72 protein-coding genes and 3 pseudogenes (1 of these 75 cut by a window edge) are annotated in these 54,672 nt (G+C 35.9%); 55 read left to right on the forward strand and 20 right to left on the reverse strand.

Features of this window, described 5'->3' with window-relative positions; all coding sequences use genetic code 11:
- The 6 genes from EUC40_RS05790 to EUC40_RS05815 form a co-directional block, all read left to right on the forward strand.
- Positions 1–1,532 carry the 3' portion of a bifunctional homocysteine S-methyltransferase/methylenetetrahydrofolate reductase gene (locus EUC40_RS05790; RefSeq protein WP_156574043.1) on the forward strand. 301 nt of this gene lie to the left of the window's left edge, so only the last 1,532 of its 1,833 coding nucleotides appear in the window; the start codon falls outside the window, past its left edge; its stop codon occupies positions 1,530–1,532.
- Positions 1,532–4,930 carry a methionine synthase gene (metH, locus tag EUC40_RS05795; RefSeq protein ID WP_156574046.1) on the forward strand — a complete coding sequence of 1,133 codons (3,399 nt, stop codon included), beginning with the start codon at positions 1,532–1,534 and terminating at the stop codon, positions 4,928–4,930. The genes EUC40_RS05790 and metH overlap by 1 nt, the downstream gene beginning before the upstream one ends.
- Positions 4,931–4,948: 18 nt before the next feature.
- Positions 4,949–6,007, forward strand: coding sequence for an undecaprenyldiphospho-muramoylpentapeptide beta-N-acetylglucosaminyltransferase (gene murG, locus EUC40_RS05800; RefSeq protein WP_156574048.1), 1,059 nt, complete (start codon positions 4,949–4,951; stop codon positions 6,005–6,007).
- A 242-nt stretch (positions 6,008–6,249) separates the two neighbouring features.
- Positions 6,250–6,504, forward strand: coding sequence for a DUF3966 domain-containing protein (locus tag EUC40_RS05805; protein WP_071713006.1), 255 nt, complete (start codon positions 6,250–6,252; stop codon positions 6,502–6,504).
- 100 nt (positions 6,505–6,604) lie between these two features.
- Positions 6,605–6,979, forward strand: coding sequence for a nucleoside 2-deoxyribosyltransferase (locus EUC40_RS05810; RefSeq protein WP_156574050.1), 375 nt, complete (start codon positions 6,605–6,607; stop codon positions 6,977–6,979).
- An 81-nt stretch (positions 6,980–7,060) separates the two neighbouring features.
- Positions 7,061–7,549 (forward strand): hypothetical protein, encoded by a 489-nt coding sequence (locus tag EUC40_RS05815; RefSeq protein ID WP_156574052.1) that lies wholly within the window; start codon positions 7,061–7,063, stop codon positions 7,547–7,549.
- Between the two features lie 35 nt (positions 7,550–7,584).
- Here EUC40_RS05815 and EUC40_RS05820 read toward each other — a convergent pair whose 3' ends face one another.
- A complete protein-coding gene (locus EUC40_RS05820; protein ID WP_063222956.1) occupies positions 7,585–7,896 on the reverse strand; it encodes a hypothetical protein in 312 nt (103 codons plus the stop codon).
- Between the two features lie 203 nt (positions 7,897–8,099).
- Between EUC40_RS05820 and EUC40_RS05825 the strand changes: the two genes are divergently transcribed.
- Positions 8,100–8,315: a DUF3912 family protein gene (locus tag EUC40_RS05825; RefSeq protein WP_001008335.1), complete on the forward strand. Its 216-nt coding sequence runs from the start codon at positions 8,100–8,102 to the stop codon at positions 8,313–8,315.
- Positions 8,316–8,402: 87 nt separating this feature from the next.
- On the forward strand, positions 8,403–8,795 hold the full coding sequence (locus EUC40_RS05830) for a hypothetical protein (protein ID WP_156574054.1): 393 nt from the start codon (positions 8,403–8,405) through the stop codon (positions 8,793–8,795).
- Between the two features lie 77 nt (positions 8,796–8,872).
- Here EUC40_RS05830 and EUC40_RS05835 read toward each other — a convergent pair whose 3' ends face one another.
- The 3 genes from EUC40_RS05835 to EUC40_RS05845 form a co-directional block, all read right to left on the reverse strand.
- A complete protein-coding gene (locus tag EUC40_RS05835) occupies positions 8,873–10,267 on the reverse strand; it encodes an L-cystine transporter (protein WP_156574056.1) in 1,395 nt (464 codons plus the stop codon).
- Between the two features lie 107 nt (positions 10,268–10,374).
- Entirely contained in the window at positions 10,375–10,617 is a 243-nt protein-coding gene (locus EUC40_RS05840) for a DUF2626 domain-containing protein (protein ID WP_000440709.1), read from the reverse strand.
- Positions 10,618–10,743: 126 nt separating this feature from the next.
- On the reverse strand, positions 10,744–11,439 hold the full coding sequence (locus EUC40_RS05845; RefSeq protein ID WP_071713010.1) for a helix-turn-helix transcriptional regulator: 696 nt from the start codon (positions 11,437–11,439) through the stop codon (positions 10,744–10,746).
- Between the two features lie 205 nt (positions 11,440–11,644).
- Here EUC40_RS05845 and comGA point away from each other — a divergent pair, with 205 nt between their 5' ends.
- The 10 genes from comGA to EUC40_RS05895 all read left to right on the forward strand — a co-directional run bounded on the left by comGA (position 11,645) and on the right by EUC40_RS05895 (position 17,259).
- The gene (gene comGA, locus EUC40_RS05850; protein ID WP_071713011.1) at positions 11,645–12,688 is read left to right on the forward strand and encodes a competence protein ComGA; all 1,044 of its coding nucleotides are present in this window, start codon (positions 11,645–11,647) and stop codon (positions 12,686–12,688) included.
- Entirely contained in the window at positions 12,681–13,712 is a 1,032-nt protein-coding gene (gene comGB / locus EUC40_RS05855) for a competence type IV pilus assembly protein ComGB (protein ID WP_156574058.1), read from the forward strand. Before comGA ends, comGB begins: the two co-directional genes overlap by 8 nt.
- Before the next feature lie 11 nt (positions 13,713–13,723).
- The gene (comGC, locus tag EUC40_RS05860; RefSeq protein ID WP_001178698.1) at positions 13,724–14,023 is read left to right on the forward strand and encodes a competence type IV pilus major pilin ComGC; all 300 of its coding nucleotides are present in this window, start codon (positions 13,724–13,726) and stop codon (positions 14,021–14,023) included.
- Positions 14,020–14,475: a competence type IV pilus minor pilin ComGD gene (gene comGD / locus EUC40_RS05865; protein WP_071713013.1), complete on the forward strand. Its 456-nt coding sequence runs from the start codon at positions 14,020–14,022 to the stop codon at positions 14,473–14,475. Before comGC ends, comGD begins: the two co-directional genes overlap by 4 nt.
- Positions 14,468–14,770, forward strand: a complete 303-nt coding sequence (locus EUC40_RS05870) for a hypothetical protein (RefSeq protein ID WP_000829520.1) — start codon at positions 14,468–14,470, stop codon at positions 14,768–14,770. Before comGD ends, EUC40_RS05870 begins: the two co-directional genes overlap by 8 nt.
- A complete protein-coding gene (gene comGF, locus EUC40_RS05875; RefSeq protein ID WP_071713071.1) occupies positions 14,740–15,207 on the forward strand; it encodes a competence type IV pilus minor pilin ComGF in 468 nt (155 codons plus the stop codon). Before EUC40_RS05870 ends, comGF begins: the two co-directional genes overlap by 31 nt.
- Positions 15,204–15,575 carry a competence type IV pilus minor pilin ComGG gene (comGG, locus tag EUC40_RS05880; RefSeq protein WP_156574060.1) on the forward strand — a complete coding sequence of 124 codons (372 nt, stop codon included), beginning with the start codon at positions 15,204–15,206 and terminating at the stop codon, positions 15,573–15,575. Before comGF ends, comGG begins: the two co-directional genes overlap by 4 nt.
- 176 nt (positions 15,576–15,751) lie before the next feature.
- Positions 15,752–16,402, forward strand: coding sequence for a 2OG-Fe(II) oxygenase (locus tag EUC40_RS05885; protein WP_156574062.1), 651 nt, complete (start codon positions 15,752–15,754; stop codon positions 16,400–16,402).
- Positions 16,403–16,522: 120 nt separating this feature from the next.
- Positions 16,523–17,020, forward strand: coding sequence for a shikimate kinase (locus EUC40_RS05890; RefSeq protein WP_156574065.1), 498 nt, complete (start codon positions 16,523–16,525; stop codon positions 17,018–17,020).
- A 38-nt stretch (positions 17,021–17,058) separates the two neighbouring features.
- On the forward strand, positions 17,059–17,259 hold the full coding sequence (locus EUC40_RS05895; RefSeq protein ID WP_000106081.1) for a YqzE family protein: 201 nt from the start codon (positions 17,059–17,061) through the stop codon (positions 17,257–17,259).
- A gap of 67 nt (positions 17,260–17,326) precedes the next feature.
- On the opposite strand, the gene EUC40_RS05900 is transcribed toward EUC40_RS05895, so the two are convergent.
- Positions 17,327–17,959, reverse strand: a complete 633-nt coding sequence (locus EUC40_RS05900) for a VC0807 family protein (protein ID WP_001073111.1) — start codon at positions 17,957–17,959, stop codon at positions 17,327–17,329.
- Positions 17,960–18,099: 140 nt separating this feature from the next.
- A pseudogene (locus EUC40_RS05905) lies at positions 18,100–18,217 on the reverse strand (GTP pyrophosphokinase).
- A gap of 73 nt (positions 18,218–18,290) precedes the next feature.
- Here EUC40_RS05905 and EUC40_RS05910 point away from each other — a divergent pair.
- Entirely contained in the window at positions 18,291–18,518 is a 228-nt protein-coding gene (locus tag EUC40_RS05910; protein ID WP_000032701.1) for a hypothetical protein, read from the forward strand.
- Between the two features lie 97 nt (positions 18,519–18,615).
- Positions 18,616–18,747 (forward strand): hypothetical protein, encoded by a 132-nt coding sequence (locus EUC40_RS27405; RefSeq protein ID WP_000064669.1) that lies wholly within the window; start codon positions 18,616–18,618, stop codon positions 18,745–18,747.
- Positions 18,748–18,785: 38 nt separating this feature from the next.
- Here EUC40_RS27405 and EUC40_RS05915 read toward each other — a convergent pair whose 3' ends face one another.
- On the reverse strand, positions 18,786–19,580 hold the full coding sequence (locus EUC40_RS05915; RefSeq protein ID WP_098915423.1) for a YqhG family protein: 795 nt from the start codon (positions 19,578–19,580) through the stop codon (positions 18,786–18,788).
- Entirely contained in the window at positions 19,567–21,249 is a 1,683-nt protein-coding gene (locus EUC40_RS05920) for a DEAD/DEAH box helicase (protein WP_156574068.1), read from the reverse strand. Before EUC40_RS05920 ends, EUC40_RS05915 begins: the two co-directional genes overlap by 14 nt.
- Before the next feature lie 390 nt (positions 21,250–21,639).
- On the opposite strand from EUC40_RS05920, the gene gcvT reads away from it, so the two are divergent.
- The 12 genes from gcvT to EUC40_RS05980 all read left to right on the forward strand — a co-directional run bounded on the left by gcvT (position 21,640) and on the right by EUC40_RS05980 (position 30,691).
- Positions 21,640–22,740, forward strand: a complete 1,101-nt coding sequence (gene gcvT / locus EUC40_RS05925; RefSeq protein ID WP_000631767.1) for a glycine cleavage system aminomethyltransferase GcvT — start codon at positions 21,640–21,642, stop codon at positions 22,738–22,740.
- A 20-nt stretch (positions 22,741–22,760) separates the two neighbouring features.
- Positions 22,761–24,104, forward strand: coding sequence for an aminomethyl-transferring glycine dehydrogenase subunit 1 (gene gcvPA, locus EUC40_RS05930; RefSeq protein ID WP_156574070.1), 1,344 nt, complete (start codon positions 22,761–22,763; stop codon positions 24,102–24,104).
- Positions 24,101–25,576, forward strand: a complete 1,476-nt coding sequence (gcvPB, locus tag EUC40_RS05935) for an aminomethyl-transferring glycine dehydrogenase subunit 2 (protein WP_156574072.1) — start codon at positions 24,101–24,103, stop codon at positions 25,574–25,576. Before gcvPA ends, gcvPB begins: the two co-directional genes overlap by 4 nt.
- A gap of 289 nt (positions 25,577–25,865) precedes the next feature.
- On the forward strand, positions 25,866–26,069 hold the full coding sequence (locus EUC40_RS05940; RefSeq protein WP_000639159.1) for a DUF3929 family protein: 204 nt from the start codon (positions 25,866–25,868) through the stop codon (positions 26,067–26,069).
- A gap of 70 nt (positions 26,070–26,139) precedes the next feature.
- On the forward strand, positions 26,140–26,331 hold the full coding sequence (locus EUC40_RS05945; RefSeq protein WP_000535933.1) for a hypothetical protein: 192 nt from the start codon (positions 26,140–26,142) through the stop codon (positions 26,329–26,331).
- Between the two features lie 116 nt (positions 26,332–26,447).
- A complete protein-coding gene (locus tag EUC40_RS05950) occupies positions 26,448–26,822 on the forward strand; it encodes a GntR family transcriptional regulator (protein WP_071713018.1) in 375 nt (124 codons plus the stop codon).
- 3 nt (positions 26,823–26,825) lie between these two features.
- The gene (locus EUC40_RS05955) at positions 26,826–27,698 is read left to right on the forward strand and encodes an ABC transporter ATP-binding protein (protein WP_156574074.1); all 873 of its coding nucleotides are present in this window, start codon (positions 26,826–26,828) and stop codon (positions 27,696–27,698) included.
- Entirely contained in the window at positions 27,679–28,347 is a 669-nt protein-coding gene (locus EUC40_RS05960) for an ABC-2 transporter permease (protein WP_156574076.1), read from the forward strand. The genes EUC40_RS05955 and EUC40_RS05960 overlap by 20 nt, the downstream gene beginning before the upstream one ends.
- A gap of 14 nt (positions 28,348–28,361) precedes the next feature.
- The gene (locus EUC40_RS05965; protein ID WP_156574078.1) at positions 28,362–28,994 is read left to right on the forward strand and encodes an ABC-2 transporter permease; all 633 of its coding nucleotides are present in this window, start codon (positions 28,362–28,364) and stop codon (positions 28,992–28,994) included.
- A gap of 32 nt (positions 28,995–29,026) precedes the next feature.
- Entirely contained in the window at positions 29,027–29,650 is a 624-nt protein-coding gene (locus EUC40_RS05970) for an ABC-2 transporter permease (RefSeq protein WP_156574080.1), read from the forward strand.
- A gap of 14 nt (positions 29,651–29,664) precedes the next feature.
- The gene (locus tag EUC40_RS05975; protein ID WP_156574082.1) at positions 29,665–30,258 is read left to right on the forward strand and encodes an ABC-2 transporter permease; all 594 of its coding nucleotides are present in this window, start codon (positions 29,665–29,667) and stop codon (positions 30,256–30,258) included.
- 244 nt (positions 30,259–30,502) lie between these two features.
- Positions 30,503–30,691, forward strand: a complete 189-nt coding sequence (locus EUC40_RS05980; RefSeq protein WP_187130302.1) for a hypothetical protein — start codon at positions 30,503–30,505, stop codon at positions 30,689–30,691.
- A gap of 16 nt (positions 30,692–30,707) precedes the next feature.
- Here the strand turns inward: EUC40_RS05980 and EUC40_RS05985 are convergent, their stop codons facing one another.
- The 5 genes from EUC40_RS05985 to EUC40_RS06005 form a co-directional block, all read right to left on the reverse strand.
- Positions 30,708–30,965 (reverse strand): DUF3975 family protein, encoded by a 258-nt coding sequence (locus EUC40_RS05985; RefSeq protein WP_156574086.1) that lies wholly within the window; start codon positions 30,963–30,965, stop codon positions 30,708–30,710.
- 15 nt (positions 30,966–30,980) lie between these two features.
- Positions 30,981–31,295, reverse strand: a complete 315-nt coding sequence (locus EUC40_RS05990) for a DMT family transporter (protein ID WP_016080306.1) — start codon at positions 31,293–31,295, stop codon at positions 30,981–30,983.
- Position 31,296: 1 nt separating this feature from the next.
- The gene (locus EUC40_RS05995; protein WP_000312344.1) at positions 31,297–31,629 is read right to left on the reverse strand and encodes a DMT family transporter; all 333 of its coding nucleotides are present in this window, start codon (positions 31,627–31,629) and stop codon (positions 31,297–31,299) included.
- 71 nt (positions 31,630–31,700) lie between these two features.
- A complete protein-coding gene (locus tag EUC40_RS06000; protein ID WP_156574088.1) occupies positions 31,701–32,282 on the reverse strand; it encodes a TetR/AcrR family transcriptional regulator in 582 nt (193 codons plus the stop codon).
- A 97-nt stretch (positions 32,283–32,379) separates the two neighbouring features.
- Positions 32,380–33,357, reverse strand: coding sequence for a LacI family DNA-binding transcriptional regulator (locus EUC40_RS06005; RefSeq protein ID WP_156574090.1), 978 nt, complete (start codon positions 33,355–33,357; stop codon positions 32,380–32,382).
- Positions 33,358–33,673: 316 nt separating this feature from the next.
- Here EUC40_RS06005 and EUC40_RS06010 point away from each other — a divergent pair, with 316 nt between their 5' ends.
- The gene (locus EUC40_RS06010; protein WP_156576916.1) at positions 33,674–34,210 is read left to right on the forward strand and encodes a DNA polymerase III subunit delta; all 537 of its coding nucleotides are present in this window, start codon (positions 33,674–33,676) and stop codon (positions 34,208–34,210) included.
- 39 nt (positions 34,211–34,249) lie between these two features.
- Here EUC40_RS06010 and EUC40_RS06015 read toward each other — a convergent pair whose 3' ends face one another.
- Complete coding sequence (locus EUC40_RS06015) at positions 34,250–34,633, reverse strand: rhodanese-like domain-containing protein (protein ID WP_000108655.1); 384 nt, start codon at positions 34,631–34,633, stop codon at positions 34,250–34,252.
- Positions 34,634–34,803: 170 nt separating this feature from the next.
- On the opposite strand from EUC40_RS06015, the gene EUC40_RS06020 reads away from it, so the two are divergent.
- The gene (locus tag EUC40_RS06020; RefSeq protein ID WP_156574092.1) at positions 34,804–35,640 is read left to right on the forward strand and encodes a lipoate--protein ligase family protein; all 837 of its coding nucleotides are present in this window, start codon (positions 34,804–34,806) and stop codon (positions 35,638–35,640) included.
- A 181-nt stretch (positions 35,641–35,821) separates the two neighbouring features.
- Here EUC40_RS06020 and EUC40_RS06025 read toward each other — a convergent pair whose 3' ends face one another.
- On the reverse strand, positions 35,822–36,664 hold the full coding sequence (locus EUC40_RS06025; RefSeq protein ID WP_156574094.1) for a hypothetical protein: 843 nt from the start codon (positions 36,662–36,664) through the stop codon (positions 35,822–35,824).
- Between the two features lie 271 nt (positions 36,665–36,935).
- Here EUC40_RS06025 and splB point away from each other — a divergent pair, with 271 nt between their 5' ends.
- From splB to EUC40_RS06040, 3 genes are all read left to right on the forward strand, one after another.
- Positions 36,936–37,961 carry a spore photoproduct lyase gene (gene splB / locus EUC40_RS06030; RefSeq protein WP_071713026.1) on the forward strand — a complete coding sequence of 342 codons (1,026 nt, stop codon included), beginning with the start codon at positions 36,936–36,938 and terminating at the stop codon, positions 37,959–37,961.
- A 144-nt stretch (positions 37,962–38,105) separates the two neighbouring features.
- Positions 38,106–38,534, forward strand: a complete 429-nt coding sequence (gene mntR, locus EUC40_RS06035; protein WP_001143071.1) for a transcriptional regulator MntR — start codon at positions 38,106–38,108, stop codon at positions 38,532–38,534.
- A gap of 53 nt (positions 38,535–38,587) precedes the next feature.
- On the forward strand, positions 38,588–39,250 hold the full coding sequence (locus EUC40_RS06040; protein ID WP_071713027.1) for an HAD family hydrolase: 663 nt from the start codon (positions 38,588–38,590) through the stop codon (positions 39,248–39,250).
- On the opposite strand, the gene EUC40_RS06045 is transcribed toward EUC40_RS06040, so the two are convergent.
- Complete coding sequence (locus tag EUC40_RS06045; protein WP_001014469.1) at positions 39,247–39,648, reverse strand: SA1362 family protein; 402 nt, start codon at positions 39,646–39,648, stop codon at positions 39,247–39,249. The two genes, EUC40_RS06040 and EUC40_RS06045, sit on opposite strands and share 4 nt — an antisense overlap.
- A gap of 79 nt (positions 39,649–39,727) precedes the next feature.
- Positions 39,728–40,648, reverse strand: coding sequence for a DUF1385 domain-containing protein (locus tag EUC40_RS06050; protein ID WP_000807114.1), 921 nt, complete (start codon positions 40,646–40,648; stop codon positions 39,728–39,730).
- Positions 40,649–40,892: 244 nt separating this feature from the next.
- Here EUC40_RS06050 and EUC40_RS06055 point away from each other — a divergent pair, with 244 nt between their 5' ends.
- Genes EUC40_RS06055 through efp form a run of 4 tightly spaced genes read left to right on the forward strand, consistent with a single transcriptional unit; the run spans position 40,893 to position 43,519 of the window.
- On the forward strand, positions 40,893–41,381 hold the full coding sequence (locus tag EUC40_RS06055; RefSeq protein ID WP_071713028.1) for a YqhR family membrane protein: 489 nt from the start codon (positions 40,893–40,895) through the stop codon (positions 41,379–41,381).
- Positions 41,382–41,433: 52 nt separating this feature from the next.
- Positions 41,434–41,874, forward strand: coding sequence for a type II 3-dehydroquinate dehydratase (aroQ, locus tag EUC40_RS06060; RefSeq protein ID WP_000757087.1), 441 nt, complete (start codon positions 41,434–41,436; stop codon positions 41,872–41,874).
- Positions 41,875–41,878: 4 nt separating this feature from the next.
- On the forward strand, positions 41,879–42,940 hold the full coding sequence (pepQ, locus tag EUC40_RS06065) for a Xaa-Pro dipeptidase (RefSeq protein WP_000411051.1): 1,062 nt from the start codon (positions 41,879–41,881) through the stop codon (positions 42,938–42,940).
- Positions 42,941–42,961: 21 nt separating this feature from the next.
- The gene (efp, locus tag EUC40_RS06070; RefSeq protein WP_000626515.1) at positions 42,962–43,519 is read left to right on the forward strand and encodes an elongation factor P; all 558 of its coding nucleotides are present in this window, start codon (positions 42,962–42,964) and stop codon (positions 43,517–43,519) included.
- Positions 43,520–43,554: 35 nt separating this feature from the next.
- Here efp and EUC40_RS06075 read toward each other — a convergent pair whose 3' ends face one another.
- Both EUC40_RS06075 and EUC40_RS06080 read right to left on the reverse strand, forming a co-directional pair.
- A complete protein-coding gene (locus EUC40_RS06075) occupies positions 43,555–43,875 on the reverse strand; it encodes a hypothetical protein (protein WP_156574096.1) in 321 nt (106 codons plus the stop codon).
- Positions 43,856–44,210 (reverse strand): annotated as a pseudogene (locus EUC40_RS06080) (GNAT family N-acetyltransferase); the annotation flags it as partial. The pseudogene EUC40_RS06080 and the gene EUC40_RS06075, both read right to left, overlap by 20 nt.
- A gap of 222 nt (positions 44,211–44,432) precedes the next feature.
- Here EUC40_RS06080 and EUC40_RS06085 point away from each other — a divergent pair.
- From EUC40_RS06085 to EUC40_RS06125, 9 genes and pseudogenes are all read left to right on the forward strand, one after another.
- A complete protein-coding gene (locus tag EUC40_RS06085) occupies positions 44,433–44,714 on the forward strand; it encodes a YqhV family protein (RefSeq protein ID WP_000816054.1) in 282 nt (93 codons plus the stop codon).
- A 28-nt stretch (positions 44,715–44,742) separates the two neighbouring features.
- Positions 44,743–45,669 carry a stage III sporulation protein AA gene (spoIIIAA, locus tag EUC40_RS06090; protein WP_071713030.1) on the forward strand — a complete coding sequence of 309 codons (927 nt, stop codon included), beginning with the start codon at positions 44,743–44,745 and terminating at the stop codon, positions 45,667–45,669.
- Positions 45,663–46,178 (forward strand): stage III sporulation protein SpoIIIAB, encoded by a 516-nt coding sequence (gene spoIIIAB, locus EUC40_RS06095; protein ID WP_071713031.1) that lies wholly within the window; start codon positions 45,663–45,665, stop codon positions 46,176–46,178. The genes spoIIIAA and spoIIIAB overlap by 7 nt, the downstream gene beginning before the upstream one ends.
- 14 nt (positions 46,179–46,192) lie before the next feature.
- On the forward strand, positions 46,193–46,396 hold the full coding sequence (gene spoIIIAC / locus EUC40_RS06100) for a stage III sporulation protein AC (protein WP_000020914.1): 204 nt from the start codon (positions 46,193–46,195) through the stop codon (positions 46,394–46,396).
- 23 nt (positions 46,397–46,419) lie between these two features.
- The gene (gene spoIIIAD, locus EUC40_RS06105) at positions 46,420–46,803 is read left to right on the forward strand and encodes a stage III sporulation protein AD (RefSeq protein ID WP_077317075.1); all 384 of its coding nucleotides are present in this window, start codon (positions 46,420–46,422) and stop codon (positions 46,801–46,803) included.
- Positions 46,804–46,813: 10 nt separating this feature from the next.
- Complete coding sequence (spoIIIAE, locus tag EUC40_RS06110; RefSeq protein ID WP_000946108.1) at positions 46,814–47,986, forward strand: stage III sporulation protein AE; 1,173 nt, start codon at positions 46,814–46,816, stop codon at positions 47,984–47,986.
- 12 nt (positions 47,987–47,998) lie between these two features.
- Positions 47,999–48,631: a stage III sporulation protein AF gene (gene spoIIIAF, locus EUC40_RS06115; RefSeq protein WP_156574098.1), complete on the forward strand. Its 633-nt coding sequence runs from the start codon at positions 47,999–48,001 to the stop codon at positions 48,629–48,631.
- Positions 48,621–49,283, forward strand: a complete 663-nt coding sequence (gene spoIIIAG, locus EUC40_RS06120) for a stage III sporulation protein AG (RefSeq protein ID WP_071713033.1) — start codon at positions 48,621–48,623, stop codon at positions 49,281–49,283. The genes spoIIIAF and spoIIIAG overlap by 11 nt, the downstream gene beginning before the upstream one ends.
- A 15-nt stretch (positions 49,284–49,298) precedes the next feature.
- Positions 49,299–49,969, forward strand: a pseudogene (locus tag EUC40_RS06125) (SpoIIIAH-like family protein).
- A gap of 123 nt (positions 49,970–50,092) precedes the next feature.
- Here the strand turns inward: EUC40_RS06125 and EUC40_RS06130 are convergent.
- A complete protein-coding gene (locus EUC40_RS06130) occupies positions 50,093–50,287 on the reverse strand; it encodes a DNA recombination protein RecO (protein ID WP_071713035.1) in 195 nt (64 codons plus the stop codon).
- 462 nt (positions 50,288–50,749) lie between these two features.
- Between EUC40_RS06130 and accB the strand changes: the two genes are divergently transcribed.
- The 5 genes from accB to folD all read left to right on the forward strand — a co-directional run bounded on the left by accB (position 50,750) and on the right by folD (position 54,646).
- Positions 50,750–51,238: an acetyl-CoA carboxylase biotin carboxyl carrier protein gene (gene accB, locus EUC40_RS06135; RefSeq protein ID WP_071713036.1), complete on the forward strand. Its 489-nt coding sequence runs from the start codon at positions 50,750–50,752 to the stop codon at positions 51,236–51,238.
- Positions 51,239–51,254: 16 nt separating this feature from the next.
- Positions 51,255–52,607, forward strand: coding sequence for an acetyl-CoA carboxylase biotin carboxylase subunit (accC, locus tag EUC40_RS06140; RefSeq protein ID WP_071713037.1), 1,353 nt, complete (start codon positions 51,255–51,257; stop codon positions 52,605–52,607).
- A 22-nt stretch (positions 52,608–52,629) separates the two neighbouring features.
- On the forward strand, positions 52,630–53,022 hold the full coding sequence (locus EUC40_RS06145) for an Asp23/Gls24 family envelope stress response protein (protein WP_000807630.1): 393 nt from the start codon (positions 52,630–52,632) through the stop codon (positions 53,020–53,022).
- Between the two features lie 347 nt (positions 53,023–53,369).
- Entirely contained in the window at positions 53,370–53,762 is a 393-nt protein-coding gene (gene nusB, locus EUC40_RS06150; protein ID WP_000830247.1) for a N utilization substance protein NusB, read from the forward strand.
- A gap of 23 nt (positions 53,763–53,785) precedes the next feature.
- Positions 53,786–54,646 carry a bifunctional methylenetetrahydrofolate dehydrogenase/methenyltetrahydrofolate cyclohydrolase FolD gene (gene folD / locus EUC40_RS06155; protein WP_000226742.1) on the forward strand — a complete coding sequence of 287 codons (861 nt, stop codon included), beginning with the start codon at positions 53,786–53,788 and terminating at the stop codon, positions 54,644–54,646.
- Positions 54,647–54,672: the final 26 nt, after the last annotated feature.

Consider the following 54,672-nt stretch of genomic DNA (forward strand, 5'->3'; position numbering starts at 1 on the left):
GAACAATTGGTGGTATGAAACATATCGGAGCTGTTACAACGACCGATATGGAAAGGGAGTTTATGCTACTTGAGCAGGCAGGTGCTTTACTAGAGGAACAGGTTGATGGACTGCTATTAGAGACTTTCTATGATGAGTTTGAATTACTTCATGCTGTTAAGGTGTTACGAAAACAAACGAATATTCCCATTGTAGCTCAATTAGCGTTACATGAGGCAGGTACGACTCAAAATGGAAATGATGTAAATGAAATATTAAAACAGATTTTAGATTATGGTGCAAATGTTGTTGGATTGAATTGCCAACTAGGACCACTTCATATGACAGAAGCCTTGAAAATGATATCGATCCCTCAAAATGGTTACTTGTCAGCATATCCGAATGCAGGTCTTCCAAATTATGTGGAGGGGCGTTACGTATATGAGGGAAGTCCAGCTTATTTTGAAGCAATGGCACCGAAATTTATTGAGCAAGGTGTTCGGTTATTGGGTGGTTGTTGTGGTACGACTCCAGAACATATTGAAAGTATGAAGCGTGCTACTCTAAATGTTACACCTGTAATAGAAAAGGACACGATTCAAAGACCGAAAGTAGTTCATACACACGAGAAACGTTCGAAAGCCCACGTTACTCTAGCAGAGAAGGCAAAGAAACAAACGACAGTTGTAGTGGAATTAGATCCACCGAAAACGCTAGACACACAGCGGTTTTTTGAAGGGGCAAGAGCGCTGAAAAGAGCTGGAGCGGACGCTATTACTCTAGCAGATAATTCGTTAGCGTCGCCTCGCGTTTCGAATATGGCGATGGGTGCATTATTAACGAAGCATGATATTCCAGTATTGACGCATTTAACGTGTAGAGACCACAACGTCATTGGACTACAATCTCACTTACTAGGTTTATCGGCGTTAGGTATGGAAGAAGTGCTAGCTTTAACTGGTGATCCAGCACGTGTTGGTGATTTTCCAGGTGCCACTTCTGTATATGATTTGTCCTCTATTGAGCTCATTAAAATGATTAAAGAAATGAACGATGGACGTTCTATTTTAGGGAAATCAATTGGTCCAGCGACAAGGTTCTCGGTCGGAGGTGCGTTTAATCCGCATGTAAGGCATTTAAAAGCGGCAGTAAAACGAATGGAACGAAAAATAGATGCTGGAGCAGAATACTTTTTAACGCAGCCGATTTATGATGTTGCTTTAATTAAAGAAGTATATGAAGCGACAAAGCATTTGGAACAGCCTATTTTTATTGGAATTATGCCGTTAGTAAGTAAGCGGAATGCAGATTTTCTGCATTTTGAAGTGCCTGGTATTACTCTCCCAGAAGAGATAAGACAAAGAATGGATGGACATGAAACGAAAGAGGAAGCAATTGAGGAAGGAATCCGTATTTCACAAGAACTAATCGATGCGGCGATGAAATATTTTAACGGCATCTATCTTATTACACCATTTCTAAAATATGAAATTACAGAACATCTTGTTAAATATGTGAGAGAAAAGCAAGAAGTGAAAGAAGGTATTAATTGATGAAATGTATAGAAGAAAAATTACAAAATAACATCTTAATATTAGATGGTGCAATGGGGACAATGATCCAACAAGAGGACTTAACTGCGGAAGATTTCGGGGGAGAAGAGTACGAAGGTTGTAATGAATATTTAGTAGAAACAAGACCAGATGTTATTTTAAAGATTCATAAAGCCTATATTGAAGCTGGAGCTGACATCATTGAAACAAATACATTTGGTGCGACGAACATTGTATTAAGTGATTATGAGTTATCTCATTTAGATGAAGAGTTAAATGAAAAAGCAGCAATCTTGGCGAAGCAAGTTGTTATAGAAAGCGGGAAGGAAGTATATGTTGCAGGTGCGATGGGACCGACAACGAAAGCGATTAGTGTTACTGGTGGTGTAACGTTTGAAGAATTAATTGAAGCCTATACGCGGCAGGCAAGAGGATTGTTGAAGGGAGAAGTTGATGTATTACTCGTTGAGACGAGTCAAGATATGCGTAACGTGAAGGCGGCTTATATTGGAATTCAAGCAGCTTTTGACGAACTAAATAAAATTGTACCTATCATGATTTCGGGAACGATTGAACCGATGGGAACGACTCTGGCGGGGCAAACAATAGAGGCTTTTTACTTATCGATAGAACATATGAAGCCATTATCTGTTGGATTAAACTGTGCGACTGGTCCGGAGTTTATGAGAGACCATATTCGTTCACTATCTGATTTATCGGAGTGTTACATTTCTTGTTATCCAAATGCAGGTCTTCCTGATGAAGATGGACATTATCATGAATCTCCATCTTCTCTCGCTGAAAAAGTGAAGCGATTTGCTGAAGAAGGATGGATTAATATTATCGGTGGTTGTTGTGGGACAACACCAGAACATATAAGAGCGATGAAATCCGCATTAGCGTCTCTTAAGCCTCGTGAACATCATGAACGAGAAGGGCATGGGGTTAGTGGATTAGAGGCATTGCAATATGATGATTCTATGAGACCGCTATTTGTTGGTGAAAGAACGAACGTTATTGGATCACGTAAATTTAAACGATTAGTAGCAGAAGGGAAATTTGAAGAGGCCGCTGAAGTCGCAAGAGCGCAAGTGAAGAAGAATGCTCATATTATTGATATTTGTATGGCAGACCCGGACCGCGATGAAATAGAAGATATGGAAAACTTCTTGGCAGAAGTTACGAAAGTGTTAAAAGTACCGATTATGATTGATTCAACAGATGAAAATGTGATGGAGCGAGCTCTTACTTATATTCAAGGGAAAGCTGTTATTAATTCAATTAATTTAGAAGATGGAGAAGAACGATTTAAAAAAGTGACGCCGCTTCTTCAGAAATATGGCGCTGCTATTGTTGTAGGAACAATTGATGAAGATGGTATGGCGGTTAGTGCAGAACGAAAACTCGAAATTGCGAAAAGAAGCTATGATTTATTGACGACGAAATATGGTATACGTCCGTCTGATATTATTTTTGATGCGCTCGTATTTCCTGTAGGTACAGGTGATGAAGAATATATTGGCTCGGCGGCCGCGACGATAGAAGGAATTCGCCTTATTAAAGAAGCATTACCAGAGTGTTTGACGATTTTAGGTGTAAGTAACATATCATTTGGTTTACCACCGGCGGGACGTGAAGTGCTAAATTCGGTATTTTTATATCATGCAACGAAAGCAGGATTAGATTACGCAATTGTTAATACGGAAAAATTAGAACGCTATGCGTCGATTCCAGAGGAAGAAAAACACCTTGCAGATGCATTATTATTTGAAACGACGAAAGAGACGTTAGAAGAATTTACAAACTTTTACCGAGTCGCTAAAAAGAAAGATGTCGTTGTGCAAGAAACGTTAACTCTTGATGAACGACTAGCAAATTATATTGTGGAAGGTACGAAACAAGGGTTACACGAGGATTTAAGTCTTGCACTTGAAGAAGGTAGGAAACCTCTTGATATTATTAATGGTCCACTTATGACAGGAATGGATGAGGTGGGACGATTATTTAATAATAATGAATTGATTGTTGCTGAAGTACTGCAAAGTGCTGAAAGTATGAAAGCAGCTGTAAGTTATTTAGAGCCTCATATGGAATCTAGTGACAGTGCGAAAAAAGGGAAAGTATTATTAGCGACTGTTAAAGGGGACGTACATGATATTGGGAAAAATCTTGTTGAAATTATTTTATCGAATAATGGATATGAGATTATTAATTTAGGAATCAATGTTCGCTCAGATCGAATTGTTCAAGAAGTACAAGAGAAGAAGCCTGATATTATAGGGCTTTCTGGTTTGCTAGTAAAATCAGCTCAACAAATGGTAACGACTGCAGAGGATTTACAAGCGGCGGATATTGACATTCCAATTGTTGTAGGCGGAGCAGCGTTAACGAGAAAGTTTACAGATAATCGAATTTCGCCCTCCTATAAAGGGCTCGTATGTTATGCGAGCGATGCGATGACAGGTCTTGATATTATTAATAAGCTTCAAAAAGAAGAAGAGCGTGAGAAGATGAAGCAGGATAAAAAGGAACGTCATCTTCATATCGTAACAAAAGAAGAGAAGAAAGTAGAAATTCCAGTAGTAATTGAGCCATTACCAAAATCAGAGGTTATCGTGCCTGATTCAACAAAACGAATTGTATTACGGGATATTCCTGCCCTCCATCTTGCTCCATTTTTAAATAGACAAATGCTACTTGGACATCACCTTGGATTAAAAGGAAATGTGAAGAAGCTGTTGAAAGAAGGGGATAAAAGAGCGCACGAATTAAATGATTTAATAGACGAGTTATTAGTGGAAGGACAATCTTGGTTAAAACCGAAAGCAGTGTATCAATTCTTCCCAGCGCAAAGCGACGGACAAAATATTGTAATATATGATCCAGAAGATCATACGCGTGTTATAGAGCGTTTCACATTCCCAAGGCAAGGAAAAGCACCGCATCGTACTTTAGGTGACTATTTAAGACCAATTGGAGATGAAATGGACTATGTTGCTTTCCTATCAGTTACTGTTGGGGAAGGCGTTCGGGACATTGCTGAAGAGTGGAAGGCGAAAGGTGATTATTTACGCAGTCATGCCATTCAATCGTTAGCGCTTGAATTAGCAGAAGGACTTGCTGAAAAAACACATATGCTCATACGCGATCGCTGGGGTATTCCAGATTCACCAGAACTGACGATGGAAGAACGCTTCCGTACAAAATATAGAGGGATACGCGTGTCATTCGGTTATCCAGCATGTCCAGAACTCGCAGATCAAGAAAAGCTATTTCGCTTAATTCATCCAGAAGAAATAGGGATTTCATTAACGGAAGGATTTATGATGGAGCCAGAAGCATCTGTAACGGCTATGGTATTTTCTCACCCCGAGGCAAGATATTTTAGTGTATTATAGTCTAGAAGGGGGAGACGTATGAAAAAAATAGTCTTTACAGGTGGCGGTTCGGCAGGGCATGTAACACCTAATTTAGCCATTATCCCGCATTTACAAGAACAGAATTGGGATATTTCTTATATTGGTTCTCATCAAGGAATTGAGAAAACGATTATAGAAAAGGAAGGTATTCCGTACTATAGTATTGCGAGCGGGAAGCTACGCCGTTATTTTGATTTGAAAAATATAAAAGATCCTTTTCTTGTAATGAAGGGTGTTATGGATGCGTATGTAAGGATTCGAAAACTAAAACCGGATGTGATTTTTTCAAAAGGTGGTTTCGTATCTGTACCAGTCGTAATAGGTGGATGGTTAAACAGGGTACCAGTTTTATTACATGAATCTGATATGACGCCAGGACTAGCAAACAAAATTGCGCTCCGTTTTGCTTCGAAAATATTTGTTACATTTGAAGAAGCTGCGAAACATTTACCGAAAGAAAAAGTAATATATACAGGATCTCCTGTGCGTGAAGAAGTGCTAAGGGGAAATCGTGAAAAAGGTTTAGCATTTTTAGGTTTTTCGCGTAAAAAACCAGTTATTACAATCATGGGAGGAAGTTTGGGCGCGAAGAAAATTAATGAAACAGTTCGAGCCGCGTTACCAGAACTTCTAAAAAAATATCAAATTGTTCATCTTTGCGGAAAAGGTAATCTTGATGAAAATTTACAAAATAAAGAAGGATATAGACAATTTGAATATGTACATGGAGAGCTGCCAGACATATTAGCGATAACAGATTTTGTTATTTCACGTGCGGGCTCTAATGCCATTTTTGAGTTTTTAACATTGCAAAAGCCGATGATTTTAATTCCATTATCGAAATTTGCGAGCCGTGGAGATCAAATACTAAATGCAGAGTCTTTTGAAAGACAAGGATATGCTTCCGTATTATATGAAGAAGATGTGACTGTGAACTCTCTTATAAAGCATGTCGAAGAGTTGAATCTGAATAGTGAGACGTATAAAACAGCACTAAAAAAATATAATGGAAAAGAAGCAATTAAAACAATCATTCAACATATTTCAGAGGCATGATGAAACAATCATGTCTCTTTTAGTAGGATGAAAGATTCCAAGAAATGATATTTTTATGTTACAATAAAGTGAAACTTTAATCAGTGGGAGGTTCACCCCCACTGATTATTAGTTGAACCAATCGGGCTTTTACGGGCAGTTAATCCCCCACCTAACTTCTTTGTTTTCGCTGAATTTTGAGGTGGGGGTCTTACTGCCCGTTAATGCGGGGTAACAAATGGTTAATAGGGAAATTCCAATTAATGAAGCGTGAAAATACGAATGGATTAGGAGTGACTGTGTTGGAGCTAAGTCTCTATGAAAATACTGCACTTATTATATGCTTTGTGTTGTACGTTGGTAGTGTTATTGTTTATATCTCAAGGAAATTTTCGCAAGAAAGAGAGCTTGAAAAATCAGAAATAACAGCTGAACTAGAAATGTTAGCTGATGAAAGTTATAAAAAACAAAAAATAAAAGAAGATCATGAAGCATCCCATCATTTAAACGCAAAATAAGTTTTAAAGATGGGGATTTTTTTTGAAGTCGTTTTTTATTATGTTTATAGCAAGTAACGCTAAAAGGAGTTTCCCGTACATAATGAAGGAGTGTATATAAATGAATTTTTATATCGCCTCAGGATTCCAAAATAAACATCTTGTCCGTTCGATAGCAAATGAACTAAAAAGTGAAGGATGGTCCCATACATATGATTGGACAAGAAACGAAAGAGCAGTCAATCAAGAGCAGTTAAGAGAAATTGGTCAGTCAGAAAAGAATGCTATTAAAGAAGCCGATGTCTTTTTACTTATATTAGATGGCGGAAATGGAAGTCATACAGAGTTTGGAATGGCGATTGCGCTAGAGAAACAGATATATGTATATCATGAAGGCAACCCGCTGCAAACAACGTTCTATCATTTGCCAGAAGTAAATATTTTTGAAGGAGATGCAGTTGCATTTGCATCTCATGTTATGAATCATGTGAAATAATAGTAACTGCCTAAAAGGTTATAAAAGTGATCTTTTGGGTACAGTGATGATAAGAAACGTATATAAAGGAGTTTACATAATATGAAATTAGAAAATGGATGGGAAACGAGCTTTTTAGAAGTCGTACAAAAGAGTGAATTTAAGAAAGATGCGCTTCTTAGTCAATTGCTTTTTGCAGATAACGAAGAAGTAGAAGAACTTGTTGATGATTACGGATACGAAGAGATTATTGAACGCGAACATGACGATGAATTAGCAGAAGTGTTAGGGGAAGAACTGTTCAGTGAGATGGAGAGGTACGTATTTTTATCTTCACAACAAGAAGAGAAACTCATTTCATTCGTAAATGGATTAGGTTTTCATGTACTAGATTGGATCGTGCTTCTTGAAACAGAATTTGGTATTGATAGTGCAAACTTTACGTCGGACGCCGTGAAAAAGTTAGAAAAGCGCTTTAGACAATTTCCACATATAGAGGATAAGACAATTTTTGATATGACATTTGGAGAAGCAATGGATGTATTAGAGTCCATTACAGGATTACAACTGAAAGAAAAGATGAACGCATAATGTAAAAAAGAACGTGAGGCTATCACGTTCTTTTTTTACATTATAATAATTTTGTCATCTAGTTTTGTTTGTCCGCTAAGAAGTGCGTTTAAATATTCCACTTTTCTTATACAGGCTTGTATATGTCTTTCAACCTCTTGTAACTCTCCTTGGTGATGCGTTTCAATTGGATGAATTTGCACGTTGAATTTTTCAAATTGACTACTATATGTTATTTCTGCATAGCCGCTCATAATATCGGTTTCGTTATGAAATAAAAATTGCTTCGTTTTGTCACAGAATGATACATCTTGAAATCCATATACTTTTAATGCTTCAATTACTTTTTTAATCATTTTTGTATTCATTTTTTAACCCTCTTTACGAAGTTCTACTTATGTATTATAACATAAAAAATTACATAGAAAGCGCTTCCAAGTGTATTTTATTATAAACTTTACGTTTCAATCATAAAAATGAAACAAAGAAAAAATAATTGTAATGAAGAGAGGATTCTTTTATTGTTCCGTCATATATATAGAGAAATAGTGCAATAAAAGAGGTGAGGATCTTGAACTTTGATATTGTAGGACAAAAAGCATATATAAAAGATGGGCCGCATCGGAACCGAATTGGAATTGTAAGAAAAAACGAAGAGCAATTAAAATCACACTTTGTTATTGTAATTGGAGAACAAAGTATTGATGTGGAGCTAAAGGATATCGTGCTAGTTGGAGTGGACGTAGGACAATTTCATACATGGTGTGAGCAAAATGGTTATTTGTAAAAGGGACGGGCTGTGAGATAATGAAATCTATTTGAGAAAAGAGAATATGTTATTGTATTCTCTTTTTCTATGTGTAAGGAGACAAAAATGAAGTATAAAGAACGAGATTTGACATCGGAGCTAAAAGAGAAAATTCAGTGTATGGAGAAGGAAGTAGAGCGAATATCACTTAAACTTTCTAAAGAGTATTCGCATTTATACATAGAAAAAAACATGGAATTAGAAATGGGATTTGCAAGAGAAAAAGAGAATCCCTTTGAGGTGGATTATTATTCATCAGTTGCTATAGCTATATTAGATGAAGAAAAAGAGATGATTGGATTTCACAACATTCCAATTTGGAAATGCGAAAGAATCTTTTTAGGAATGTCAATTCAATCAAGCATTTTGGGGAGTAAGAAAGTAGGGGAACTTGTTGATGAATCTTGTTATGAGATTGAGGAAGAGTTAAAAGGGCGACTAAAAGAATACTTGGAATGATAATTCTCAAGATACGATGTATAAAGGGAGAACGGAATAAAAAGACGCTAACAATTGTATGTTAGCGTCTTTTTTTATTATGAAGCAATTTCACCAGTTTTTGTATCATCTTGATTGTACGTATCTTGATCTAATTCACCAAGCCATTTACTAGAAATAAGACCTGCTGTCATAGAACCGCTTACGTTAAGAGCTGTACGACCCATATCGATTAATGGCTCAACTGAGATAACAAGAGCGACAATACCGATTGGTAAGTTCATTGTAGATAGTACGATTAATGCTGCGAATGTTGCACCGCCACCAACACCGGCAACACCGAATGAGCTAATTGCAACGACAGCGATTAAAGTTAAAATAAATTGTGGTTGTAATGGATCGATTCCTACAGTTGGAGCGACCATCATTGCAAGCATTGCTGGGTAAATACCTGCGCAACCATTTTGACCGATAGATACTCCGAATGAAGCTGCGAAGTTAGCGATTCCTTCAGAAATACCAAGTTTTTCTTTTTGAGCTTCAATATTTAATGGCATTGTACCAGCGCTAGAGCGTGATGTGAATGCAAATGTTAATACAGGGAATACCTTTTTCAAATATTGAATTGGATTTAAGCCAGATAGAGTGATTAATAATAAGTGAATAACGAACATTACGATAAGTGCTACATAAGACGCTAATACGAAGTTACCAAGTTTTAAAATAGCATTTATATCACTACCGGCAACTGTTTTTGCCATAAGAGCTAATACGCCGTATGGAGTAAGGCGTAAAATTAATGTTACCATGCGCATTACGATTGCATATACAGCATCAAGCATCTTCTTAAATAGCTCTGCTTGTTCTGGGTATTTCCGTTTTACACCGATAAAGGCGATACCGATAAAGGCTGCAAATATTACAACCGAAATTGTTGATGTAGGACGAGCGCCTGTTAAATCAAGAAATGGATTTGTAGGTAACAGTTCTAATAATTTATCTGGAATTGTTGTCTTTTCAATTGAAGTAAATCTTTCTTCAACTAATTTCAGACGAGCAGATTCTGCATCACCTTGTTGTAGGCCTGTTGCTGATACATCAAATCCTGCACTTGCAGCGATACCGACAGCTGCAGCAATTCCAGTAGTAAGAATTAAAATTCCGATAATAAGACCACTAATTTTACCAAGATTTTTCGTTAATTGTAATTTTGTAAATGCTGAAATAATAGATACTAAAATAAGTGGCATAACGATCATTTGAAGTAATTTCACATAACCGCTACCGATTAAGCTAAACCAAGTATTTGATTCAATAATTACTTTAGAAGTTGGCTCATAAATAAATTGTAATATAAGACCGAAGATAATTCCGACTCCTAAAGCAGTAAATACGCGTTTATTAAAAGATACATGCTTACGTTGCATATAGTATAATACGCCAACTAAGATGAGCATGACTGCAACGTTAATTCCAACAAGCAGTGTATTCATGTTGATTCCCCCTAATTCCAATCTGTTATATAGAATATAAGGCAATAAAACCTATAAGTCAACTAGGGAATTGCGGAATTAAAAAAAAGATGGCAAAGTGCCATCTTTTAATGTCCAGCTCCAGGGACGAGTAAAAACGTCGTGTAGTATGTAAATCCAATGAAGAAAACGGTTAAATATGCCCCGAATACGTATATATACATACGCTCTGTTAATTTTAAATAACTTAAAAGTACGAAGAAACCTGTTTGTCCTAAAAATAGTAGTGCGGTCGGGTGCATATCCCCTACGTAAAACATAACCGAGAAAATTCCAGTCCAAAAGCCGAGAACGCGAAACATGCGCTCCATGCAATCTCCCTCCTTTTCTAGAAAAAGTAAAACCTCTCTTCATTATAGTTTATTTTTCTTACTATTGTAAATATTCGTTCATATAAAAAAGAAGCCAATTTCACTGGCTTCTTTTTTATATGAGATTTAAATAGACATTTTATAATTACAAGATTTACATCCATCTAGTAAACTATCGTGCCGAGTTAATTCCATGTTAGGGAATAGGATTTCAAAAATCCCCTTCATCATATCTCCATGCATATTACAAATTTCAGTCGGGTGATGAACGGCAACTTCTTTAAATGGACAATTGTGTACATCATAGAAAATTGTTGTTCCATCTGGACTTAATTCAAATGCAGGGGATAAGCCAGCTGTTGAGAATGCTTCTTTTGCGATTTGAACTTTGTGTTCTACAGTTAAAGCATCTTCACTCACATTTAAACGCTGCATATGTTGTTGCATTAATTCCATTCCGAATTGTTTTCCTGTTTCGTATAGCGCTTTTTCACCAGCAGCTCCAAGGCTAAGTAGCGAATTGAAAGCTATTTTTGCTAATAATTGATAATCACGGAATGGAAATTGTAATTGGATAACATCTTCAGACAATACATATAGTCTGCTTGGTCTTCCGCCTTTGCCGGTTTTTTTTGTTTCTGATTTTAGCATATGAACATCTTCTAATTTAGATAAATGTAAACGTGCTACGTTCGGATGAATCTCAAATTCATCTGCAATTTCTTGTACTGTTACGTAACTATGTTTTTGAGAAATATATTTATAAATGTAATAACGAGTTGGGTCAGATAATACGCCTGTAATTTTTAAAGCTTGTTCCATGAGGATCTCCACCTTTATCACTTTATCCAAGATAATAACATTATAATACAGATAAACATGCGTATAGGTAATTTCAGACAATAATTCAGAAATTGTTCATAATTTCACAAACATATTTTTCCTTTTTAATCTAATGAAAATGCAAAAGTTCTAATTTTTCTTGTGTGATTTTTCATGCTATATACATAGTGAGGAGGGAAAAATGATGAATGGAATTGAAAGTTTTGCGAATACGATTTTGAAAGAAGCATGTAGGGTACAAGCATCGGATTTACATATTGTACCCCGGCAGAAGGATGTAGTGGTTCAACTGCGTATAGGGAAAGATTTAATGACGAAACAATGCATTGAAAAGGAATTTGGAGAAAAACTTGTTTCACACTTTAAATTTTTAGCATCTATGGATATAGGGGAGAGGCGGAAGCCACAAAATGGTTCATTGTATCTACAAATTGATGGGCAAGAAGCATATTTACGCCTTTCAACACTCCCAACAGTATATCAAGAAAGTCTCGTTATTCGTCTTCATTTACAAGCATCTGTTCAGCCATTATCTCATCTTTCGTTATTTCCAAGTACAGTTAAAAAACTGCTCTCTTTCTTACATTATTCTCATGGATTACTCGTATTTACTGGGCCGACTGGTTCTGGGAAAACAACAACAATGTATGCATTATTAGAGGTAATTAGAAAAAAGAAAACACGCCGTATCGTTACACTGGAGGATCCAGTTGAAAAGAGAAATGATGATTTATTACAAATTCAAATTAATGAAAAAGCAGGGATCACATATGAAGCTGGTTTAAAGGCAATTTTACGTCATGATCCAGATGTTATCTTAGTGGGAGAAATCCGTGATGAAGAAACAGCGAAAATAGCTATAAGGGCAAGTCTCACGGGGCATTTAGTAATGACGACATTGCATACCAATGATACGAAAGGAGCGATACTGAGGTTTATGGATTATGGCATTACGAGGCAAGAGATTGAACAATCTTTATTGGCTATAGCTGCACAGCGACTTGTTGAATTGAAATGTCCATTTTGCAAAGGGAAGTGCTCAACTGTATGTAAATCAATGAGGCAAGTAAGACAAGCGAGCATTTATGAGTTGTTATATGGACATGAGTTAAAACAAGCGATTAAAGGAGCGAACGGAGAATATGTTACGTATAAGCATGAAACAATAGAATCTTCAATACGAAAAGGATACGCTTTAGGGTTTTTAGAAGAAGATGTTTATGTTTAAGAAAACATGGCGTTTAAGTGATCAAGTAGTATTGTTGAAAAGGTTAGGCGAATTATTAGAAAAAGGATATTCTCTTTTACAGGCATTAGAATTTTTGCGATTTCAATTCCCTTTAGAAAAGAAAGAGCAATTGCAGCGCATGATTGAGGGATTAAAAGGTGGAAAAAGTCTGCATGATTCTTTTCATCAATTAATGTTTCATCAGGAGATGTTAAGCTATTTATTTTATGCCGAGCAACATGGTGATATTTCTTTTGCATTGCAACAAGGGAGTGCACTTCTTTATAAGAAGGATAAGTATAGGAAAGATATGATGAAAATAATGCAGTATCCAATGTTTTTAGCATTTTTTTTAATGATCATGATTATTGTGTTTAATCGCATCTTATTACCACAAGTTGAAATGGTTTATAGTGCGTTTAGTTCTACAGTTCCACTATTTACAGAACAAATTCTAAGTGCAATTAAACTACTACCTTACATGATTGTTAGCATCATTTTTATTGTTATTATCGGATGTAGTTCATATATGTTGTATTTTCGAAAACTACCACATATGAAGCAGGTAAAAATTATGCTTCGTATTCCCCTCATAAAAACATTTCTTATTTTAAAGCATTCGCATTATTTCTCCACCCAATTGAGCGGATTATTGCATGGTGGACTATCCGTACTAGAAGCTTTAACGATAATGATGGAACAAAAATATAATCCGTTCTTTCAGTATGAAGCGGGCCGAATTGAAAGGCAATTAATTGCAGGAGAACCGTTACAATCTATTATTGCTAAAAGTGGGCATTATGAGAAAGAACTTTCGTATATTATTACGCATGGACAAGCAAACGGCAATTTAGCAATTGAATTAGGTGACTATAGCGACCTTATTATAGAAAAAATCGAACAAAAAATTAAACGTATATTAGTTATCATTCAACCGATTTTGTTTACATGTATTGGTGGAATAGTCGTTCTTATGTATTTAGCAATGATGATGCCGATGTTTCAAATGATGAGTTCTATTTAGGAGGCATTTATATGCAGAATGAAGAAGGATTTACTCTTTTAGAAATGCTATTAGTTATGGTTGTTATCACTGTATTATTACTATTAATTATTCCGAATGTAGTTACACAGCGCTCATCCGTCCAAGGAAAAGGGTGTGCGGCCTACGTGAAATCGATAGAAGCACAAATACAAGTATACCAATTACAACATAATAAAATTCCGTCATTAACAGAACTAACAAATGAAAAATATATTACAGATGATAAGTGTCCGAATGGTGAATCCATTCATATTTCAAAGGATGGCGCAGTATCAACAGGGAAATCGTGAAACAAAAAGGATTTACTCTCTTAGAAATGCTGCTCGTACTATTTTCAATATCTGTACTAAGTATGATTACGTATTTAAATGTTCATTCATTATATGAAAGACAAAAAATTGAACAATTTTTGAAACAGTTTTCGAATGACATATTATACATGCAGCAATTAGCGATAAACCGTCAAAAACACTATACATTACGATGGCATAAAGAGAGAAATATGTATTATATAGGAGAGTCAGGCTCGACTCAATTTATTATCAAGAGAGAATATGACAATGATATACAAATTAATTTGCATACGTTTCCAAATCCAATGACATATAATCCGAGCGGGAATATCAATAGAGGTGGTACGATTTTGCTTTCGTATCGAAATTATAAATATGAAATTGTATTTCAACTTGGAAGAGGGAGATTTACGTATCGTGAAATGCCAAAAAGGGTCGGTAATGGCTGAGATGCTCGTGGCGTTAAGCTTATTAATGATGGCGGTATCGTTACTCCTACCGCAAACAGTATTAGTTATGCAAGAAAGAAAAAATATACAAATTCATTATAAGGCGTTTGTATTATTAAAAAATGAATCAGCTTTATACATGTATGAGAACGAAGAAAAGCGAATGAAAGAAAAGGTCATAAACGGAATTGTATATTACACATATTGGGGAGGAAAGGAAGTTTGTGCTATGTGGAAAGATATGAAAAAAAGAACGATGGAACAATGCTTTTATGTAGGCGAAAAAACAAATTAGAGGCGGGCTTTACATTATTAGAAATGATCGTATGTTTATTCCTTGTATCGATGTTCTTTTTACTCTTGCCACGCCTTCATTTTATAGGGCTGGAACATTCACAAAAAGGGTTAAGTGATTGGGAGTGGGATGTATTTATAGGTCAAGTGCAATTGGAGTTTCGTGGAGTATTGTTTGGAGAGCATATAGTTTTTGATAATAGAGATAGTATTTTACGCTTTCGACTGCGTGATGGGGAGGAAGTGACGTATGAAAAAATAAATAATCAACTTATAAGGAAAATAAATATGCGTGGAAGGGAAGTTGTGTTGCAAAAGGTTGGAATGATTTCGTACAAGTTAACCCCTCATTTATTATTCATATATGTGGAAGATGTTAGCGGAAAAATACATGAAGGTGTGGCTGTAAGATATAGTGTAATGAGAATGGGGACATGAGGAACCAAGATGGATTTACAATGCCTGGAACAATCATTTTTCTTCTTTTTTTAACTTCTTTTTTTGTGTACGAAACGAATATGTTGCTTACAGATAAAAATTTTCATATGGAAATAGAGCAAAAATTTTTGGTGGAGGAACTAATTAATCGAGCTATTGCCGATATAAAAGTAGAATTACAGAAAACAGAACGAGATGGTACATTTTTCTTTCAATATGAAAAGGGAGAAGCGAGTGGGAAGTACCGCTTTGAAAGTGATACGGTTTTCATTTCCTTGCAGTGCGAAACAAAACAAAAAAATTTCTATACGGTAAGATTTCGGTATAGAAAAAAAGATGAGAAGATATTTGATTGGATAGATGGATGATAGGTAAAATATGTTAATCGAAAACGATACTTCCTATTGTGAAAGGTGTCATTTTATTTGTATAAATGGATGAATATAACGATTGAAAGTTTAAATTTTCTCAAAAAAGAGAAAGGTAGAAAGAATATGATATATTCATGCTATCCAATCATTATTTATTTAGGGAGAATCGGGAAATGACAAACAATAATCAACTAGGTGGAAATAAGGAACAAACTATTTTTGATCATACAGGAAATGCAATTATGACAGAAGATAGGGAAATACACATTATTTCAAGATTCGAAGAACCTCTTATTGTCGTGTTAGGAAATGTATTAAGTGATGAAGAGTGTGATGAATTAATCGAATTGTCTAAAAGTAAGTTGGCGCGTTCTAAAGTTGGTTCATCACGTGATGTAAATGATATTCGAACGAGTAAAGGTGCATTTTTGGATGATAATGAACTTACTGCGAAGATTGAAAAACGAATTTCATCTATCATGAATGTTCCTGCGTCGCATGGAGAAGGATTGCACATTTTAAATTATGAAGTGGATCAACAATATAAAGCGCACTATGATTATTTTGCGGAACATAGTAGATCAGCTGCTAATAATCGTATTAGTACGCTTGTAATGTACTTAAATGATGTAGAAGAAGGCGGAGAAACGTTCTTCCCGAAATTAAATCTTTCTGTGAACCCTAGAAAGGGAATGGCAGTATACTTTGAGTATTTTTATCAAGACCAATCACTAAATGAGCTTACGTTACATGGAGGAGCTCCTGTAACGAAAGGCGAGAAATGGATTGCAACGCAGTGGGTGAGAAGAGGTACTTATAAGTAAAAGTGTGTATGTGACGTTTTGTTCTTCATTGTATAAGGAGAACAAAACGTTTTTTTGTTAAATAAAATAACATCTTTCGTTATAATAACAAATAACAAAGGATGATTGAGAGGAACGAAAATGAAATCTATATACATAACCGGTTATATGGGAGCTGGGAAAACAACAATTGGAAAAGCGTTAAGTAAAGAACTTCATATCGATGTTGTAGATACAGATCAAAAAATCGAAGAGAAGCAAGAGAAGGCAATTCGTAATATTTTTGCCGAAGAAGGTGAAATGGCTTTTCGGGAATATGAAAGTGAAATGCTACGTTCACTACCGGTTCATAATGTAATTATTACAACTGGTGGAGGAATTATTGAACGGGCGGAAAATCGAAAGTGGATGAAGGAAAATGGAATAGTTGTGTATTTATATTGTGATCCACATGTAATTGCAGAGAGGCTTCGTGAAGATACGACGCGTCCACTATTTCAAAAGAAAGACATAGATGCATTTGTAGCTAAATTTGAATCGCGCCGAGCTTATTATGAGGAGGCAGAGATTTATATTGATACGACAAATAAGTCGATAGAACAAATTATGAATGAATTAAAGGCGAAGATTAATGTATAAAAAAGTGGACATACTAATCAAGTAGAGGTGATGATAATATGTCTACTAATGATTATGTTCGCTTTGTGACACAGCAGTTTGTGTCGTATATGGATGCTCCAAAAGAAGATCGTAAACAAAAGAAAGAACAACGCCGTGCTGAAAAAGAGCCATTTATGAATAAGTGGTTTGGTGTTATGCCGCTTAGTGCTGCTTTGTTTTATCGCAACGTAAAAAATAAAAGAAAAAAATCAAGTTAACGAGTTCATAATATGTGTAGCAATATGAAAATCCCCTAGTAGCATCATACTACTAGGGGATTTTTATTTACTGCACAGATTCTTGTTCTTCAGTAACTGCATGTATTTTATTGTTCACCCATACGAACCCTATTCCGATACAAATGGAAATGCCCCAGCCGACAGCAGTCATAATCGCTCTCATTTCACCGTAGCCATCTACACCGAAAACAGAGATGAAATAGATTTTTAAAAAGCTTTTTAATATAAATTGCAGGCCGAAAAATAGCGTTAAATATTGCAATGCTGGATATATACGACTATCACGATACAGCTCACGGCTTTTATCACGGTCATGCCCTTGCAATGCGGCAATATCTGCAGCGAAATATAACATAAGTGGTTTTTTTATAAATATTGTACATATGACGATAATACCGAGTACGATGTGATAGTACGCATCGTTCCACAACATTCGTTCAGCTGATCCAGATAATAAATCTACCGTTGTATTAGAAATGAGTGTAATTAAAATAAAGAACCCTGTCACGTTAAACTGTTTTTCTTTTTTAAAGGTATACAGTGTATAAATAATCCCCGGAACAGAGGAAAGTAACATCGCGTAATAAGGATCGATATAAGGTTTTGCAAATTTCCAAATGAGGAATGGGATTACGAGATAAAAGACAAGATCTAATATAGCTTTTTTATTTTGATTCATACAAATCCTCCTTAAGTCATACATATATTTTATAATATAATTTCTGAAAATTGTATAAGGTTTAATGGGAAAAGAAAAAATATATCACTTTTTGAGGGATTAGTAGATTGAAAAAATTGCCCCTAGCGTAGTAAGTTTTTTTAGTATATAATAAAGGAAACGCTTTCATTTTTTGGTTTGTTCACAAAATGGACGGAAAATCACATATTTACTATCGATATGTTGCTTTATAATGAAACTAATTAAATATACATGCATACAATATTGTGAAATAAATAACATAAATAATCTATATAAATGTAAACGTTATCAAAAGAGAGAGGTGGAGACAATGAGTAAGTTTTTCTTCAATCATAATCCAGCAACAGTAGAGGATGGAAGGCTTGTTAAGTATGCTGAAATTATTTATGGAGAAGGTGGCCGTTCTGTACTAGAAAATTTAATGGTGAAGGCATCTATCAGATTACGTGATCGTTATCCGAATAAATCTGACGAGCAGATCTCGAACCTCGTAAATAAAGGCATCCATGATATGTTTCAAAAATACGTAAATGAGTAAGAGCGGCTAACGGCTGCTCTTATTTTTTTGTATAAGGATTGTATCTCTAGCTGAAAATAAACATGTATTTTGAAAGACATAAAAAGGAGTGAAACAGATGAGCAATGGAATTGGTCGTTCAAAAGAAAATCTTCCAACTGATGCAAATCATGTGAGTGCAAAGGATCGTGCGTATCAAAAACGTATGGCAAAGCAAAAACAGCAAGAGCGTAATGGCGATAGAGGATAATTCAAAAATAAAGCTCCTTCTAAAACAGAAGGGGCTTTTTAATTTAGAAAATGATTCGCGGTAATATAAAAAAGACCACCGTTAATAATTTGCACTGTAATGCGTGGTTCATATTGTTCTTGCAAGGCTTGTTTTTCAATTTCATAGCTTTCGGGAAGTTCATCACTTTCTTCATAAAACCGATTTAAAAGATCTAAATCGTGATTCCAGCGCACTCTTGCTTCTTTTGCCCACGTATGGTCATCTTCTGCAATAATATTTTTTAAAGCGTCCTCTATACGTTGTAACCCGCTTTGCGGTTTAATGATAGGCGAGAGTGTAAAACAAAAGTCAGGTATTTTTGGTGTGAGTTTAATATTAGTTAATGTGTCATGAAAGTTTGCCATCATTGTGCCGGAAATGAGATGAATGCCAATGGAGTGAAGGATGTCTTTTTTTCGATCACATTGGTAGGAAACTTTTATATTTATACCGAGCCACGGATGGAGTGGGGTATGCGTTGCACCGTTATGCCTTACCTCTTCGTATAAGCGTATGTAAGATCCGAGTTCTTTTGTCGTCTGGAAAATTTGATGTAGACGTGGTGAACCGTAGTGAATAAGTTCGCCATCGTTTTCTTCATTTTCTGGATTGGTAATAAGAGTAAGGCGCATCGGATTCGGTACGCCTCCTGTTTTCTCAAGATAGTGCCAATAAAAAGGGCGGTTCATCAATAATTTATCCATCTCAATCGTTAATTGCACGTCTAGTAGATGAGGGGAACGCTCTAAAATTTCACAGTTATTCGCCTCAAAGAAATTGTATAAGTAATTATGGATTTCATGTTGCTGCATAGCCTTGCACCTCAGCTTCATTTCGTTTCGCAAAGTCGATAATAGATGTTAAGTTTTCCATCTTAATTCGAATTTCTCCTTCGCTTTTTGATTGAGCAAAAATTTCTTGAATATGTGCATCGATGTTTTTCATATTAATTCTCGTTAAAATTTCATCGAGTTCACCGATAACACGCTCAAATAAATTGATTTTTTCATATAACAGTTTCAAAATATGTTCTTCAACAGTATGCTTTGTAGCTAAGTTATAAATATGAACATCATTTTTTTGACCAAGGCGGTGAATACGTCCAATTCTTTGTTCAAGGCGCATTGGGTTCCATGGTAAGTCGTAATTAATCATATGGCTACAAAACTGTAAGTTAATACCTTCTCCGCCAGCTTCCGTTGCAATTAACACTTGAGCACGGTTTTGGAAAAGTTCCTTCATCCAATCTTTCTTCCCGCGTTTAAATCCGCCTCGGAATGGTACAGAAGAAATGCCGTGTTGTTGTAAAAACCATTGTAAATACATTTGTGATGCTCGGTATTCCGTGAATATGACGACCTTATCATTGATTTCTTGTATAAGCTCTAGAGCTTTAGTTGCCTTTGAGTTAAAAGGAATATGATTAATTTTATCCATTAGGACATCAATATGCGGGTCCTTTATGTAATGCTCATTTTCCTTCTGTCGTTTTTCTACATGTTTTTTTAATGAATAGTAAACAGCCTCACGACTACTGCACGCTTCCCTTTTTAAAGTTAATGATGAGAAAGCAGATGAGAAAGCATCTTGTCCTCGCCAATTTTCAATATCGTTATACAAAGCTTGTTCTTCTTCGTTAAACTCAACAAAAATTGTACGTACATGCCTCTTTGGCCAATCAATTCCAGTATTATGGCGTCTATTTCGGACCATTACTTTGTTAATGAGAGCTTTTAAGTCCTCATCTGATTCGGCTGAACGATTTTTTGAAGCGTAATATTCTTCGAAGTTTGATTGATTTCCTAAATGTCCTGGCTTTAATAAAGAAACAAGGTTGAAAATTTCATCAATCTTATTTTGAACAGGAGTTGCGGTTAGTAATAAACAAAACTTCTTTTTTAATCTTTGTGCAAATTCATAGTTTTTTGTTTTATTATTTTTCAGTTTATGTGCTTCATCGATAATGATAAGGTCATATTCTAAGTTTAAAACGATATCGCGATGTGGTGAACGCTTTGCAGTATCAATGGATGAGACAATCACATCAGCTTGCTCCCATGAATAGCTTTTCTTTTGCGCTACTGCTGGAATGAAAAATTTTGTGTTCAGTTCGTATGCCCATTGTGACACGAGAGAAGCTGGTACAAGTATGAGTACTTTTTTTACAAGCCCACGCACCATATATTCTTTTAAAATAAGTCCAGCTTCAATCGTTTTTCCAAGTCCTACTTCGTCTGCTAGTATCGCTTTACCGTTCATTTGTTCAATCACATTTTGAGCAACTTCTAATTGATGAGGAAGCGGTGTGAAATGGGATAAATGTTTCGGTGCTTGTAGTCCATCGAAAGTAGGAACAAGTAATGATTTTTCTGTTTCATAAGCTAAATGGTATAAATCCCAGTTTGTCCAAGGACCATCTTCATCAATTCTATTTAAAAAATTGTTTTGCCACGTCCGATCTACGGAAATATCAACATTCATTACAACTCTCCCACCTTTTATAAACTAAAGAAATTATTTTTAAGTGTATGATGATTCGCCTTGAAAGAAGGCATTATTATCGTTATTAAAGGCGATATGACAGACAATAATAACGTATGAAATCTCAAAAGCTGTATTTAATAAGATTAAGTGTAAAAAATTCTAAATTATTTTTTATGCTAGAATATTGATGAAATATAGCGAATGATGTTAGGATAATGGTGTGAAATGTGTGGAATCTTTCGTATTTTATCCAAGAAAGTGATTTTTTATTTACGCTTTCATAAAAAAATGTAATGAGATTCCGTATATCTTATCTTTTCAGAATGAAAATGTTTAGATAAGGGAAACAACTTTTATTGATTTGTCAGAGCATAAGGGGGAGAGAGCATGATTACATTACAACGTACACCGTTATTTGATGTATACGCTAAGTATGGTGGGAAAACAATCGACTTCGGTGGTTGGGAATTACCAGTTCAATTTTCAAGCATTAAAGAAGAGCATGAAGCTGTACGTACAGCGGCAGGTTTGTTCGATGTATCTCATATGGGAGAAGTTGAAGTAAAGGGTGTAGATAGTTTAGCATTTTTACAACGTGTTGTTACAAATGACGTATCTACCTTAAAGGTAGGGGGCGCACAATATACAGCTATGTGCTACGAAAATGGTGGTACAGTAGATGATTTATTAATCTACAAACGTGGTGAAGAAGACTATTTATTAGTAATCAATGCATCAAATATCGAGAAAGATTACGAATGGTTAGCAAGTCATGTAATTGGCGATGCGACAGTAGTCAATGTTTCTAGTGAAGTTGCACAGCTTGCAATTCAAGGACCAAAAGCAGAAGGCATTTTACAAAAAGTTGTGTCAGAAGATTTGAAAGAAATTAAGTTCTTTAAATTTAAAAACGATATTCTTGTAGATGGAATTCCTGCACTTGTATCTCGTACGGGTTACACAGGTGAAGATGGATTTGAAATTTACTGTAAGAGTGAAGATGCTGCAAAACTTTGGGAGAAACTTCTTGAAGTGGGAGCAGAAGAAGGCTTAAAAGCATGTGGTTTAGGTGCTCGTGATACACTTCGCTTCGAAGCAACATTACCACTTTATGGTCAAGAATTATCGAAAGATATTACACCGATTGAAGCTGGAATTGGCTTTGCGGTAAAACCAAATAAAGAAGCAGACTTCTTTGGAAAAGAAACGTTAAAAGAGCAAAAAGAAAACGGTGCATCTCGTAAATTAGTCGGCATCGAAGTAATCGAACGCGGTATTCCTCGTACGCATTACCCTGTATTTATAGGCGAAGAAAAAATCGGGGAAGTAACGAGTGGTACACAATCTCCAACGTTAAAGAAAAGCATTGGTTTAGCACTAATTGATGTAAAATACGCAGCAGTTGATACAGAAGTAGAAATTGAAATTCGTAATAAACGCGTCAAAGCAGTAGTTGTTCCAACACCATTTTATAAACGTTCAAAGTAACGGGGAGAGGGGTAGATTTCATGTTGCATCGTTATCTTCCAATGACAGAAGAAGACAAAAAAGAAATGTTACAAACGATCGGCGTTCAAACGATCGATGAGTTATTCTCTGATATTCCAGAGAGTGTTCGTTTTAAAGGGGACTTAAAAATTAAAGAAGCAAAATCAGAGCCAGAGCTTTTAAAAGAGTTATCTCAAATGGCTGGCAAAAATGCGAACTTAAAAGAATACGCTTCTTTCTTAGGAGCAGGTGTATACGATCATTACGCTCCAGTAATTGTTGATCATGTGATTTCTCGTTCAGAATTTTATACAGCTTACACGCCATACCAACCAGAAATTTCACAAGGGGAATTACAAGCGATTTTTGAATTCCAAACGATGATTTGTGAATTAACAGGAATGGACGTAGCGAACTCTTCTATGTATGACGGAGGTACAGCTTTAGCTGAAGCAGCAATGCTGGCAGCTGGCCATACTCGTAAAAAGAAAATTCTTGTATCTAGTGCAGTTCATCCGGAATCAAGAGCAGTACTTGAAACATACGCAAAAGGTCAACATTTAGAAGTTGTTGAAATTAATCATAAAGATGGTGTAACAGATTTAGACGTATTACAAAGTGAAGTAGACGATACAGTTGCTTGTGTAATTGTTCAATATCCAAACTTCTTCGGACAAGTTGAAAAGTTAGCGGATATTGAAAAAATCGTTCACCAACAAAAATCATTATTTATCGTTTCTTCAAATCCATTATCATTAGGCGCATTAACACCACCAGGAAAATTTGGTGCTGATATTGTAATCGGTGATGCACAACCATTTGGTATTCCAACGCAGTTTGGTGGACCGCACTGTGGTTACTTTGCAACAACGAAAGCATTCATGCGTAAAATTCCAGGACGTCTTGTTGGACAAACTGTAGATTCAGATGGTAAACGTGGATTTGTATTAACGTTACAAGCGCGTGAACAGCATATTCGCCGTGATAAAGCGACGTCTAACATTTGTTCAAACCAAGCGTTAAATGCATTAGCAGCATCAGTTGCAATGACTGCACTTGGAAAACAAGGTGTGAAAGAAATGGCACGTCAAAACATTTCTAAAGCACAATACGCAAAACGTCAATTCGAAGCGAAAGGCTTCACTGTAACATTTGCTGGCCCGTTCTTCAATGAGTTCGTTGTAGATTGCAAACGTCCAGTAAAAGAAGTAAACGATGCATTAATCCAAAAGAATATTATCGGTGGTTACGACCTAGGCCGTGATTATAAAGAGCATGCAAACCATATGCTTGTAGCAGTAACAGAGCTTCGTACAAAAGAGGAAATTGACACACTTGTAAACGAAATGGGGGCTATCCAATGAAGAACCAAGACCAAGCACTTATCTTTGAAGTGAGTAAAGAAGGACGCGTAGGATATAGCTTACCCAAATTAGATGTAGAAGAAGTGAAACTAGAAGATGTGTTCGAGAGCGATTATATTCGAGTAGAAGATGCTGAGCTACCAGAAGTATCTGAACTTGACATTATGCGCCACTATACAGCACTTTCAAACCGTAACCACGGTGTTGATTCTGGCTTCTATCCACTTGGATCTTGTACGATGAAATATAATCCGAAAATTAACGAAAACGTAGCTCGTTTTGCAGGATTTGCAAATATTCATCCTCTTCAAGATGAAAAAACAGTACAAGGTGCAATGGAATTAATGTACGACTTGCAAGAGCATTTAATTGAAATTACAGGTATGGATACTGTTACTTTACAACCAGCAGCTGGTGCACACGGAGAATGGACAGGTCTAATGTTAATTCGTGCATACCATGAAGCAAATGGTGACTTTAACCGTACGAAAGTAATTGTTCCTGACTCTGCTCACGGAACGAATCCAGCATCTGCAACTGTAGCTGGTTTTGAAACAATTACAGTGAAATCAAATGAACATGGTCTTGTTGACTTAGAAGATTTAAAACGTGTTGTAAACGAAGAAACAGCGGCACTTATGTTAACAAATCCTAATACATTAGGTCTATTTGAAGAAAATATTTTAGAAATGGCAGAAATCGTCCATAATGCAGGCGGTAAATTATACTATGATGGTGCAAACTTAAATGCCGTATTAAGCCAAGCACGCCCAGGAGATATGGGATTTGACGTTGTGCATTTAAACCTTCATAAAACATTTACAGGTCCTCACGGCGGCGGTGGCCCAGGTTCTGGTCCAGTAGGTGTGAAGGCTGATTTAATTCCTTACTTACCAAAACCAATTTTAGAGAAAACAGAAGATGGTTATCGCTTCAATTACGATCGTCCAGAGGCAATTGGGCGTGTGAAACCATTCTATGGTAACTTCGGAATTAACGTTCGTGCGTACACATACATTCGTTCTATGGGTCCAGATGGACTACGTGCAGTAACGGAGTATGCTGTATTAAATGCGAACTATATGATGAGAAGATTAGCTCCATTCTATGATCTTCCGTTCGATAGACATTGTAAGCATGAATTTGTATTATCAGGTCGTCGTCAAAAGAAACTTGGTGTACGTACATTAGATATTGCAAAACGTCTGCTTGATTTCGGTTATCATCCACCAACAATCTACTTCCCATTAAACGTGGAAGAATGTATTATGATTGAGCCAACAGAAACAGAATCAAAAGAAACATTAGATGGTTTCATTGATAAGATGATTCAAATCGCTAAAGAAGTAGAAGAAAATCCAGAAGTTGTACAAGAAGCACCACATACGACAGTCATTAAACGTCTAGACGAAACACTGGCTGCACGTAAACCAGTTTTACGTTATGAAAAGCTAGCTCCTGTACAAGTTTGATGAGAATAAAAAAGAACTCGCTACATGCGGGTTCTTTTTTTATTTGGAGAATTTGTGCAGAAATAGTAAAGAAAATGTTAAAAATTAAATTTTTTTGTTCCATATTGCTGTAAAGATGTAGTTTTATAGGTGGTTTTGTTGAAAAAGTCGGTTTGATAAAAGTATTTATTTTTGTTAGAATTTTATTGAAATTAAGAAGATGTAATGAGATAGGAAAGACTCATTTTTATTTATATGTGAAAAAACGAACAAGTTTGGGGGTGAAATTGTGGGATATCGGTGTTATAGAATGATATACCATTTAGAAAACGGAAAAACGATTAAAGATGTAAAAGAATTTTGTTATCGAGACCAAGGAAAAGTACTAGAAAGAGTAGCGCATCGTGTAATGGATAATAGAGAAGTGACGGCGATTGATAAGCAAGGAACAATCATTTCAATAGCGTGTGAGGACATCATAAAGGTGGAACTTGATTACATAACAGAAAGTTAACCTTGAGTCATATCGAATTATTCGATAAAATATACTGTTGAATGGCGAAGTGAGAAGAGAGGAGTTTATCATGGGTAGTACAAGACACTTTTATATGTTTATCTTAGCGTTTGTTCTTGTTGTGGCATTAACGATTTATTTAATTGTTGATAGCAGCTGGTACAACACAGTTCATCCGGCATTCCTTCTGTTTATGTATATAGGAATTGCGGTAGTGAGTTTCGGAATGAGAGACGAGATGTTAGATCGCTTTGAAAAGTGATACATATACGAAAGACCAACAGGAAAATGTTGGTCTTTTTTTCTTGCCAAAAATAGGATGCTGTGTATATACTGTGTATATAAGGTATATACAGTATATACACATTGGAGGAAAACATGAATATTATTATTTCGAATTCTTCCCAAGACCCTATTTATGTGCAAATAAGAAAACAATTAAGCCAGCTTATTTTAAATGGTGGTTTAAAGGGGGGAGACCAATTACCGTCTATTCGTAGCTTAGCGAAGGAATTACAAATTAGTGTAATTACAACGAAGCGTGCGTACGAAGAGCTTGAAAAAGAAGGATACATAGAAACGGTCGCTGGGAAGGGGACTTATGTTTCACGTAAAAATAATGAACTACTAAAAGAACAGCGGCTACGTCTATTGGAGAATAAAGCTGAAGAAATTGTGAAAGAAAGTAAAGTGTTGCAGCTGTCGCTTGAAGACTTACAGCAGATGATTGCGTGTTTATACGAGGGGGAATAAGGGATGTTAGAGTTAAAAAACGTTTGTAAAAGTTATGAAGATTTTGCAGTGAAAAATATAAGTTTTGCATTACCACGTGGATATATTATGGGATTTGTCGGACCGAACGGGGCCGGGAAAAGCACGACAATCAAAATGATTATGAATTTAATTAGAAAAGATAGTGGTGATATAAAAATTTTTGGCAAAGACAATAAAAAAGCCGAAAAGGAAATAAAACAAAATATCGGTTTTGTATATGATGAAAATCATTACTACGAAGATTTAACGTGTGAACAAATGAAACGTATTATTGCACCGTTATATAAAAAATGGGACGAAAAGCAGTATCAATCGTATATGCAGAGATTGCAAGTCCCAAAGTATAAAAAGATTAAAGAACTATCTAAAGGGATGAAAATGAAGTTTGCAATTGCTATCGCACTTTCGCATCATGCAGAGTTTATTATTATGGATGAACCGACAGCAGGATTAGATCCAGTTGTTCGAAGTGAATTACTTGATATGTTGCAAGAGATTGTAATGGAAGATGAAGTATCGGTATTATTCTCAACGCACATTACAACAGATTTAGAGCGCATCGCAGATTATATTACGTTCATCAACGATGGAGAAATTATATTTACTGGTGAAAAAGACGACTTAATGGAGAACTACGTAATCGTAAAAGGAAGTAATGATTTATTAGACCGAGAAGGAAAAGAGCTATTTGTTGGATTACGAAAAAATAAATTTGGTTTTGAAGGTTTAGCGAAGGATAAACAAGCAATTATCGATTGGTTTGGAAATGAGGTTGTAATAGAAAATCCTACATTAGACGATATCATCGTTTACACTGCGAAAGGGAGAGATGCTTATGCGTCAGCTCGTATATAAAGATTTGTTCTTTTTTCGGGGGATATGGCCAGTGTATCTTACTATACCCTTTATATTCTTTTTATTTGAAAACGGTGATGGAATGCTGTTTCCTATGAGTTGTTTATTTGTAACGCTTTCATCAATTACGATGTTAATTGTAATTGATGAACGGAATACCAGTGACATTATTATCAATAGTTTACCGTTAAGTAGAAAAAATATCATAATTGCTAGATATATTTCCAGTGCAATATTTATTGTAGGTGGTATGTTCTCTACTATGTTGTTTATTTTCCTTATAAGAGGTATTGCTGTTTTTGATGATATCGGTGCATATCATCCTAATCTATACATTGAAATTCCGTGGTATGAAGTAATAAATGGGGTTGTTTACGCCGTATTTTTAGTTGTCACCTTTTTCCCTAGTTATTATGGTACAAAATCGAAGGTAGTAAGAAGTCTAGTATCAGCAGCATCAATAGGAGTGGGTGGGATACTTTGGATATTGATTAGTGATGGGCTGAATGAAACAACACCTTCATTCATGGAGTGGATTATGAATCCTCTGCATATTGGTGTATTTATAGTTGGATTCATTGCATTAGTCAGTATTTATATCGCTTCTATGTTTCTTACAATCAAAATTTATGAAGCGCGTGATTTATAGAGAGGAGAATTCATATGCAACAGTTGATTTTGAAGGAATTTTTCTTACAGAAGAAGATGTTTCCTTTTTATTTTTTAATACCTATTTTATCTGTTTTTAGAAATTCTGTAGAACCAATGGGGATTGCAATAGGATTATTTATGACATGTAGTACGATTATATATATTTCTTTTTATTATGAAGAAAAAAGTAAAACAGAAAAAGTATTAGTGAGTTTGCCTATAATGAGAAAAGAGATAGTTATAGCTAAATATATTTCAACCACATTATTTATTATAGTCGGTTTGAGTATAACCTCTATAGTCGTAATATTAGGAAATATTTTGTCGAACAGAGATATAGTTATTCCTGGATATGCAATATTTTCAGCAATAGTAGCAACCTTGATTTATTGTGTAGTAACGATACCTACTAATTACATTGGGGGATATAAAGCTATTACAGTTTTGAATGTGATTATGATTTTTCCTTTAATGGGTATGATTGGCCTTATGTGCAATATTTTTGGTGATGAAATAATCATGTTAAAAGTACTCCACTCTCAAGAGGCTACACTAGCAATGAGTGTTGTTGGTATCGGAGTGTTAGTAAGTATAGTCATATCAATGTTGCTCTCAATGAAAATGTTTCAGGAGGCAGAGTTATAGAAGGGACATTTTCATATTAGGAGGGGGAAAACATGATCAAGAAACTAGTTTTAAAAGATATGATGTTACAAAGAAAGTTAGGGTTTGCTTATCTTATATGTTTGTTTTTTCTCGCTATTGTTGATTTTCGCAGTGATAGTTTTCTGATGACATTTAGCATGTTCATACCTGTTCTTGGAATGATGCAGTCAATGAATTGTGAGAATAAAAATAAAAGCGAAATGATAATAAACAGTTTACCGCTTCAGCGTAAAGAAATTGTCATAGCAAAATACATATTTGCAAGTATTTTAGTTGCTTTAGGCGGAGCTCTTCCTTTTACTGTTAGTTTAATCCAATTGCAAAATGAAAATACCACTGTATTTATGCTATGGGCAGCGATTCTTGGCGGGATAACGGGAGGGTTGGTTTATACTATGATCGTACTTCCAATTGAATTTTCAGTAGGGTATAGTAGTGCAAAACAAATTGCTCCTTTTATCGGGATTGCATTTGGATATTTAAGTGGATTGATTGTAAGTAATGTGTGGTTAGATGTGGAGAGTGTATGGAACACGAGTCTAGTCGTAAATATTTGTTTTATAGTAGGACTGCTTCTTTTATATGTTATGTCCATGTTTTTCTCAATTCACTTGTACAATGAGCGTGATTTGTGAGGGGGGGAGTAATCATGAGGCAACTTATATTAAAAGATTTTATTATGCAATGGAAATTTTTAATATGGCATATGCTATATCCCCTTTTCTTGTATATGACATTAGTGGATATTAAAAGTTTTTACGTAATTATGTCAGCTATAATTCCAGTAATAGCAATTTTAAAAACATTTAATGACGATAAAAAATATGATAGTGAAGTAATGTTAAATAGTTTACCGCTAGCGAAAAAAGAAATTGTAGTTGCTAAATACATAATGGCGCTTATTGTTTTTGTTATAAGTATGATAGTGTCTAGTCCTGTAGGGATCATTCATTTTACAGGTGGGGTATTTGAATTTATCACGACAACATTAGTGACGATTACTGGATTTGTTTTTATATATTTAAGTTTGGTCTTACCGATATCGTTTTGGTTAGGGTATAAAAAATCAGTTTTTATTACGTTTTTCATACTAATAGCACCGACAGCAATTGGTACCATGTTCTTTGAAATCAACATGGAACAAATTCAACTGTATAACAGCTTGTTGTTTGGTAGTTCAATTTTCGTGTTAATAGTATCTGTCTTCGTTTCGATAAAGCTATATGAAAAAAGAGAATTTTAAAAGGTGCCCTATAAAAGGCACCTTTTTCAATAACGACAATATGAAAGTAAGAGTTTATAAACAGAGAGGCTATTCGGTACATCTTTCGGAGTATGTAATATAAAGCTGAAAACGATAACGAGTATGAGAAAGAGGAAAAATAAAAATAGGATTTGCTTATGTATAGAATTTTGCATATTATCCACTCCTTTTTTAGGTAGTATGTCCAAAAGAAAGGAGCGTATGAAAGATTTTAGGGGGGAGCATGATGAACAAAAGAAAATGGTTATATAGAATAGGGATACTTTTCGTTTCAATCGGTCTCATATTAGCAAATTTTTACTCAGACATACCATCACCATTTCCTAATTTGCATAAAGGAATTGGTATCAGTATTGTCATAGTTGGTCTTCTTTGTCTTATCACATCAAACTTCTATAGAAAGTCTGAATGAATATAAAAAAGGACAGTTACTCTTTTTCAGAAGTACTGTCCTTTTTAAATACTTTATTCAATAGTTTGGCGATACTCCATATAATGACGATTGCAATGGAGGCAATAATGGACCAAACGATTGATATAATTTCAAGTGTCATGTTAGGAAGGAATGTGAGAATGGCTACTAGTTTATGAAACAACCATTCTATTATATGAAAACTTATTTGTAATAGAATGACGATACCAAGTGTAATCCATGCTAACATTTGCCTTCCTTTTTCTTTCCACATGACATTCACCTCACGTTAGCTTAATAGTTTTAAGCCAACAGCGCCGCATAGAATGCAACTTAAGAAGGCAAGGCGACGCCAATCCGCTGATTCACGGAAAATTAGAATGCCTAGAAGTGCACTACCGGCAGTTCCGATTCCAGTCCAAATCGCGTAAGCAGTTCCCATCGGTAACGTGTCCATCGCAAGGGATAAGAAGAAGAAACTTACTGCGAAGTTAGCGATTAAAATAACTTTTGGTGCCCAGCCTTTCTTTTCAGTGGCTACTTTCATAAAGAGTACACCAATAATTTCACAAATACCAGCTAGAATTAAAAATACCCAAGCCATTTTATGCGGCCTCCTTCGCTTCTTTTTCTTCTGTTACTCGTTTTAAACCAATTACTCCGAAGAAGATTAAACCAATTAATAATACTTTTACAATAGAGAAAGGTTCTCCAAAGACGAAAATCTCTGTCAGAACGATTCCGCCAGCCCCAATTCCTGTGAAGACTGCGTATACAGTGCCGACAGGTAAATCTTTATAAGCTCTAAATAATAAGACGAAACTAATTGTAATTAATAGCGCAACACCAGCCCATTCAAGTGGTGCCTCCGCTTTTTTTAGTCCAATCACCCAAAAGATTTCAATAATACCAGCTATGATTACATAAATCCAAGCCATATGTCATTTCTCCTTCCTACCAGTCGTTAGGTAAAGGGCTTAAAAACGACGCATTGCAAAGGAGCAATCCGTCAGTTTGAAAGTCCGCGCCAAAATACTTTCCAAGAAGCGTCTAAACGTGTCTCAAAACGATTTAAACCTGCGTATAGTAGTTCAACCATGAGACCGTCAAGTAAGCATAGAAAAGCCTCTAAGGCATCTTTTACTTCAATGTTATGCAGTTCATCTTGTTCGCTTGCTCTTTTAAATACAGGGAATAAAAGTTTTCCGACGTTTTCAATGTGCACATTTGCTTTATTAATAATTTGTTCGCGAAATGCATCAGGCGGAAAATAAGAAGTTCGTAACCAAAACATTGATTCTTCACTTTCACCAAATCGTTTTGCATAGCCCTTTAGTAACTGTAAGAGCAATTCTTCAGTGGACGAATTGGAAAAGCTTTCGATATCGCCTGTGAAGCTCTGCAAATCTTTTTGAAGAGCCGATTCTAAACATATAAAATATAGCTCTTCTTTTCCTTTAAAGTGTGCGTAAATTGATGGTTTTTTAATCCCAACTTCTTGAGCAATATTTGCTAATGAAGTTCCTTCGTAGCCGTAGCGTGCGAAATGAGAAAGTGCTACAGCTTTAATGCGGTTTGCTGTCATTTTCATCCCCTACCTACCGTTCGTTAGGTTCATTATATGAGATAGGAAATATAAAGTCAATAGGTGAAAGACTGAAAAAGAGCGTTATCGTCAACGCTCCCTTTTAGACTGTTTTTCGCTCAATTAAATGGAATGAAAGTTCTTCTGAGTTCCCGGTTATTTGTTCGTCTTGCATCTGTTTATGGAATAAGGTGAAAGCGCGTGATCCCATCGTGAGACCAGGATGTTCAATGGTCGAAATGTCTAACGCCTTTGAAATTTCATGATTATCAAATCCAAGAATAGCGAGGTCTTCGGGGACTCGAATGCCATGTTTTTTAGCCTCTGTTAGTAAGCCGGCGGCAACTTGATCATTCGCTGTGAAAATAGCGGTTGGACGATTTTTCATCTTTAAAATACGATGAAGTATTTTTGCACCATCTTGCATCGTATAACATTGATGGAAAATCCAATCGGGATGTACTGTTTTACCATCTTTATGAAGTGTATCAGCAAATGCCTTTTCACGCTCCATAGAATTAGCACTTGTTTTTCTTGCTAAACAAATCGCAATTTTTTCATGGCCTTTACTGAGTAAATAGGCAGTACCGAGGCGGAAGCCTTCATAATGATCTACATAGACAGATGAAATGAGGGGGTGGTTCATTTTTTCACATGAAATAATAGGGGCAAATTTGGCGAAAGGTTCAATTTGTTCCCATGAACTCGTTTGAGAGCAAATAATCATTCCGTCGAATTGTTTCATTTTCATCATTTCAAGAACGCGAATTTCTTCAATACTATCGTAATTTGTTTGGCATAAATTAATGTGGTATCCAGCTGCTAATGCTTCGTTTCCGATTCCTTCAATAATGGTACTGAAGTAGGGGAGGTTAATAAAAGGGAGCATAACACCGATCGTATATGTTTTACCCTTTATTAAATGAATAGCATTTATATTTTTTGCATAGTTCAATTCTTCAACAGCATCTAGAACACGCTTACGTTTTTCTTCTTTTACGTAAGGGTGATTATTCAGGACACGAGAAACAGTTGATATAGATACACCAGCAGTTTTTGCAATTTGTTTTATATTGGCCATATGTATCACCTCTTTCTCTTATTATAAAGGGAAAAGAATAAGAAAGAAAAAATCTTGACCTGAAAAGCTTTTCACAAACTATGTTATTAAAGAAGCTTCTTTTTATTCGCGTAACCTTTGCATTTGGGCGTAAGAATGACAGGAGGCTTTTTGGCGTCTATAAAAAGTTTTGTCAAAATGTGTGAGAATAACGTGGAAAGTATTCAAAGGAGGAGTTTGCTAAAGAAGCGAATATGAAGAGCATATAAACGCTTCATTCGTTAAGAGAGCGGTAGGAAAGGGCGGAAACAAATTGAAAAAAAGAATCATTTGTTTCGTGTTTTCTAGTCTAGTGCTAAGTTCGTGCTCGTTTCAGCAAACGATGCAAGAAGAAAAAAATTTTGTGGGAACAACAGGCGGGGCTATGGATCGTGTTACGGATCTCATTCCGCTTAAGGAAATCCCGAAATATTTTCCGGTGAAGTTTAAAGCTCCGACGTTTTTACCATACGACATTACGAGTGATGTGAAGGGGGAAGTAAGGACGATTGGAAAAAGGAATAAGGTCTTAACGATTAAATATAAACAGCAGGAGCAAGGTAGGCGTGAATATATTGAGTTAAATGTTGCGGATTTTTCTTATAATTTTCCGGATTTCGTGGAAGAGAAACGATTTCAAGAGCAAATAAGATTGAATAATGGAGCAGCCGCTTATTTTAAAAATAAGGATGATTTTGAACGAGGGGAGGAGTTTGCGACGCTTATTTGGAAAGAGAAGGGGATTGAGTATCAGCTATTGTATCGTAATGTAGAAGAGAATGATGTAGATGTGATTAAGCAAAATTTATTATACATTGCGAACAATATGAAATGAAAAAACTAGCTGTATGATGCAGCTAGTTTTTGTATGTTATTATTTCTTTTTAATTTTTCCAGTCCACGTTTTGAATCCACCTTGTAATTGGTAGAAATCTTTGTAGCCTTGTTTCTTTAAGTATTGAGCCGCACGACCAGTACGGAATCCGCTTTGGCAGTATAAGTAAACTGGTTGATCTTTACGAAGTTCTTTATGACGAAGGCGAATTTGTGATAACGGAATGTTACGTGCGCCTAAAATATGCCCTGCAGTATATTCGTCTGCTTCGCGAATATCGATAAGCTGTGCTTTACGGTAACCAGCGCGAAACTCTTCTTCTGAAAGTGTTGTAATTAATTTTTTCTGATAGAAATACATCCATACAGTGTAGCCGATGAACGCTACGATTACGGCTAATAAAATAATCCAAGTTGTTGACACGATTCTATCGCTCCCTTTTTTCTTATCCTACTTTCAATATTATAATGCCCGTATGTATTTATGCAACAGATTCATTTGTATATACGAAGAAATTTCGTATTCTTTCACAAATTTTGTCGAATTTGGTAGACTAGAGAATGTGAAAAATAATTGGTTATATGAGGTGCAGGATGGGAAAAGAAAAATGGTGTTATATTAACTCTGGTCAATGTTCACCAGCATTTAATATGGCGTTAGATGAATGTTTATTAAATTGGCAAAGTGAAAAGAAAATGCAACCAACAATTCGTTTTTATGAATGGGAAGTACCAACATTAACAGTCGGGTATTTCCAGCGTGTTGAAAAAGATATTAATATGGATATAGTTAATGAAAAGAAATATGGATTCGTTCGTCGTCAAACAGGTGGTAGGGGTGTATTACACGATAAAGAATTAACGTACAGTGTTATTGTGTCTGAAGATCACCCGAATATGCCTAAAACAGTTACAGAAGCGTATCGTATTATTTCGCAAGGTTTATTAGATGGTTTTAAAGCGCTAGGATTAGAAGCGTATTACGCAGTTCCGAAAACAGAAGCAGATCGTGAAAATTTAAAAAATCCACGTTCAGGCGTATGTTTTGATGCACCATCTTGGTATGAAATTGTAGTAGAAGGAAGAAAAATTGCAGGTAGTGCGCAAACACGTCAAAAAGGTGTTATTTTACAGCACGGATCGATTCCGTTAGAAATAGATTTAGATGAATTATACGACCTATTTTTATTCCCGAACGAACGGGTGAAAGAACGTATGAAGAGTATGTTCTCTTCAAAAGCGGTAGCAATTAATGAATTGACAGACCGTACATTTACGATCGAACAATTAATAAAAGCGTTTGAGGTTGGGTTTGAAAAAGGATTAGATGTAGAGCTTGTTCCGTATGAATTAACAGAAGAACAGTTACATGAAGTTCAAGCGTTAGCGAAAGAAAAGTATGAAAGTCATGAATGGAATTATAAAAAATAAGAGATGGCGATTGCCACCTCTTATTTTTTTATCCCGCTATTTGCGGACAGTAAGCATCCTGCCCAAAAACTCTGCTGGGTAAAGAAGTTAGGCGGGAGCTGGGCTACCCGTAAACTCCCGATTTGTGAAGGCTAATAATCAGCGGGGGATGAACAAAACCCCCACTGATTAAAGTTTCACTTTATAGTAAATTAAGTACTTTTTCTACTTTGATTCCTTTATCTTGTAAAGAACGAAGGCGATTTACAACGTCCATAATTTCTTTGTCGAATGTAACGCTAATACCTTGGCTTTGTAGTTCTTCTTTTAAGCTTTCGATAGAATCATCTATGTCGATGCCAAGCTCGTAATCCTGACAAACTTCAATCGTCTTTTTCACGAGTTTAACATAATTTTCTTGTAATTTTGAGTTTGTTTCAGTCAAAGCAGGCTGCTTCGGTTTTGCAGGAGCAACCGGTGCTGTCTCTTGCTTTGTAACTGGAGTCGGTACTTCTTTTTTCACAGGTGCTGGAGTAGATAATTCTACAGCAGCTTCTACGCTGACTGGCTTCGGCGTTGATACCGGAGTAGGCTTAGGTGTAAGGGCAGGTGCTTCTACACGCGTAACAGGCTTTGGAGCAGGTGTAACTGCTTTTGGAGCTTCTACAACTACTTCTTTTTTCGGCGCTACTTCTACAGGTGTTTCTTCTTGCTCAGCAGCCTCTTTATTTTCTTTACTCCACATAACGCGTTCTATTTCTAGAGAAACATTGTTTTTGTTCATCGCTGTTAATGTAACTTTACCAACTTCAGCGTTTCCAGTGAAATCAACAATCTTATAAATAACACTCTTGTTCCAATCCACGTTTCCGCTCAAAAATAATTCTTCGTTACATTTCGGCGTTAAGCCCTCGATTTTAATTTCTGCGTTTACACCGTTTTCACTATATACCATAATTAGCGAAGCATTTACATCTTCGTCTGCTAACATTAGTTCACGTACCATTTTGCCGGTGCGTACTTGCGTTTTCTTCTTAACTGACATCTAATTTCTCCTCTCAAAAACTCAGTAATAATAAAAAAATCGTATAACGAAAAATAATTGCTCACGAAGATTTATGATACCGATAATAAAAGCATCACGTCAACAATTAACTTTAATTATTTTGCATTTTTCTTATTTTCTTTATGAAATTTTTCAATTTGTAAAATTAGACAGAAGAAAAACAGCCTTTTGAAAGGCTGTTAAAACGTGGAAAACTTTAGTGAGTGTTAATTTTTTTACGTTTCCCATACTAACGAGAGGAGGGAAGCGTATGAAACCATTTATGCCAAAAATCGTCTACTTTGAACCGAAGGCGCTTGAATATCCACTTGGAAAAGAGCTATATGAGAAGTTTACGAAGATGGGATTAGAAATCCGTGAAACGACGTCTCATAATCAAATTAGAAATTTGCCAGGCGAGAATGATTTGCAAAAATATCGTAATGCAAAGGCGACGCTTGTTGTTGGGGTGAGGAAGACATTAAAGTTTGATACGTCAAAACCATCAGCTGAATATGCAATCCCGCTTGCAACAGGGTGCATGGGACATTGTCATTATTGTTATTTGCAAACGACGCTTGGGAGTAAGCCTTACGTTCGTGTGTATGTTAATCTTGATGAAATATTTCAGAAGGCAAAGCAATACATGGACGAAAGAGCACCTGAAATAACAAGATTTGAAGCGGCGTGTACATCAGATATCGTTGGGATTGATCATTTAACACATGCATTAAAGCGGGCGATAGAGTTTATTGGAGAAAGTGAATACGGGCGTTTACGTTTCGTTACGAAATATTCGCACGTTGATCATTTGTTAGATGCAAAACATAATGGGAAAACTCGTTTCAGGTTTAGTATTAATTCACGGTATGTGATTAAAAATTTTGAGCCAGGAACATCACCCTTTGAAGAACGAATTGAAGCGGCTCGTAAAGTAGCAGGCGCGGGTTATCCACTTGGGTTTATTGTTGCGCCACTTTATATGCATGAAGGGTGGGAAGAAGGATACCGTGAACTATTTGAGCGACTGTACAATGCGCTAAAAGACTTGTCGATACCGAATTTAACGTTTGAATTAATTCAACATCGCTTTACAAAACCGGCAAAAAAGGTCATTCAAGAGCGTTATCCGAATACGAAACTTGAAATGGATGAAGAGAAGCGTAAATATAAATGGGGACGATACGGAATCGGAAAATACGTTTATAAAAAAGATGAAGCGGAAGTATTAGAAGAAACAATAAGAGGTTATATACATGAGTTTTTCCCTGATGCAGAAATACAATACTTTACTTAAGAAGAGTCTGTATACAGATACAGATTCTTTTTTGTTTTATATATTTAGGCTTGTTTTCAACTTGTCACGTTATTCTTTCTGGTGTATCATTTTATTGATTGCTTCGTACGGAATGAGCAAAATGAAATTGGATGGAGGAAACCGATGCCTACCCCTAGTATGGAAGATTATATTGAACAAATTTATTTGTTGATTGATGAAAAGGGTTATGCCCGCGTATCTGATATTGCTGAAGCGCTTAGTGTACATCCATCCTCTGTAACAAAAATGGTGCAAAAATTAGACAAAGATGAATATCTAATTTATGAAAAATATAGAGGGCTTGTATTAACATCAAAAGGTAAAAAAATCGGAGAACGTCTCGTATACCGTCATGACTTGCTAGAGCAATTTATGCGTATTATCGGTTTGGATGAAAGTAAAATTTACAATGATGTAGAAGGAATTGAACATCATTTAAGCTGGGAAGCAATTGACCGCATTGGTGATTTAGTGCAATACTTTGAACAAGATGAGGTTCGAGTGGAAACCCTTCGTGGTGTTCAAAAAGCAAATGAAGAGAAAAGTAATTAAGGGGAACGTATGTCGTTTCCTTTTTTATTTCAATCGAAAAGGATGGGAGAATTATGAAAGCAATTATTTTTGATTTTGATGGATTAATTGTGGACACAGAAACAATATGGTTTCACTCTTTCAGAGAAGCCGTTCATGAGTATGGCGGGGAGTTACCTTTAGAGGAATTTGCAAAATGTATTGGAACGACAGATGATGTACTATATGCATATTTAAATGAGCAATTAAAAGAGAAGTTTAACAAGCATTTATTAAAAGAAAAAGTGAAAACTTTACATAAAGAGAAAATGAAAATAACAGAAGCTCGTGACGGTGTAAAAGAATATTTAGAGGAAGCGAAAGAAATGGGATTGAAAATCGCATTAGCCTCTAGTTCATCTAGAGAATGGGTTATTCCTTTTTTGGAAGAGCTACAAATTCGAGATTATTTTGAAGTCATTAAAACGAGAGAAGATGTTGAAAAGGTAAAACCAGATCCAGCACTTTATCAAATTGCGATAAAAGATTTAGGGATTGATCCATCTGAAGCGGTTGTATTTGAAGACTCGTTAAACGGATTGAAAGCAGCGATTGCAGCAGGATTAAAGTGTGTCGTTGTACCTAATGATGTGACACGGAACTTACCCTTTGAAAATCATCACCTTCGAATTGAAAGTATGAAAGATAAAAGTTTGAAAGAAGTGCTTCAAAGTATAAAAAAAGACCGTATTTCCTAAAAGGAAGCACGGTCTTTCTTTTTGTTTTTCTTACCTTCAATGACAGTTAAATGAGATTGTTTTCTTTTTCGTTTCACAGTAGAAGAATTCCCTTTTTTGCCCTTGTCATTAGAAGCATTTGACTTAAAGAAAGAATTGCTTAGGGGTGCTACATTTTGTTTCCCGTGTTTGCGGTTCGATTGTTTTGCAGCGCGCTTATATGAGCTTTGCGAATTTGCAGAACCACTAGAATTTGTAAACATCTTGTATAGCAAATAAAAGATACCGACAACAAGTAACATGTACCCGATATTTCTTAATACACCCATTGGGTTTGTAATAACAGATGAAACAAGGCCGAATATTGCTAATCCGATAATAAGCACAACTATAGCGAATGTAAACGAACGACCGTTCATAAGGAACACCTCCTAAAAACATATATTAAAATTAGTATATTAACGATGAGGAAAGGAGTTGAACACCATTTTTAAATAATTATTGTTTGTTTTCTAAACGTAATAATTCTTCAAACGATGCAATGGCTACTTCCACTTGATCATCTGTTGGTTCTTTCGTTGTTAATAGTTGCAGCCATAATCCTGGATAGCCAAGTATACGCAATACAGGAACATCTCGTAATCGATTCGTAAATTGCAATACTTCAAACGAAATGCCGAGAACGACTGGAATTAATAAAATTCGGTTTACTACCCTTGCCCAAAGTGGATCTGTAGGGACGAGGAAATAAACAAACATTCCAATAATGACTGTAAATATAATAAAACTACTACCACATCTATAATGGAGGCGGGTTTGTTTTTGAACATTTTCAACAGTCAATGAAAGGTTATTCTCATAAGCATTGATCACTTTATGCTCCGCACCGTGGTACTGAAATACCCGCTTAATAAGTGGAGTTAAAGAAATAAAGTATATATAGCTCAATAATAGCATGAGCTTAATGACACTTTCGACAATGATTTGCCCTGTATGAGATGGGAAAATCGGTCTCGTTAATTCAGCTAGTAGTGCAGGAACTGCTGTGAAAATTACTTTTCCGAATATGAAAGATAAAACACCAACTGCTGCAACTCCTAATACCATCGTTAATTTTGATTGTTCTTCTTTTTTATTTGCAATTTGTTCGTCTTCTTCTGGGTGGACATCAAATCGTTCTGAAGCAAAGTTTAAATGCTTCGCTCCATTGGCACTTGCATCCACAATAGCTGCAATTCCTCGTAAAAATGGAATTTTTTTCAGGATAGATAATGCTTTGTTACGAACGCGTGGTAATCGATAAAATTCAATCGATTTATCTTTACGACGAACCGCTGTAACAGTATATTCTCTACCACCAAACATAACTCCTTCTATGACTGCTTGCCCGCCATATATTTGTTTTGACTCTTCTGCCATGTTAACACCAACCTGTATTTGTTTCTCTCTTATGTAGAAAAAGAGGCAATTGTCATACTGGGTTCTGTCATTTTGAAATAAGACAATCACCAAGTTTCCTTTATTTTATCGACAAATACAAGTAGATGACAAGGGGAAATGTTACGAGAGTCGGACATTTCTTATTCTTTTTATAGACAAATTTCGCAGTATTTAAACATGCTTCAAAATAGTTTCGGGCATACTATTGAACGGAGGTGTCGATGTGAGTCAAGAACAATTAGGAACGAGGAATTTTTTGCAAATTGGTTTGTTTGGTGGAATCTTTTGGGGAGGGATATGGTATTTCCTTCATATTTTTTCATTTACGGAAGCTGGACCGAATTATTTCCTTTTACCATTTGCGTTTGGGGGTTGGAAGGAAGGGGTATGGGGGAACGTGTTAGGAATTGTTTGTATGGGATTTCTTTCGATTTTAATTGCCTTTTTGTATAAAGCATTTTTTGCAAAATTTGAAGGGATTCTTCCAGGGATGATTTACGGTCTATTTTGGTGGGCGTTACTATTTTTCGGAATGGGGTTACTAGCGCCTGCTATTAAAAGTGCACTCCATTTACCGAAAGAAACAATTGTGACGACGATATGCATTTTTATATTGTATGGTGTGTTTATAGCATACTCTGTTTCCTACGCAGTGAATACCAATAAAGCTGAGCGAGAAGGGGAAGAGAAGACAAACTATTCAAATAAGTAACTCCTATGTTAAAATGTTGTATAGATATTTAATATTAAGGAGTTTTAAGCATATGAAAAAGGTACTCCTCGTAAACGGTCCTAACCTAAATCGCCTCGGTGTCAGAGAGGTAAATGTATATGGAAAGGGCACGCTAGCGACACTTGAAGCAGATATGAAGCAAGAAGCAGAAACAATGGGAGTGGAATTAGAATGTTTCCAATCAAATCATGAAGGCGCGATTATCGATCGTATTCATGAGGCGGAAGATATATATGAAGGGATCATTTTAAATCCTGGAGCATTTACGCATTATAGCTATGCGATTCGAGATGCAATTGCGAGCATTTCGATTCCTGTCATTGAAGTACATATTTCTAACATTCACCAGCGTGAGTCGTTCCGTCACGAATCTGTGACGGCAGCTGTTTGTGCGGGACAAATTGTTGGATTTGGTTTTTATGGCTATAAGTTAGCGTTATTTGCATTAATGGAGAAATTGAGGGAGGCATAAAGTAATGGAGAAAATTGAAAGATTAAGAAGTGCATTTGATGAGGCTGGTATTGACGGTATCTTGTTAACAAATGAACATAGTCGAAGATATATGGCTAACTTCACAGGAACAGCTGGTGTTGTACTGATTTCGAAAAATCGTGCTCAATTTATTACAGATTTCCGTTACGTAGAGCAGGCTACTAAGCAAGCTGTTGGATATGAGATTGTACAGCATGCAGGATTAATTATCGATGAAGTTGCAAAGCAAGTGAAGGAACTAGGAATTCAAAAGCTTGGCTTTGAGCAAGATACTCTTACATATAGTTCTTATTCAGCTCATAAAGAAGCGATCGATGCTGAATTTATCCCAACTTCTGGGCTTGTAGAAAAGTTACGCTTGATAAAGACTGATTCAGAGATTAAGATATTAAAGGAAGCTGCACAGATTGCAGATGCTGCCTTTGAACATATTCTATCATTCATTCGCCCGGGAGTATCTGAAATTGAAGTGTCAAATGAACTTGAATTTTTCATGAGAAAACAAGGAGCAACATCTTCTTCGTTTGATATTATCGTTGCTTCAGGTCTTCGTTCGGCATTACCGCACGGCGTGGCATCTGAAAAAGTGATAGAAACAGGAGATTTCGTTACATTAGACTTCGGCGCTTATTACAAAGGATATTGCTCTGATATTACTCGTACGATTGCAGTCGGTGAACCATCTGATAAATTGAAAGAAATTTATAATATCGTTTTAGAAGCACAACTTCGTGGTGTGAACGGTATTAAAGCTGGTTTAACAGGCCGTGAAGCAGATGCGCTAACGCGTGATTACATAACGGAAAAAGGATACGGTGAATACTTCGGACACTCTACTGGTCATGGAATCGGTCTTGAAATCCATGAGGCACCAGGTTTAGCGTTCCGTTCTGATACAGTACTTGAACCAGGTATGGCTGTAACAGTAGAACCAGGTATTTATATTCCAGGTATTGGCGGCGTACGTATTGAAGATGATATCATTGTAACGAGTGAAGGTAATGAAGTAATTACGAAATCACCAAAAGAACTTATTATTTTGTAATACACAGGAGGATTTTTTTACATGATTTCAGTAAACGATTTTCGTACAGGTTTAACAATTTCAGTGGATAATGCCCTTTGGCAAGTACTTGATTTCCAACACGTAAAGCCAGGTAAAGGTGCTGCTTTCGTTCGTTCGAAACTACGTAACATTCGCACAGGTTCTGTTCAAGAGAAAACATTCCGTGCTGGTGAGAAAGTAGAAAAAGCACATATCGAAAACCGTCGTATGCAATACTTATACGCGAGCGGTGAGGCTCACGTATTTATGGATAACGGAACTTATGAGCAAATCGAACTTGGTGAAAACCAAATCGAGCGCGAGCTTAAATTCCTAAAAGAAAACATGGAAGTAGCAATTATGACTTACCAAGGCGAAGTACTTGGTGTTGAACTTCCAAATACTGTTGAATTACAAGTGGCAGAAACAGAGCCTGGTATTAAAGGTGATACAGCTTCTAACGTAACAAAACCAGCTAAATTAGAAACTGGTCTTGTTGTACAAGTACCAATCTTCATTAACGAAGGCGAAATGCTTATCATCAACACTGGTGAAGGTAAATACGTTTCTCGTGCATAGTAAAAAAGCACTCGTGATTATCACGAGTGCTTTTTTTATAGGAAATAGGGAAGGTAGTAAATCACGGTGACAACAAAGCTAATTAAAACAAGTGAAAGAGTACCCGCTATATATGGTGTGAAAACGAATTGAAATGGTTTTATTTCACCAGTCTCAACGCCAGTTAATGTTTTATTTATTGCGTGATCCATGTTGTTATTTCTATAGTTACTCATAATAATTAACCATGTAATTGCAAATATTGCTAAACTACCAAGGAAAAAGGTATCCATAAATGACCAACCGACCAATATTGAAAAAAGATAAATAAGAGCTAATTCTACTACAATCGTTAAACTAATTTTTAATGCCTTCATGTACTTCCTCCTCAATTTTTAATTCCAACCAATTTAAAAAATTATCGTGTGATACGACATGTAGTGCACAAGATGACTTTACTTTTTTCTCTAATGCATCTTGTTCATCCGAAAACTCGGCTTCCACATGCAATGAAGTATAAGGTAATTTCTCTTGTGCTTTTAAAGAACGAATACTAGTTTTAGCATCAGCGAATACGTATGTAAGTTGTAAGTCTAAAAATGCAATTGTAAAGATCTCTTTTTTTAACCTCCTCGTTATAGCCTTTTCCCCAGTATGGATAGCCGAGTCAACTCCTGATGTGAGATTGCCTCTTCTCATTTGCATATCGTAAATCGAGTGGTAATACAGTAATATGCTGCATTGTTTATAATCTCTTTTGTTATTAAATATACCATAAAACACCGCTTAATAATAAGAATATTCAGATAGAAAGAGGGTGGTAGAGAAAAATTATGTTTTTACTTCTGAAATAGACAACCCCTGCATATGGTTGTACAAATATATTCTTTTTTGGAATGTAGAATTCGTAACCGTTACGGGAGAAGGTGGGAGAATGAAACAGTGGCTAGCGGCAATGGAAACATCTGTGCTTGTAATGGGATTACTTCGGTTGTTTTCAGGTAGCGCGGAAATATTCGCCGCTTTGCTTATGCTTTATGTGAATGATGCGAAGAAAGCATTGTTTATAAATGGTATGTTGGCGTTTGTTGGACCGACCGTATTAATTTTAACGATGACAATTGGGATAGCGAGTGTAGCAAGTGAGATTTCTTTCTTAAAACTCTTTTTTCTAGCACTTGGAATCGGCTGTATTTTTATCGCGTTGTTGAAATAAGTAAGCCAGGTATAGTGGGGAGAAGCATATGAAAGAAGTATTAGAGGTTTTACCGAAGACGATGAAACAGTTAGTGGAAGGGTGTAAGCAATATGATACTTTAGAGGAAATTCGGGTTCGAATTGGAAAACCGCTAGAGTGTATTGCACATGGAGAGGTATTTTTTTATGACTATATCACTACAGCAGAAGATGCTATTTACTTATTGAATAAGTTAAGTCAATTCTCAATTTATACGATGGAAGAGGAATTGAAACGAGGATATGTAACGCTTCGAGGGGGACATAGAATTGGTCTAGCTGGAAAAGTCATTACAGAAAAAAGCGCAGTGAAAATGATTCGTGATGTCTCTTCATTTAATATTCGTATTGCTCGTCAAAAAATAGGAATAGCTGAGCCACTTTTGCCGTATTTGTATGAAGCAAGATGGTTAAACACAATGGTAATTGGCCCACCGCAAACAGGGAAAACGACACTGTTAAGAGATGTAGCACGCTGCATGAGTCAAGGGGTAAGTGCCTCGGACATCCCTTCTTGTAAAGTGGGAATTGTTGATGAGCGGTCAGAAATTGCTGGCTGTGTGAAAGGAATCCCTCAGTATGAATTTGGCACACGAGTAGATGTGCTAGACGCATGTCCAAAGGCTGAAGGCATGATGATGATGATTCGTTCTATGAGCCCTGATATTTTAATTGTGGATGAAATTGGCCGTAAAGAAGATAGTGAAGCGATTATGGAGGCGGTGCATGCAGGGGTTCAGCTTTTCATAAGTGCACATGGATTCTCCTATGAAGATGTTGTGAAGCGGCCATCGTTACAGGCGGTGCTGGAACTGGGTGTATTTGATAGGTTTGTGGAATTGTCAAAAGCAAGAGGTCCAGGGACAGTTATGCAAGTGAAAGATAGAGATGGAAAACCAGTACTATCAAATAGAAAGGCTGGGGGCGTATGGTGAAAATAATTGGTGCAGTGTTAATAGTTGCAGTTAGCACCTTTTTCGGTTTTTCATACGCTAAGAGGTACAGTGAGAGACCGAGGCAACTTAGATTGTTAAAAGCGGCACTTCAATCACTAGAAGCAGAAATTATGTACGGGCACACACCTTTATCCGAAGCCGCTGAGCGATTAGTTAAACAAATGCCGAAGCCACTAAATTGGATATTTCAAAGTTTCGCTCAAAAATTAGAGAACGGAGAACAAACAGTAAGAGAAGCTTGGATAGATAGTTTGAAAGAGAACTGGAAGTTAACAGCATTTCAACAAACTGAGTATGAAATACTGCAGCAATTTGGTGAAACGCTCGGACAACATGATCGCGACTCTCAACAAAAACATATTCGCTTATGTATTACACATTTGGAGAGAGAAGAAGGAGAAGCGAAAGCATTACAACTGCAATACGAAAAAATGATTAAGAGTTTAGGAGTACTAGCAGGACTACTTATCGTAATTTTACTGCTATAGGAGGGAGAAAGGCGATGTCCATTGATGTTGGATTAATATTTCAAATCGCCGGAATCGGCATTGTTTTAGCTTTCATTCATACCGTACTAAAAGAATTAAAGCGTGAGGATATTGCAAATTGGGTTATCCTTGTCGGTTTTGTCGTTATTTTATTTCATGTTGCATTTTTAATTAATACGCTATTCGACAAGATTAAAAGTGTCTTTCTCTTCCAGTAAAGGAGGCGGTTCGAATCGAAATTATACAAATTGTCGGATTAGGCCTCGTTGCTACGTTTTTAGCAGCTGTTTTAAATCAGCATAAATCTAGTATTACATCATTATTTATTGTGTTTGTAGGCAGTGTAATGTTTCTTCTTTTAATCGATCAAATTCACGCTATTTTACAAATGATTGAGAGAGTAGCGAGTGAAGCGAAAGTTAGCAACGTATATGTAGAAACGTTATTAAAAATTATTGGGATTGCTTATATTGCTGAGTTTGGAGCGCAAATTACAAAGGATGCAGGGCAAGGTGCCATCGCTTCGAAAATTGAATTAGCTGGAAAAATTTTAATTCTCGTAATGGCAATTCCTATTTTGACGGTTGTAATTGAAACTATTCTCGGATTTTTACCAACGGGATAAGGGGGAGTGAATGTTGAGGAGGTTTGGAGCTAAGCTGCTATTTGCTTGCTTCCTTTTCTTTTCTTTACCAGTTGTTGTACAAGCTTCTCCTGTAGAAACAAACGTCGTTGATCAACAATTGGATAAGCTCGGAATTGAAGATGTGAAGCAATTTTGGGACGGGCTTGTTACAAAATATGGAGGCTACTTACCAGAGAGTCAAAAAGGAAGTTTTATGGAGTTTGTAAAGGGAGAAAAAGAATTCTCTATAAAAGAGTGGATGATAGGTTTATTAAAATATTTATTTCACGAGCTTGTTGCAAACGGAAAGTTACTTGGAACGCTCATTATGCTCACAATTTTTAGTGCACTGTTGCAATCATTGCAATCTGCTTTTTCAAAGAGTAGTGTAAGTAAAATTGCTGATGCAGTTGTATATATGGTGCTTATTATTTTCGCTTTAAATAGTTTTTATGTCGTTATGACATATGCAAGAGAAACGATACAAACAATGGTAGATTTCATACTAGCACTATTACCAATTTTGCTTGCGCTCATAGCAACCGGGGGCGGTGTTGTATCTGTATCGTTTTTTCATCCGATTATCATTTTCTTGATGAATACAAGTGGGCTTCTTATGAATTATATTGTTCTACCACTTTTATTACTTGCAACGATATTAAGTATTGTAAGTACGATGAGTGATCAATATAAAGTTACGAAATTGTCCAAGCTTTTGCAAAACGTTAGTGTCGGGATTATCGGTATCTTTTTAACGATTTTTTTGGGGGTATTATCTGTACAAGGAACAGCGACAGCGGTTGCTGATGGGATAGCGGTGAAAACTGCTAAATTTGTAACAGGGAACTTTATTCCTGTAGTAGGAAGGATGTTTACAGAGGCGGCGGATACTGTTATTAGTGCGTCAGGATTATTAAAAAACACTGTCGGAATTATCGGGCTCGTCATTCTATGCTTAATTGTCGCTTTTCCAGCGATTCAAATCTTTTGTATTGCGTTTATTTATAAGTTCGCAGCAGCAGTATTGCAACCAGTTGGAGGCGGAGCGATTATTCAATGTTTAGATATCATTGGACGGAGCATCATTTACGTATTTGCTTGCTTAGCTATCGTATCATTTATGTTCTTTTTAAGTATCACAATTATTATTGCTGCGGGGAACATTACACTTATGATGCGGTAGGGGGTGGAGAGTATGCAATTTGTTACAGAATGGATTAGAAATATTATCGTTTTTTTACTCTTAGCGACAATGCTACATCTTATTCTTCCAAATTCCAATTTGCAAAAGTACGTTAAATTCGTTGTAAGTCTATTATTAGTTGTTTTAATTTTAACGCCCCTTTTTAAACTATTGCAAACAGATGTAAATGAAGTAATCGCAAATTTTAATGAAGAAAAGTACGTGGCAGAAGGATCTGTAAAAAATTCAATAGATTCGAAGAAAAAAGAAATACAAGCTCTAACACGTGCATATAGTTTAGAAGAGATGGCTACCAAAATGAAAAAAGAAGTAGGAAAAGAATTTGAGGAAAAGTATGGTATGGCAGTCTCTGAAATACAAATAGTCGCAGCGGAAAGTGCAGCGGAAGTAAAGTCAGCGAAAGATATTCAATCTGTTGTTGTGACGTTGAAAGAAAAAGAACGTAGTAAAAATGATGCAATTGAAACAGTAAAGCCAGTTGAAATTAACACGAAAGAACCTCCGAAAAAAGTAGAAGAAACGAATGTAGAAATGAAAGATTTCTTTTCAAGCAGGTGGCAACTAGAGAATAAACAAATCCAAGTTCAAATGGAAGGGAGGACAGGTAGAGTAAATGGACAATAAAGATAAAAATTCGAAGTTCTCATTTTTTCGAAACTTATTGAATGGGGATGAAAAAGAAAGCAATGAGAAGGGAAAAAAGGTGACACCTAAGTTTTTACTTGTCCTACTCATACTTGGAATTTTGCTTATGTTTTCTAGTAGTTTATTTTCAAGTAAAAAAGAAGAAGTACCTGTATTTAAAGAACAAAAAACTCAAAATCAAGAAAAAGATGTACCAACTTTCGGACAAAAAAATAACGATAGTATGTCAAATGTAGAAAAGTATGAAAAAGCGTATGAACAAGAATTAAAAGCAGCTTTAGAAGAAATAGCAGGAGTAAAAGATGTAACGATTAAAGTGAATTTGGATTCATCAGAAGAAAAAATATTAGAGAAAAATACAGTGAAACGTTCACAAACAACAGGTGAAACAGATAAGGCAGGCGGCAAGAGGGAAGTAGAGGACGAGTCTCTTGATGAAAAGACAGTCATTATACGTGAAGGGGATAAAGAAACTCCCGTTGTTTTACGAACAGAGAAACCGAAAGTGCGAGGTGTCCTTGTCGTAGCAAAGGGAGTGGATAACATACAAGTTAAAGCGATGGTAAAAGAAGCTGTCATACGGCTGCTAGATGTACCAGCTCATCGCGTTTCAGTATCACCGAAAAATTGATAGGGAGGAAATAAAGTGTTAAAAAAACAAACGGTTTGGTTATTAACGATGTTAAGTTTGGTGGTTGTACTATCTGTTTATTATGTAACAACTCCTGACAAAATGAATACAGCATCGCCGACAACAGGTGAAAAGATTGGACAAGAAAAACAAGGTACTGATAAAGCAGTAACAAATGAAACGCCAAGCAAAGAAACAACAAAAGAATCTTCAAACAAAGAAAATACAATTAAGGAAACACCAAATAAAGAAACAAATAAAGAAACAGATAAAAAAGAGAGTGCCAAAAAAGAAACAAGTAAAAAGAAGCTAACGTATCAGTTCAATCAAGTGATGAAAACTTCACAGCTTTACGTATGCAAATGGATGATCAGAGAAGTGAACAAAAAGCAAGATTACAAGAAGTAATGAATTCATCAAAATCTTCAGCAACAGAAAAGAGTAAAGCAAAAGATAATTTTGATGCAATTACTACAATGGAAACGAAACAAGAATTACTTGAAACAGTAATTAAGTCTCAAGGTGGATATAAAGATGCCCTTGTAAGAGCTGATGGAACTGACATTAGAGTAACTGTTAAAGCGGCAAAGCATTCACAAAAAGAAGCGAATAAAATTATACAGCTTGTAAGAAGTGAAGGCGGATCAAAAGATGTAGGTGTGAAATTTGATCCACCAGCAAAATAAATGGAATGTTAACCCGTGGGGAATTCCCCACGGGTTATTAGCGATTGTATGCACGTGGTAGGAAGAAATAAAGTTTTATGTACTTCAAAATAGTTAGATAAAAATAATAATAGAAAAAAGCTATCATTTTCGATAGCTTTTTTCTATATCATCTTTGAAGTTGTTTTTACTATGTTCAACTCGAAACGGAGAAATACGCTGTGAGTAAAAGATTAACGGTTCATGGTTGTGGTGATTACTTTTCCCAGATTTGACGTGGATGAAGAGAACAAATGCCCAGACCATTACGGCAGGTAAGAAGAGAATGAGCCATATCATATGTCCACACCTCGATACAATATATTTTCTACACTTTGAACATACTATTTTTATATGAAGGAACGATGAACGGTGTGTAAACAAAAAAATAATATTTGGTAAAAATATGTTATTGACTATAAATGAAGTGAAGAGTGGAGAGGGAATTGTATGTGTATTGTGTAGTATTTTTGAGAAGTAAGGAATGTTTTTTAGGAAGTGGTCTTGCCAATTTTGTGTGAAACTTGGTATTATTACTAGGTAATAATTTTTTGGTGGAATAATATTTTTACAGGAGTTTCGATTTATTACAAAGAAAAATAAATTGGAATGTTTAAAAAATTTATCGTAAGATAGGAATAGTTAATATTTCTATTAGTAAATGAAATGAATTATCTAATAGAATACATCGTATTTTTACAGCCAATCTAGTTTTAGTATCTGTAAAAACGGGACAAACAAGAGTATGGGAGTGGATTTTACATGTTTAAAATTCAAGAAGTTCGTGAATTAATTAAATTAATTGATAGCTCTAATATTGATGAATTTGAATACAAAAAAGACGGTACTACAATTAAAATGAAAAAGCGTGGTAATGAAGTTGTTGCGATGCAAGCACCTGTAGCAAAACAAGTTATGCAACCAGTGGCACCTGTTGAAGTAGAAACAACAGTGGCAGCAGCACAAGTGGAAGCACCAAAACAAGAAGAGAAGAAAGCTATTCAAAATGAAAACCTACATAAAATTACATCACCAATGGTAGGTACATTCTATTCTTCTTCTTCGCCTGATACACCTGCATATGTAAGTGTAGGGGATAGAGTATCGAAAGATTCTATCGTATGCATTGTCGAGGCTATGAAATTATTTAACGAAATCGATGCTGATGTAGATGGCGAAATTGTTGAGATTCTTGTTAATAATGGACAGCTTGTTGAGTATGGACAACCGCTATTTCTTGTAAAAGCGTAATAAGGGAGTCTTTGTGATGATAAAAAAAGTATTAATAGCCAATCGTGGGGAAATTGCTGTACGAATTATTCGTGCTTGTAAAGAAATGGATATTGAAACAGTCGCAATTTATTCAGAAGCAGATAAAGAATCACTTCACGTGCAAATTGCAGATGAGGCGTATTGTGTAGGACCAACGGTTTCAAAAGAAAGCTATTTAAATTTGACAAACATTATTAGCGTTGCGAAGTTAACGGGCTGCGATGCTATACATCCAGGATACGGATTTTTAGCAGAGAATGCAGACTTTGCAGAGTTATGTCGTGAATGTAATTTGATTTTTATCGGTCCAAGTCCAGAAGCTATTTCAAAGATGGGCACAAAAGACGTTGCTCGTGATACAATGAAAGAAGCAGGGGTTCCGATTGTACCAGGTTCACAAGGGATTATTAAAAATACCGAAGAAGCGATCGAGCTTGCTAATCAAATTGGATATCCAGTTATTATTAAAGCGACTGCAGGTGGCGGCGGAAAAGGTATTCGTGTTGCACGCCATGAAGAAGAGCTTGTAAAAGGAATTCAAATTACACAGCAAGAAGCTAGTACCGCTTTTGGGAACCCTGGTGTATACTTAGAAAAGTACGTTGAAGATTTCCGCCATGTTGAGATTCAAATAATGGCAGATGCACATGGAAATGCCATTCATTTAGGAGAGCGTGATTGTACAATTCAGCGCCGTTTGCAAAAACTATTAGAAGAAAGTCCATCACCTGCGCTTGATGAAAATATTCGCAAGCAAATGGGTGAGGCGGCAGTTAAAGCGGCGGTAGCGGTTGATTATACAGGTGCTGGTACGGTTGAGTTTATTTATGAATATAAAACGAAAAGCTTTTATTTCATGGAGATGAATACGAGAATTCAAGTTGAGCATCCGGTTACTGAAATGGTAACAGGAATGGACTTAATTAAAGAGCAAATTCTTGTTGCTTCTGGAGAAAAGTTATCGTTACAGCAAGAAGAAGTACAATTTAATGGTTGGGCAATTGAATGTCGAATTAATGCGGAAAACCCTGCCAAAAAATTTATGCCATCTCCAGGTAAAGTAGAAATGTACTTACCACCAGGCGGATTTGGTATTCGCGTCGATTCAGCTGTATATCCGGGATATTCAATCCCACCTTTCTATGATTCGATGGTTGCTAAATTAATTGTTCACGGAAAAACACGTGAAGAGGCAATTGCAAAAATGAAGCGAGCGCTTAGTGAATTTGTCATTGAAGGCGTACATACAACAATCCCGTTCCATTTGCAATTGCTAGATCATCCTGATTTTGTAAAAGGTGAGTTTAATACGAAATTTTTGGAAGAGCATGAACTTGTGACGCAGTGATACATTAAAGGAGGTTTTTTTCATGGCTGAACATATGTTAGATATGGGTCAAGATACAACTCTTGGTAAAGTAGAAATTGCACCAGAAGTAATCGAAGTAATTGCTGGTATTGCAGCTGCTGAGGTAGAAGGCGTAGCGGCAATGCGTGGTAATTTTGCTACAGATGTTGTTGAGAAGTTAGGTAAGAAAAATCATGGTAAAGGTGTAAAGGTTGAATTAGCAAACGAAGATATTATCGTTGACCTTTATGTTGTAATGTATTTTGGCGTAGCAATTCCAGTTGTTGCACAAAAGATTCAAGACAACATTCGCCAAGCACTCTTTACAATGACAGGACTTGAGCCAAAAGAAGTGAATGTTCACATCGTTGGCGTAACATTCGAAACACAAAAAACAGAAATCGAACCAGTGTAAGAATGAAAAAGGTGCCTAGTAACATAGGCATCTTTTTTATCGTTTCGTTTCTTCACAAATTACAACCCTCTAATTATTATACTATTTCAAAAAATGAGAAATAAAAAAGAAAATATTTCGTTTTTCCAAAAAACGTACATTGTGATAAGATATGGAACTTGAAGTTAATCTTTTTATTATTTTTCAGCCTTGTAACCCGTGTGTGAAACGATAAATTGTGTTATTATCATTGTATTATAAGGTTGGAAAATCAATGAAAACTGTAAGAGTAAGTGAATTGACGGCTTATAAATTATAATAATATAACAAAGCATAAGGAAAGACTTGAAGCATAAAGGAGAGTTACAATGAAACGTAGGACGGCTAGAGAAAGAGCTATGCAAGCATTATATCAAATGGATATTACAGGTGAATTAGAACCGAAAGTAGCGGTGGAAAATACGCTAGATGAAGGTGAAGAAACAAATGAGTTTCTAGAATCACTTGTTGTAGGTTTTGTAGAAAATAAAGAAGCAATTGATGAAGCAATTCGTCAAAATTTAAAAAAGTGGAAGCTTGAGCGTATTAGTATTGTTGATCGCAGTATTTTACGTGTAGCTGTGTATGAAATGAAATACATGGAAGAAATTCCACACAATGTAACAATTAACGAGGCAATTGAAATTGCTAAAACATTTGGGGATGAGGAATCTCGTCGTTTTATTAACGGCGTTTTATCTAATATAAAAGATACACTGTAATTTCTTTAAGGGGGAATCTTAAAATGGTAGCAGTAATCATCAAAGGAAATGAAGTTGCGGAGAAAAAACGAACACAATTAACAGAAGAAGTTGTGAAGTTGAAAGAGCAAGGGATTGTACCAGGATTAGCAGTTATTCTAGTTGGAGAAGATCCAGCATCTCGTTCTTACGTAAAAGGAAAAGAAAAAGGCTGTGAACAAGTAGGGATTTATTCAGAGCTAATTGAACTTCCTGAAACAATTACTGAGGAACGTTTGCTTGCTGAAATCGATCGCCTAAATGGCGATGACCGTATTAATGGCATATTAGTGCAATTACCTTTACCAAAACATATTGAAGAAAAAGCTATCATTGAAAGAATTTCACCAGAAAAGGATGTAGATGGATTTCACCCAATCAGCGTGGGACGTATGATGACGGGGCAAGATACATTCCTTCCATGTACACCGCATGGTATTGTAGAACTAGTAAAAGAAACGAATCTTGATATTTCGGGAAAACATGTTGTAGTAATTGGAAGAAGTAATATTGTCGGCAAACCAGTGGGACAATTGTTCTTAAATGAAAATGCAACTGTCACATACTGTCATTCTAAGACGCAAAATATGAAAGAGTTATCGAAGTTAGCGGACATTTTAATCGTAGCAGTTGGACGACCTAAAATGATAACAGCTGATTACATTAAAGAAGGAGCAGTTGTTATTGACGTTGGTGTAAATCGCCTAGAAACAGGAAAGCTTTGTGGTGATGTTGATTTTGACAACGTATTAGATGTTGCAGGTTACATTACGCCTGTTCCAAAGGGTGTTGGTCCAATGACGATTACAATGCTTCTTCATAATACTGTTGAATCTGCCAAGCGTGCAGGTGTTGTTTGTAAATAATTTGAATCGGCTATGAGGAGAGAGAG

Origin of the sequence: Bacillus luti (assembly GCF_009739945.1) — a bacterium.
Taxonomy (GTDB): Bacteria; Bacillota; Bacilli; order Bacillales; family Bacillaceae_G; genus Bacillus_A; species Bacillus_A luti.

Coding starts and splice junctions, on each gene's coding strand:
- metH (WP_156574046.1), top strand. CDS start 1,532: ATGAAATGTATAGAAGAAAAATTACAAAATAACATCTTAATATTAGAT.
- murG (WP_156574048.1), top strand. CDS start 4,949: ATGAAAAAAATAGTCTTTACAGGTGGCGGTTCGGCAGGGCATGTAACA.
- EUC40_RS05805 (WP_071713006.1), top strand. CDS start 6,250: ATGAAGCGTGAAAATACGAATGGATTAGGAGTGACTGTGTTGGAGCTA.
- EUC40_RS05810 (WP_156574050.1), top strand. CDS start 6,605: ATGAATTTTTATATCGCCTCAGGATTCCAAAATAAACATCTTGTCCGT.
- EUC40_RS05815 (WP_156574052.1), top strand. CDS start 7,061: ATGAAATTAGAAAATGGATGGGAAACGAGCTTTTTAGAAGTCGTACAA.
- EUC40_RS05820 (WP_063222956.1), bottom strand. CDS start 7,896: ATGAATACAAAAATGATTAAAAAAGTAATTGAAGCATTAAAAGTATAT.
- EUC40_RS05830 (WP_156574054.1), top strand. CDS start 8,403: ATGAAGTATAAAGAACGAGATTTGACATCGGAGCTAAAAGAGAAAATT.
- EUC40_RS05835 (WP_156574056.1), bottom strand. CDS start 10,267: ATGAATACACTGCTTGTTGGAATTAACGTTGCAGTCATGCTCATCTTA.
- EUC40_RS05840 (WP_000440709.1), bottom strand. CDS start 10,617: ATGGAGCGCATGTTTCGCGTTCTCGGCTTTTGGACTGGAATTTTCTCG.
- EUC40_RS05845 (WP_071713010.1), bottom strand. CDS start 11,439: ATGGAACAAGCTTTAAAAATTACAGGCGTATTATCTGACCCAACTCGT.
- comGA (WP_071713011.1), top strand. CDS start 11,645: ATGAATGGAATTGAAAGTTTTGCGAATACGATTTTGAAAGAAGCATGT.
- comGB (WP_156574058.1), top strand. CDS start 12,681: ATGTTTAAGAAAACATGGCGTTTAAGTGATCAAGTAGTATTGTTGAAA.
- comGC (WP_001178698.1), top strand. CDS start 13,724: ATGCAGAATGAAGAAGGATTTACTCTTTTAGAAATGCTATTAGTTATG.
- EUC40_RS05870 (WP_000829520.1), top strand. CDS start 14,468: ATGGCTGAGATGCTCGTGGCGTTAAGCTTATTAATGATGGCGGTATCG.
- comGF (WP_071713071.1), top strand. CDS start 14,740: ATGCTTTTATGTAGGCGAAAAAACAAATTAGAGGCGGGCTTTACATTA.
- comGG (WP_156574060.1), top strand. CDS start 15,204: ATGAGGAACCAAGATGGATTTACAATGCCTGGAACAATCATTTTTCTT.
- EUC40_RS05885 (WP_156574062.1), top strand. CDS start 15,752: ATGACAAACAATAATCAACTAGGTGGAAATAAGGAACAAACTATTTTT.
- EUC40_RS05890 (WP_156574065.1), top strand. CDS start 16,523: ATGAAATCTATATACATAACCGGTTATATGGGAGCTGGGAAAACAACA.
- EUC40_RS05895 (WP_000106081.1), top strand. CDS start 17,059: ATGTCTACTAATGATTATGTTCGCTTTGTGACACAGCAGTTTGTGTCG.
- EUC40_RS05900 (WP_001073111.1), bottom strand. CDS start 17,959: ATGAATCAAAATAAAAAAGCTATATTAGATCTTGTCTTTTATCTCGTA.
- EUC40_RS05910 (WP_000032701.1), top strand. CDS start 18,291: ATGAGTAAGTTTTTCTTCAATCATAATCCAGCAACAGTAGAGGATGGA.
- EUC40_RS27405 (WP_000064669.1), top strand. CDS start 18,616: ATGAGCAATGGAATTGGTCGTTCAAAAGAAAATCTTCCAACTGATGCA.
- EUC40_RS05915 (WP_098915423.1), bottom strand. CDS start 19,580: ATGCAGCAACATGAAATCCATAATTACTTATACAATTTCTTTGAGGCG.
- EUC40_RS05920 (WP_156574068.1), bottom strand. CDS start 21,249: ATGAATGTTGATATTTCCGTAGATCGGACGTGGCAAAACAATTTTTTA.
- gcvT (WP_000631767.1), top strand. CDS start 21,640: ATGATTACATTACAACGTACACCGTTATTTGATGTATACGCTAAGTAT.
- gcvPA (WP_156574070.1), top strand. CDS start 22,761: ATGTTGCATCGTTATCTTCCAATGACAGAAGAAGACAAAAAAGAAATG.
- gcvPB (WP_156574072.1), top strand. CDS start 24,101: ATGAAGAACCAAGACCAAGCACTTATCTTTGAAGTGAGTAAAGAAGGA.
- EUC40_RS05940 (WP_000639159.1), top strand. CDS start 25,866: ATGATATACCATTTAGAAAACGGAAAAACGATTAAAGATGTAAAAGAA.
- EUC40_RS05945 (WP_000535933.1), top strand. CDS start 26,140: ATGGGTAGTACAAGACACTTTTATATGTTTATCTTAGCGTTTGTTCTT.
- EUC40_RS05950 (WP_071713018.1), top strand. CDS start 26,448: ATGAATATTATTATTTCGAATTCTTCCCAAGACCCTATTTATGTGCAA.
- EUC40_RS05955 (WP_156574074.1), top strand. CDS start 26,826: ATGTTAGAGTTAAAAAACGTTTGTAAAAGTTATGAAGATTTTGCAGTG.
- EUC40_RS05960 (WP_156574076.1), top strand. CDS start 27,679: ATGCGTCAGCTCGTATATAAAGATTTGTTCTTTTTTCGGGGGATATGG.
- EUC40_RS05965 (WP_156574078.1), top strand. CDS start 28,362: ATGCAACAGTTGATTTTGAAGGAATTTTTCTTACAGAAGAAGATGTTT.
- EUC40_RS05970 (WP_156574080.1), top strand. CDS start 29,027: ATGATCAAGAAACTAGTTTTAAAAGATATGATGTTACAAAGAAAGTTA.
- EUC40_RS05975 (WP_156574082.1), top strand. CDS start 29,665: ATGAGGCAACTTATATTAAAAGATTTTATTATGCAATGGAAATTTTTA.
- EUC40_RS05980 (WP_187130302.1), top strand. CDS start 30,503: ATGATGAACAAAAGAAAATGGTTATATAGAATAGGGATACTTTTCGTT.
- EUC40_RS05985 (WP_156574086.1), bottom strand. CDS start 30,965: ATGTGGAAAGAAAAAGGAAGGCAAATGTTAGCATGGATTACACTTGGT.
- EUC40_RS05990 (WP_016080306.1), bottom strand. CDS start 31,295: ATGGCTTGGGTATTTTTAATTCTAGCTGGTATTTGTGAAATTATTGGT.
- EUC40_RS05995 (WP_000312344.1), bottom strand. CDS start 31,629: ATGGCTTGGATTTATGTAATCATAGCTGGTATTATTGAAATCTTTTGG.
- EUC40_RS06000 (WP_156574088.1), bottom strand. CDS start 32,282: ATGAAAATGACAGCAAACCGCATTAAAGCTGTAGCACTTTCTCATTTC.
- EUC40_RS06005 (WP_156574090.1), bottom strand. CDS start 33,357: ATGGCCAATATAAAACAAATTGCAAAAACTGCTGGTGTATCTATATCA.
- EUC40_RS06020 (WP_156574092.1), top strand. CDS start 34,804: ATGGGAAAAGAAAAATGGTGTTATATTAACTCTGGTCAATGTTCACCA.
- EUC40_RS06025 (WP_156574094.1), bottom strand. CDS start 36,664: ATGTCAGTTAAGAAGAAAACGCAAGTACGCACCGGCAAAATGGTACGT.
- splB (WP_071713026.1), top strand. CDS start 36,936: ATGAAACCATTTATGCCAAAAATCGTCTACTTTGAACCGAAGGCGCTT.
- mntR (WP_001143071.1), top strand. CDS start 38,106: ATGCCTACCCCTAGTATGGAAGATTATATTGAACAAATTTATTTGTTG.
- EUC40_RS06040 (WP_071713027.1), top strand. CDS start 38,588: ATGAAAGCAATTATTTTTGATTTTGATGGATTAATTGTGGACACAGAA.
- EUC40_RS06045 (WP_001014469.1), bottom strand. CDS start 39,648: ATGAACGGTCGTTCGTTTACATTCGCTATAGTTGTGCTTATTATCGGA.
- EUC40_RS06050 (WP_000807114.1), bottom strand. CDS start 40,648: ATGGCAGAAGAGTCAAAACAAATATATGGCGGGCAAGCAGTCATAGAA.
- aroQ (WP_000757087.1), top strand. CDS start 41,434: ATGAAAAAGGTACTCCTCGTAAACGGTCCTAACCTAAATCGCCTCGGT.
- pepQ (WP_000411051.1), top strand. CDS start 41,879: ATGGAGAAAATTGAAAGATTAAGAAGTGCATTTGATGAGGCTGGTATT.
- efp (WP_000626515.1), top strand. CDS start 42,962: ATGATTTCAGTAAACGATTTTCGTACAGGTTTAACAATTTCAGTGGAT.
- EUC40_RS06075 (WP_156574096.1), bottom strand. CDS start 43,875: ATGAAGGCATTAAAAATTAGTTTAACGATTGTAGTAGAATTAGCTCTT.
- EUC40_RS06085 (WP_000816054.1), top strand. CDS start 44,433: ATGAAACAGTGGCTAGCGGCAATGGAAACATCTGTGCTTGTAATGGGA.
- spoIIIAA (WP_071713030.1), top strand. CDS start 44,743: ATGAAAGAAGTATTAGAGGTTTTACCGAAGACGATGAAACAGTTAGTG.
- spoIIIAB (WP_071713031.1), top strand. CDS start 45,663: ATGGTGAAAATAATTGGTGCAGTGTTAATAGTTGCAGTTAGCACCTTT.
- spoIIIAC (WP_000020914.1), top strand. CDS start 46,193: ATGTCCATTGATGTTGGATTAATATTTCAAATCGCCGGAATCGGCATT.
- spoIIIAE (WP_000946108.1), top strand. CDS start 46,814: ATGTTGAGGAGGTTTGGAGCTAAGCTGCTATTTGCTTGCTTCCTTTTC.
- spoIIIAF (WP_156574098.1), top strand. CDS start 47,999: ATGCAATTTGTTACAGAATGGATTAGAAATATTATCGTTTTTTTACTC.
- spoIIIAG (WP_071713033.1), top strand. CDS start 48,621: ATGGACAATAAAGATAAAAATTCGAAGTTCTCATTTTTTCGAAACTTA.
- EUC40_RS06130 (WP_071713035.1), bottom strand. CDS start 50,287: ATGATATGGCTCATTCTCTTCTTACCTGCCGTAATGGTCTGGGCATTT.
- accB (WP_071713036.1), top strand. CDS start 50,750: ATGTTTAAAATTCAAGAAGTTCGTGAATTAATTAAATTAATTGATAGC.
- accC (WP_071713037.1), top strand. CDS start 51,255: ATGATAAAAAAAGTATTAATAGCCAATCGTGGGGAAATTGCTGTACGA.
- EUC40_RS06145 (WP_000807630.1), top strand. CDS start 52,630: ATGGCTGAACATATGTTAGATATGGGTCAAGATACAACTCTTGGTAAA.
- nusB (WP_000830247.1), top strand. CDS start 53,370: ATGAAACGTAGGACGGCTAGAGAAAGAGCTATGCAAGCATTATATCAA.
- folD (WP_000226742.1), top strand. CDS start 53,786: ATGGTAGCAGTAATCATCAAAGGAAATGAAGTTGCGGAGAAAAAACGA.